This window comes from Nonomuraea sp. NEAU-A123, from assembly GCF_018603905.1.
Lineage (GTDB): Bacteria > Actinomycetota > Actinomycetes > Streptosporangiales > Streptosporangiaceae > Nonomuraea.
This window is the reverse complement of the sequence record NZ_JAHFZZ010000008.1, coordinates 170,059-226,244: the sequence shown is the minus strand read 5'-3', so window position 1 is coordinate 226,244 and position 56,186 is coordinate 170,059. Positions and strand designations below refer to the sequence as shown.

The following is a 56,186-nucleotide window of genomic DNA, read 5'->3' as shown; positions in this document are numbered from 1 at the left end:
GCGCGAGGCACTGTCCGTGCTCGAGGCGAACTGGACGGGAACCTCCACCGTGCCCGCTCCAGGTCTCTACCCGCACCAGTGGAGCTGGGACTCGGCGTTCGTGGTGATCGGCCTGGCCAGGCACCGGCCTGACCGGGCTAGAGCCGAGCTGCTCAGCCTGCTGGCCGGGCAGTGGGCGACCGGCATGGTGCCGCACATCGTCTTCCACACTCCCGAGGCGTACTTCCCGGGCCCTTCGGTCTGGCGCTCGCAGGACCACGACGCCGCGCCGCGCGTACTCACCTCGGGCCTCACCTCACCACCGCTGCAGGCGCTGGCCCTGTGGTGGCTCTACCGGCACACCGGCGATGCCGACTTCGTCAGGCGGGCGTTTCCGGCGCTGGCCGCCCAGCACGCCTACCTGGCCGCCGCGCGCGACCTCGGCGGCTCGGGGCTGGCCGCGATCGTGCACCCCTGGGAGTCGGGCATGGACGACAGCCCGGCCTGGGACCAGGCGCTCGCCGCACTGCCCGAGATCAGGTACGGCTACCGCAACGTCGAACTCGACGAGCGCCACCCCGACAGCGACCACGACCGCTACGTCTGGCTGGCCCTGCGATACCGCAACGCCGGCTACCGCTCCGAATACCTGCGCGACGAGCACCCGTTCGCCATCGAGGACCCGATGTTCAACGGGATCTGGCTCGCCTCCTGCCTGGCCTTGGCCGACCTGGCGCCGCTGGCCCACGTCGACCCGGTGCCCCACGCCGAGCAGGCCGAACGCATCAGACGGGCGCTCCTCGACCGCCTCTGGGACGGCTGTTTCTACGCCCGCGACCTGCGGGCCGACCGGCTCATCCGCGTCTGTACGGTCGGCGGCTTCGGCCCGCTGCTCGACCCCGGCCTGCCCAGCGACCGCGTCCAAGCGGCCATCGACGTGCTCGAATCGGCCAGGTTCATGGGCGCCACCGGCTACCCGGTGCCCAGTTGCGAGATCCGCGCGGCCCAGTTCGACCGCACCCGCTACTGGCGCGGCCCGTCCTGGGTGAACACCAACTGGCTGCTGCGCCGGGCCGCCGCCGTGCACGCGCTCGACTCGCTCGGCCAGCAGCTCACCAACGGCACGCTCCGCCTGGTCAGGCAGGCCGGGTTCCGCGAGTGCTTCGACCCGTTCGACGGCAGCGGCCGAGGGTGCAGGGACTTCTCCTGGAGTGCGGCGCTGACCCTCGACCTGCTCGCCGATAGCGTGAAGGAATGAGCTTCCTTCGCCGACTGCCCGCCGACACCCGTAAGGCCCTGGCCACCGAGCCGGGGGAGCGGGTGCTGACCTTCGCCGCCACCGGCGACGGGCACGTGGTGGCCACGAACCTGGCGCTGCACCTGCCCGGCGGGGTCCGCGTGCCGTACGAGACGATCGACCGGGCCGCCTGGGACGAGGAGGGGCTGAGCGTCCTCACCATGTCCGGCGAGAGGCACCGTGTGCTGCTGTCGGAGCCGCGGCTGCTGCCCGAGACGGTGCGGGAGCGGGTCAACGCCACCATCGTGGTGAACAAGCACGTGGACCTGCCCGGGCGTGGCGGGGTTCGGCTGGTGGCCAGGCGCCGGCCCGGCGGCGAGATGCTGGGGTGGACCCTCGTCTTCGACGAAGGCCTCGATCCGGACGACCCAGGCGTGCGGGCACAGGCCGAACAGGCTCTTGAGGGCGTGCGGCGCAGCATGGGCGTGTGAGTGTGTTCCCCGGGCATGGGTCCCATGCCCGGGGTTGACGGTCTCAGTAGGGGAGGCCGGTTTCGTTGGCCTTCTTCTCGTCGACCTGTTCTCCGGGCCAGCCGGTGCCGGTGTCGGCGTGATCGTGCTTGTTGAGGAACGGGATCCGATGCTGGAGCGTGTCACCCACCTTCGACCTGGCCACTCCGGCCGCCTTCGACACCTGCGCGCCGACCACCCCCGCGGTCTCCTGGAACCTGGGACTGTCGGCAACACGCTGGGCCGCCCGCTTGATCTGCTCATAGCGTTCGCGACCAGCCCGGCTGCCCAGGACGTAGCCGACAGCGAGCCCAATGGCGAACGTCATCCGATAACGCATATTGCACCTCCGCTGTCTCCGGACTACCCCGATGACGATGCGACACGCACTCCTGGAGTGCGCTAATCTATTCGTGCGCCCAAGGGGAGCGGACCGCAAGGCCCGCCGATCAGCGCAAAACGTTCGATCCCGCGTAGCTCAACGGCAGAGCAGCCGGCTGTTAACCGGCAGGTTATAGGTTCGAGTCCTATCGCGGGAGCTTTCGTACAGAGCTCAGGCCCCCTTCCTTGATCAAGGAAGGGGGCCTGAGTCGTTCTGGGAGCCACTACCCGGTTTGACCGGTCATGCCGGCCTCGCCGGTCGCTTGTCGCCGCGTCGCTCGTTCGAGGGCGCCGCGGTCCCAGCCGGCGAGATCCGCGGCCGCCTCGTAGGTGGACTGCGCGAACGTCAGAAGCGTCGCATCCGGGTCCGCGTCTGAACGGACCACCTGGTAGGGCAGGACGAACTCCTGGAGACGACGGTCGTACACGGCGTCGGCCGGTTCTACGGGCCGGTCGGGAAAGCCCTCCGGTTCGGGGTACGCGTAGGAGTAGAAGGCTCCCTCCTCGGCGCCACCCGGCCAGTAGCCGCAGCTGCTGATCTCGTGGCTGTAAGCCTCCTGCTCGACCCAGTCCGCCACATGGGGTACCCCGCCGGGATGCCGGGGCGCCGTCCTGCCCGAGAAGCGGGTGACGGCGAGGTCGAACGAGCCCCAGAAGAAGTGGACCGGACTGACCTTGCCGGTGAACCGCGCCCGGAAAGCGGTGAGGACACGGTGCGCCTGCACCAGGGAGAGCCAGAACCGGTGGGCATAGGCCGCATCGTAAGCGGCGTGGTCCTTGTCCTCCGCGAACGGGATGGCGACCGGCACCTCAACGGGCCGGGGATAGATCTTGACCGGGACGTCGAGTTCGGTGAGCCGTCGCATCACCTCTGTGTAGAAGTCGGCGACAGACCGGGGTGCGAGGGCCACCTGCCGGCTCGTACCCTCGGTGGTGCGCAGGTCGAGAACGTGGTGCTGGAAGTCGAAGGTGGCTTCGAGCCCGCGGTTGCCGTAGGGCATGAGGGACGTGCTCAGGCCCTGGACGGTCACATAGAGCGGCACTTGCCACCATTGGTTGATCATTGGTTCGAGAGCGAGGCGTACCTTCCCGACCACCTGGGTCCACATGTGGAGGGTGTCGCGGGTGTCTTTCCAGGCGGACAGTGGCAACTGCGGCCACGCGTTCGTCGGCGGAAGCCGGTTCACCAGCGCACTCCTTTCCGGTCGTGCTCGGCAACCGGTGAGCGCCGTCATACCGGACCACTTGGTCCCTGAAGGCTTCGGATAGGCGCGCCGAACTACGACGGACATGAGGCGACCGTTGTCGTGCGATCGTCACTGCCCCTACCTCGGTTTTTCAAACCCCGGCCCAGATCCCATTGGCACTACGCCGGCCCGGTGGCTAGCGCCTCTCACGCTTTGTAGTTATATGATCACCTGATTTTTGATTTGCCGGGACAAACGGCTATCGGACGGTGAAGGATGACAGGAGCTGCGGGCACGTCGTGAAGGCGGTGTGGAGAGGGCGCCGCCTGCAAGGAGGTGTCGCGCCGACCCGGAATCGGCGGGGCGCTCCGTTGATGGAAAAGTGCTGGTTACTGCGTGCGTACCTGGATCAGGTCTCTGCGTCCCCTTGATACCATCGCCGTACAGACCCTCATCGAGCGAACGATCGACATCCGCGAGGCGGAGCGCTTCATCAGGCTCTTCCATGCCGAGAATCCCGGTGCCGGTGACGTGCACGCGCGCCTGCGTGAGGTCGCTAGGGACATCGCCCGTCACGGGACCTATGTCCATACCTTCGAGGAGCTTCAGTTCGGGGCCAGGGTGGCCTGGCGTAACAGCAGCCGCTGCATCGGGCGGCTCTACTGGCGGTCGTTGAGCGTGCGCGACCGCCGGCAGGTGACCAGCGCCGAGGGGGTGGCCATCGAGTGCGTGGCCCATCTGCGCGCGGCGACGGGTGACGGGCGGATCCGGCCGACGATCACCGTCTTCCCGCCGGACACGCCTGCGCGGTGCGGGCCCCGAGTGTTGAACGAGCAGCTCATCCGGTACGCCGGGCATCGTGCGCGTGATGGGTCGATCGTGGGGGATCCCCGCTACGTCGACTTCACCGAGATGGTCAGGGGGCTCGGCTGGCGCGGCGGGGAGGGCAGGTTCGAGGTGTTGCCGCTGGTCATCCAGCCGGGGGTGGGGCGGCCGCTGCTGTGTCATCTGCCGGGCGACGCGGTTCTGGAGGTGCCCCTCGCGCATCCGGAATATCCGTGGTTCGCCGAGCTGGGGCTGCGCTGGCATGCCGTGCCGGCCATTTCCAGCATGTGCCTGGAGATCGGTGGGCTGTGCTATCCGTGCGCGCCCTTCAACGGCTGGTACATGGGAGCGGAGATCGGCGCCCGCAACCTCGCCGACGTCGACCGCTACAACCAGTTGCCCGTGGTCGCCGAGTGCCTCGGGCTGAACACCGCCACCGACCGGTCGCTGTGGCGCGACCACGCGCTGGTCGAGCTGAACGTGGCCGTGTTGCACTCCTTCGAGCAGGCGGGGGTCACGATGACCGACCACCATACGGAGTCGAACCGGTTTCTCACCCACCTGGGGCGAGAGGAGAAGGCGGGGCGCGTCTGCCCGGCGGACTGGTCGTGGATCGTGCCGCCCATCTCCGGCGGCGCCACCCGCGTTTTCCACCGCTACTACGACAATCCCACGCTGAGCCCTGGCTTCGTCCACCATCGCGGCCCCGTCCAGCTGCTCGCGGACTGACCGCCCGCGGGTGTTCGGCCTTCAGGGTCGGTGGGTGTCCGAGGGTGTCGTGCGCCCTGCGCGGAGGGCGCACGACGGCCTCAGTTCGCCGGCAGCGGGTAGCTGACCGGGCTGCGGTGGCCGGCGGTGTCGACAGCGCGTACGCCGAACTGGAAGTTGTCCTTGCTCTTCCCCGCGACCGTGTACGCGGTCACGTTGCCGACGAAGCGGGAGTGCGTCCAGAGGGGCTCGATGCTGTCCCGCCAGACCACCTCGTATCCGGCGATGTCCGGTACGGTGCTCGCGTCCCAGCGTAGGTCGGTGTTGTTGGTCAGCTGGGTGGTCCTGATCCCCGCTCCCTTGGGCGGCTCCGGAGCGCGGGCGAGCGCGGCCAGCGATGCCACGTTCACCCGGGCGACCCGGGCCGTGTAGTCGTAGTCGACGAACTTGGGCAGGTCGCCGAACTGGACGCCGTTCTCCACCCGTACGTCCTGGTGCTGGTGGGCGTAGTCCTCGTGCACCTCGGTGAACCTGATCGCCGGATAGCCGCGCTGCAAGAACGAGATGTGGTCGCCGCCGCGCAGGTAGCGGTCGCGCCGGTAGACCAGCATCGCGTCCATCGGCCGCGTGTAGGTCTCGGCGGCGTCGCGGACGAACCTGGCGAGCTGGCGGGACACCCCGTCGTTCTCGCCGCCGACGGACTGCCTGGTCGCGGCCTGGGCCGGGGTCTCCGTGGTCGGTACGCCCTCGGAGAACACGCGCACCGCGTTCGGGGCCTTGCCGTTCTCGCCATCGGCGCTGCCCACGATGTCGTTGGTGAACATGCCCTGGATGTCGACGTTGCTCTGCTTGGCGAGCTCGGCGTAGTGCGCCGAGCCGTAGAGGCCCTGCTCCTCGGCCGCCACCGCCATGAACACGACGGTGGCGTCGAAGTGGCGGGTGGCCATCACCCTGGCGGCCTCCAGCGAGACCGCGACGCCCGACGCGTCGTCGTCGGCGCCCGGCGCGTCGCAGGTGGCGTTCGCCACGTCGGTGCAGCGCGAGTCGTAGTGGCCGCTGACCACGTAGTGGCGTCCGGCCGACTCGGGCTGATCGCCGCGGAGCGTCGCCACCACGTTGGTGATGACGGTCGGCTGCGGGATGCGGGGCGAGACCGGTTGGACGAACGACTGCTTCTCCACCGTCATCCGGCCGCCCGAGCGGGCCGCTATGGCGGCGAACTCCTCGTAGATCCAGTCCCGCGCGGCCCCGATGCCGCGTTGCGGGTCGTCCTGGCTGGACAAGGTGTGCCGGGTGCCGAACGAGGCGAGCTTGGTGATGATCCGCTCGACGTTCTTCGCATCCACGTCGCCGACCATGCGCGCGATCTCGGCGTCACGCGCCGCCACGCCCGTGATCTCGGCGTCGCGCGGCGTCTTGCCCGCGAGGTCCGCGGCCGGGGTGATGCCGGCGGCGGTGGGCGTGATCAGCCCGGTGAGCAGGGCCGTCGCGACGAGGGGGAGCGCGACGCGGCCGTTCGGTAATCGCAGGTCCATGACACGTCTCCTGACGGGAAGTGACAGGGCGCCCTCACTGTACGGCGGTACGGGCACGTCGCCTACTGTCGGCGACATGACAGAGCCAGTGGCAGGGAAGCACCCACACGAGAACGACCCGGGCGCGGCACGCCTGCTCGTTCTGTCTGACGGCATCTACGCCATCGCGATGACCCTGCTCGTCATCAACGTGGCGATCCCCGCACATCTGGAAGACGCCGCATTCCACAAGGCCCTGGGCGACGCGCTGCCCAACCTCGGCGCCTTCGCCCTCAGCTTCGCCCTCAGCTTCGCCCTCATCTCCGGATTCTGGCGGGACCATCGCCGCATCCTCACCGCGCTGCCCACCGAGACGGCCGTGGTCACCCGCCTGATCCTCCTCGGCCTCGGCCTGGTCGCCCTGCTGCCCTTCCCCACCGCGCTCCTGGCCGAGTACGCCTCTCAGCCCGAAGCCGTCGCCCTCTACGCGGGTGCCATGGCCGCGATCCACGCGGTGCACGTAACCCTGCTGCTGCTCACGCAACGCCAAGTGCATCCCTCGCCCACCTCATCCGCCGCCGCGGCCCGGCGCCGCTTCACCGCACAGCTCGCCTCCAGCGTGCTGATCTTCGGCCTCTCCATTCCCTTGGCCTTCGTCAACACGAAAGCCGCCATGTGGTTCTGGCTCACGCTCATCCCGGCCCACTACCTCCTCGGCCACCATCTCCGCCGGCTCTCGCAACAGTGAACCGCCCGCGGCCTGCTTGCGTTCTGACAACAGAATATGATTCTGTTGGCCTTATGGCGGAACTCGTTCTCTCCTCGGCCGATCAAGGCGTGCTCACACTGACCTTCAACCGCCCCGACAGGCTCAACGCCTGGACGGACGCGATGGGCCGGCGCTACTTCGACCTCCTCCAGGAGGCCGAGGAAGACCCGAACGTGCGGGCCATCGTAGTGACCGGCGCGGGAAAGGGCTTCTGTTCGGGCGCCGACTTCCAGACGCTCAGCGCCCTCCAGACCGGCTCCTACAACGAGACCCCGGATCCGCGCCCCAACACCTTCCCCACGACCATCGCCAAGCCGATCATCGCCGCCGTCAACGGCGCCTGCGCCGGTCTGGGCGTGGTCCACGCGCTGGCCTGCGACCTGATCTTCACGGCCGAGGACGCCAAATGGACCACGGCCTTCCCCCGCCGCGGCCTGATCGCGGAGTACGGCCTGTCCTGGATCCTCCCTCGCCTCATGGGCCAGCAGCGAGCCATGGACATCCTGCTGTCGGGCAGGGTCTTCACCGGCGCGGAAGCATACGAACTCGGCCTGGCGAACCGCTCGGTCCCAGGAGACACGCTGCTCGCCACGGCCCAGGAGTACGCCAGGGAACTCGCGATCCACAGCTCCCCGGCCTCCATGGCCATCATCAAGCGCCAGGTCTGGAACGACTGGAACGTCACTTTGGAAGAATCGGCCAAGACGGCGACCCAGGAGATGCTCGCCTCCTTCAACCGCCCGGACTTCGCCGAGGGCGTCGCCAGCTTCCTGGAACGCCGCCGACCGAACTTCCCACCCCTCTAGTCAGGGCGCCCCGAAGACCACCCAGACGGTGCCGGTGCGCACGTAACGGCGGCAAGCCGGTGAACCGGAGGAGCGTTCCCCTGGACAGGCCCCGGCCACGGCCGGTGGGTGGGGCCCACCGGGCTGGCCGTAACAGAGAATGCTGCCCGTAACAGAAGTCAAGAAATACGGCGAGCACCTGCGGAGGGGGTGGCGGGGAGGAAGCGGGGGGATTGCCAGCCGCGTTCGGCGTAGGCGGCGCTCACTGACTCCTTCACCGACTCCAGGCGCTCGTCGGCCACCAGCGCGATCGCCGAGCCGCCGAAGCCGCCCCCCGTCATGCGGGCGCCCCGGGCGCCGCCGCGCAGGGACGCCTCCACGGCCAGGTCCAGCTCCGGCGACGACACCTCGTACTGGTCGCGCAGCGACAGGTGGGACGCGTTCAGCAGTGCCCCGATCTCCGTGATCGCCCCCGCCCGCAGCAGGCCGACGAGCGCCTCGACGCGGTGGTTCTCGGTGACGATGTGCATCGTGCGCTTGCGCTCGTCGCCCTGGAGCAGTTCGAGGGCGCCGGCCAGGTCCGTGACGTCGCGCAGTGCCGGGACGCCCAGCTTGCGGGCCGCCGACTCGCACTCCGCGCGGCGCTTGGCGTACTCGCCGCCCGCGTGCTCGTGGTGCACCCGCGTGTCGATGATGAGGATGGTCAGCCCGTGCGCGGCCAGGTCGAGCGGGATGTTGCGGGAGCCGAGCGAGCGGCAGTCGAGGAACAGCGCGTGTCCTTCGGCGCTCAGCGCGGACGCGGCCTGGTCCATGATGCCGCACGGCATGCCGACGAAGTCGTTCTCCGCCCGCTGGCTGAGCAGGGCGAGCTCCATGGGCGTCATGCCCAGGTCGTACAGGTCGTCGAGGGCCGAGGCGACGGCCACCTCCAGCGCGGCGCTCGAACTGAGCCCGGCGCCCGGGGGTATGTCGCCGTCGATGGCGATGTCGGCGCCGCGTACCCGGTCGCCCAGCATGGCCAGGACGCCGACCACGTAGCGAGTCCAGCCGCGCGACTCCTCGTGGCTGGAGATGACCACCGGGTCGCCGGGCGACTGCAGGGACAGCAGCCGGATCGTGCCGTCGTCACGCGGGCTGACCGCCGCCGTGACGCCCCACGGCACCGCGAAGGGCAGGACGAAGCCGTCGTTGTAGTCGGTGTGCTCGCCGATCAGGTTGACCCGGCCGGGCGCGTGCCAGACGGTACGCGGGTCGGCACCGAAAGCGGCACGGAAAGCATCGATAACGCGCATAATCCAACACTCCTCAACAAAGCTCCGACCGTAGACTAGCGCCATGGAGGAGCTGGTGGATCCGGCGCTCGCCTCCGTCCGGGTCTTCCTCGTCCGCGACGACAACAAGGCGCGCAAGCTCAAGTACAACCTGGGCCACCCGCGCGTGCTCACGTTCGGCGGCGCCTACTCCGGCCACATCAGGGCTGTGGCGGCGGCCGGGCGGCGGGATGGGTTCGAGACGATCGGGGTGATCCGCGGCGAGGAGCGGTTGCCGCTCAATTCGTCGCTGGCGTACGCGGCGTCCTGCGGCATGCGGCTCACGTACCTCGACCGGGGGACATACCGGCTCAAGCACACGCCAGAGGTCCAGGCCGCGCTACGCGAGCGGTGGGGCGACGTGGCGATCCTGCCCGAGGGCGGCAGCAACGCGGCGGCCGTGCGCGGGTGCGCCGAGCTGCCCGGCGAGATCGGTGGCGACTACGACGTGATCTGCTGCGCGGTCGGCACGGGCGGCACTCTGGCCGGGATCGCGGCCGGGTTGCCGGAGGGGCGGCGGGCGATCGGGTTCGCGGTGCTGAAGGGGGCCGGGTTCCTCGACGGCGAGGTCGCGCGCCTGCAGCGCGAGGCTTACGGGCGCGTGTGGTCCAACTGGTCGGTCAACCTGGACTACCACTTCGGGGGCTACGCCCGCTCGACCCCGGTTCTCGACGACTTCGTCGCGAAATATCGGGTCGAGGGGGTGTACGTCGGGAAGATGCTCTACGGCGTCTTCGACCTCGTACGACAGGGCGCCTTCCAGCCGGGCACCCGCATCGTCGCCGTCGTCACCGGCGAGCCCTGGAGCCCGGCGACCGGTCAGTTCTCGACCCCGGTCAAGGTGTGCGGCGCGCCCACCGGCTTCGACTCCGGCGACCCGCGCTGCCGCAGGTAGATCGACAGCGCCACCATCGACAGGACGGCGAGCAGCTCCGACTGCCAGTTCTGCAGGGTCCGGTTCCAGAAGTCCGGCGAGGTGGCGTAGGTGCCCCACGAGACCGGATCCCGCAGGTCGAGCAGCCGCTGGGAGTTGTACGACGCCACCCCGGCCACCGACTGCGCCAGCCACGACAGCACGAAGACGGTCCCCATCACCAGCCCGAGCGAGTTGCTGTACAGCGAGCGCCGAATCCCGCCGGCCTTCGCCCAGGCGGGGGAGTCGGATCGCGCGTAGCGGCCGACGAGCTGCTTCTCGTCCGACCCGGGGCCGGCCTCGTCGACCTTCTTGGACTCCGGCGAACCCTTCTGCACCAGCCAGACCGTCAGCATGATGTAGAGGAAGAACTGCAGGTATTCGGACTGCCAGTTCTCGGCCACGTCCACGGCGAAGTCGGAGGAGGCCACGTACTTGACGAACGAGACCGGCTCCCCGCCGTCGACCAACTGCTGGTCGTTGAACAGGGCCAGCCCCGCGAGGGCCTGCCCGCCCAGCGCCAGCAGGAACAGCACCAGGAACGTCAGCGACAGCCCGTTCTCCTTGATCTTCTTCATAGGTGGGCCAGGCCCGTCGCGAAGACACATATCAGCCCCGTCGCGATGACGACGAGGGTGATCACGAACATCACCCGCATCAGTTCTCCACCTCGCAGTCGTAGGGGCGGTCGCCGTGCGGACGGCAGCTCGCGGCCGTGACCCGCCACCCGCCGCTGTAGCGGTGCAGGAAGAGGGTGTCGCCCGACAGTTGTACCTGGGCGTCGTCGCCCCAGACCCGCACCGCGGTGACCGGCCCGGCGGTGCCCAGCTTCAGGTCGCGCAGCGCCTCGGCGCACGTCTGGCCGGGGTCGAGCAGCTTCTCCGCGGTCCGCTTGGCGAGCAGTGCGCAGGCGGCGTCCTCCTGGTGCGCGGCGAGGTCGGCGTGGAAGCGCTCGGCCGTACGGGCCGGGAGGGTCGTGTCCACGGCGCACCCGGCGACCAGCGTCACCGACAGCACGACGAGCAGCATCCTCATGCGCCCCCCGCTACCCATTTATGTGTCGATCATGCTCCTAACCGAGCTGGTCGAGGATGGGCGCGACGAGCTGGTTCAGCTCGCGCACCAGCACCACCAGGACCCGTTCCGCGCTCTGCTCGACCTGGTCGTGCGGGCCCTCGGGCTCCGGCGGCAGGTCGTCGAGCGGCACCGGCACCTCGACCAGCAGCGTCGCCCGCAGGAACGGGATCCTGGCCAGGTCCTGCTGCGTCGGCTCGACGTACTGGCCGAACGTCTCCTGCCAGCCCAGCCAGCCGCGGTCGCGCCACCAGGCCCGCGAGCGGGTGAGCTCCTCAGGCAGCGGCGAGACCAGCCGGATCCGCGCGTTGAGCGTGCCGTCCCACGTGTTGCGGTCGCAGGTCGCCTCCAGGATGCGGCGGTCCCAGCGCACGTAGCCGGGGTTCAGCGACGGCGGCGTGGCCAGCCGCCAGGCCGCGCAGGCGAACCTGACCGGCGCGATGTCCCCCCACTCGAACTCTTCGAGGTTCTTGCGCACGTGTACGGCGTAGCGCCCGTCACGATCCCTGTCGAACTCCTGGTCGATCCAGAACGCTCTAGCCATGGGGCCTACGCTACGGCGCTCCGAGCGGTGATGGCCCCAGGTCCGAAGATCCGGGGAATGTGCGGTAACCAGGCGACTACACATGTAGCTTTTTCACATTATTAGATGACTGGGGAGTACGGCATGGAGTCAGAACAGCTCGCCGCGGCGATGAGGTACTGGGAAACGGGAGACCTCGGTGTGGCGGCGGTGCTGTTCAGGGAGAACGCGGCCACCGGGGATCCCGAGGCGTCGCACCTGCTGGCCTGCCTGCTGGAGGAGCAGGGCGACCTCGACGGGGCCGAGGCCGCGCACCGGTCGGTGATCCAGTCGGGCGACCCGGTCTTCGGGCAGCGGTCGGCCATGGCCATGAGCATGATGCTGATCGCCGCGCGGGAATGGCCCGCCGCCTACCGGGTGCTGATGATCGCCTCCGACGGCGCCGACTTCGAGGTGGCCGCGCTCGCCGAGACGGCGCTGGTCCTCGTACTGACCGAGATGGGCGACGCCCAGGGCGCGACGGAGGCGTTGGAGCGGGCGCGCCGGTGTGACAGTCCCGCCGTGGCCGAGCTGGCCGCCCAGCTGGAGCTGCCCGACTTCGCCCCCCACGATCCCGGTACGGCCCGCGACCTGTACGAGCTGGCGGAGGACGAGGACGACTACCGGCAGTTGCTGACCTGCGGCGATCCCGAGGTGGTGTCGCTGTCGGCGTTCCGGCTCTTCCAGATGTACGCCGATGAGCAGGACTTCGTGGCCGCCCGCGAGGTGTGCGAGCACGCGATCGCCGTGGGGCACCCCGACCACCTGGCCACGGCCCACCGGTTGCGCGGCGCGGTCCTCGTCGATCTCGGCGAGTACGCCGAAGCGGCGGCCTCCTACGCCACGGCCGCCGAGGACCCCAGGCCCGAGGAGCGCCTGCCCGCGCTCATCGAGCAGGCCAAGGTGACCGCGCAGCTCGGCGACGTGGCGGCGACGAAGGCGATCTTCCACCGGGTGATCGCCAGCGGCCAGCGCGAGTACGCCGTCGAGGCCCAGGCCTGCCTGGCACAGCTGCACACCGAGGCCGGGGAGGTGGCCGAGGCGCTCGCGGCGCTGCGGGCCGTACTGGAGGCAGGGGAGTCGGAGTGGTCGTCGATCTGCCTCACGCTGCTCGGCCTGCTGCTCGACCGGCACCCGGACGAGCGGGAGAGCCTCATGGCGCTCGTACTCGACGCGGCCGAGCATAACGACCCCGACACGGCGTTCAAGGCCGCGCTGCTGATCGACCACGCGGTACGGCAGCAGCCGCTCGCCGACCCGGTGGAGGAGCAGGCGCTCCTGGACGTCGACGAGGCCCTGCGCCACCTGCAGGCGGGTGACCTGGACGGGGCGCGGCTGCTGCTGCGCCGGGCCATCGACTCCGGCGCGGCCACGCAGTCGGTCCGGGCCATGATGACGCTGGCCGAGCTGGAACTGGGCGAGGGCGACCGCGAGCAGGCCGACGAACTGCTGTCGTACGTCGCCGAGGGCGACGACCTGCTGCAGGGCTTCAGCGCCGAGTTCTTCCTGCACCTGCTCCGCGAATCGGGCGACGAACCGCATCCCGTCCTGCGGGCGGTCATCGACCACCAGCGCCTGGGCAGGGAAGAGGGCCTGGTCCGCTACCGCCAGGCCATGGAGCACCCGAACCCGGCGACGGCCGCGATCGGCACCGCGGTGTTCGCGCAGGTGCTGGCCTCCATCGGGTATGACCTGTCGGACGCGGCCCAACTGTTCCGCGCGGCGGCCGACTCCGGTGATCCGCTCGCGCTCTCGTACACGGCCACCATCTTCAAGGACGTCCTGGTGAACCAGGACCAGACCGAGGAGGCGGCCGCGCTGCTGCGCCGGGCCCGCGCCGACGGGCATGCCGGGTTGGCGCCGTGGGTGGCGTACGCGCTGGGTGAGCTGCTCTGCGAGCGCGCCGGCGAGGATCTGGGCGAGGGCGGGAGCGCGGGCCCGGCCGGGAGTGCGGGTGCGGGTACGCGGGAGCGTGACCTGGTAGAGGCGCGGGCCGCGTTCACCGCCGCGATGGAGACCGGCCATCGGGGGCTGCGGGTTGAGGCGATGGGCGCGCTGCTCGGGCTGTTCGAGCGCCAGGGCGATCTGCTGGCCGCGTGCCGCCTGCATGAGCGGCTCGTCGCCGAGGGTGACCCGGTTCAGGCGCCGCGCAACGCGTGGCTGCTCGGACTCACCAGGGTACGGATCGACGACCTCGACGGCGCTCGCGCCGCGTTCGCCCGCATCCCGGAGACCCACCCGGAAGAGGCCGACACGGGGCGCTACGCCCGGCTCCTGCTCGACCGCGACTTCGGTGCGGCGGCTGCGGCCTTCGAGGCGATATCCGACGACGGCCGGTCCTGGATGGCGGCCATGCTGGCGATGCAGACCTCGCACGCCTGGCACCGCCAGGGCGAGACGGCCGCCGCCGACGGGGCGCTGTCCCTGGTGCTCGACGTCGGTGACCCGGACTTCCGGCAGGAGGCAGCCTGCTACCTCGGCGCCCTGCGCCACGACACCGGTGACCCGCACGGCGCGATCACCGCCTGGCAACAGGCATCGACCGGCCCCGACGAACGCCTCGCCACCATCGCGCACCGAGACCTCGCCCGAACCTGGCACACCCTCGGCGACCTCGACGCGGCGGCACAGGCGTACCGGAAGGTCCTGGCGGGGTACGGCAAGGCGGCGAAGGCCGAGGTGGGCCAGGGGATGGCGGCCGGGGCTGAAAAGGCGCACGCGGTAGGGGCGTACCGAGAGGCGGTGGTCGAGGCGCACGTGGTCGAGGCCGCGTTGCGGCTCGGGGAGATTCTGATCGCGACCGGGGCGACCGACGAGGCTCGCGAAGTGCTGCGGGTGGCGTTCGGAGATGCGGCGGCTCCGTATCTGGCTCGGCTTCTGCGGGACGCCGGTGACCTGGAGGGGGCGCTGGCGGCTGCGGAGATCGCGGTGGGGATCGCGCCGGGTGCGGACGCCGCGTGCCTGCTGGGTGGGCTCCTCGCGCGGACCGGCGATCTCGCGGGGGCGCGGGCGGCGTTCGAGCGGGCCGTGGCGGCCGATCCGGGGTCGGCGGGTGCCACGCTGGTGGAGGCGGGCCGGTGTCTGGAGGAGGCGGGTGACCAGGATGGCGCCCGTTCGGCCTACCAGCGTGCGGCGGTCCAGGACGTGGACCGGCAGGCCGCGGCCTCGGCACGCGTCCGGCTCGGCACGGCGTCGCCGGAGGAGCGGCCGTGGGTGCTGGCCGCCGAGGGCGACCGGCAGGGTGCCCTGGCGGCTCTGACCGAGCTGACCGGTTCGGCGCCGATGGCCCGGCTGCTGCTCGCGCTGGACGCGGGCGAGCCGGCAGAGGTACGCCGCCTGCTGGCCGGATCTCCTACGGCTAGGAAACCCGACGCCTCCGCCGCTGAGGCGTCCGGGTTCCCCACTGATGAGGCGTTCGCCGAGACGTTGGAGATGGCCGGGATGACCCGGGACGACGCCTTTGCCAGGGCGCTCTACCTGCTGGTCATCGAGGTGGGCGGGCCAAGATGGGCCGCGCTGGCAAGGCTGGGGCTTGGCGCGGATCTGGCCCGTGACGGTCAGTACAGCCAGGCCGAGTTGTGCCTTCTGCCCGCGACGGAGAGCGACGACGCCGAGATCGTCCTCATGGCGTGGCGCGACGTCTCCGCCGTCCGCCGTCGGTGCGGCGATCTGGACGGAGCCGTCGAGGCGCTGCGGGCTGCGATGCCGTCGACCGCCGTTGAGCTGGCCGGGGTGCTGGAGGAGGGTGGCGATCTGGCGGGTGCCGGTGATGTGCTCGATCGTGGCGCTGCGGCCGGGGATCTCGCGAGTCTGCGTCACCTGCTCGTCAACCTGTTCCAGCGGCGGGAGTACGCGGCCGTTGCCGCCGAGGCCGAGTTGGCGGTCGGTACCGGCGATCCCGAGACGGTGGCCATGGGCTACTGGGTGTGGGGTGACGCGTGCAAGGCGACGGATGACCTGGCGGGCGCGGTCGCCATGTATCGCAAGGGGATCGACACCGGTCACCCGAGCGCGGGGATGCGGGTCGACCTCGCGGACGCCCTGCACGCGCTGGGTGACACGGTCGCCGCCGCAGGGGAGGCACGGCTGGCCATCGAGTCGGGCGATGCCGACGCCGTGGCCAGGGGCGGCCTTCAGCTCGGCTGCTGGCTGCACGAGGACGGCGACCCGCTCGGCGCCGCCGAGGCGTTCGCCGCAGCCGCGGGGACCGGCGCCGAGCTGGCCCACGAGCAAACCCGTGAGTCGGCCCACGAGCCAATCCGCGAGCTGGCCCAGGCCGCCCTGAACAACCTGAGCACCCTGGCCTACCAGGCGTACGAGCGGGGCGAGCACGCGCTGGCCGTACAGGTGCTGTCGCATCTGGGGCCGCACGCCGGGACCAAGGCCAGGGAGCTCGCGGAGCTCTGTGACGACCCCGACGCCGTCCACCTCTACTACGAGCTGGTCGGTTCCGACGCCTTCACCGAGCTGGGGGTCGCCGAGCGGCTCGCCGAGCTCGGCGAGACGGCGCGGGCGCGGGCCGTCTACGAGCGGCTGAACGAGCACGAGGACCCGGACGTGCGGTTCGTCGCGGGCGGCAGGCTGCTGGCGCTCCTCGACGCCGAGAACGACGTCGCCGCCTTCTACAACCTGGCCGAACGGCAGGCGGGCGACGCCGACAGCCCGGTGCGGTCGGTGTTCGGCAGTCTGCTCGGCATGCTCCAGGGCCGCCAGGGCGACACCGAGGCGTCGCTGCGCACGCTGCGGGAGGCGGCCGCGGGCGGCGAGCCCACCGCGCTGAGCGTGCTCGCCCAGGCCCTGGTCGGGACCGGCGAGGTGGCCGAGGGCAGGGAGGTTTATCGGCGGGTGCTCAGCGCGGGCGACGCCGAGCTGGCAGCCAGGGCGATGGTCGCGCTCGGCCACAGCTACCACGACGAGGACGAGGACGAGGCCCGCCGGTGGTACGTCCGGGCGGTCGAGTTCGGCACCGGGCACGTCACCGCGCTCGGCGCGATGCACCTCGGGGCGCTGGCCAAGCGGGAGCGGGACTTCCCCGAGGCGCTCGGCTGGTACCAGCGGGTCATCGACTCGGGCGACACGGAGTCGGGCATGGCGGCGGCGCATCTGGGGGAGCTCTGCTACTGGCTGAACGACCGCGACGGGGCCGTGCGCTACTACGAGCTCACGCTGGGGCTGACCGAGCAGCCCGACCTGGTCGCCGAGGCCGCCTTCCGCCTGGGGGAGATCCGGTACGCCCACGGCGACCTCACCGTGGCCAGGCGGATGCTCCGGCTTGCGGCCCGCACTGACGACTCGACCTTCGCGGCCGACGCCGAACAACTTCTGGCCAAGCTGGGATGAACTTGTGCTTAATTAAATGACCAATTAGTCTCATCTAGTCAATCATTTGAGGTGAGACGGATGGCCAAGGTCGGCCGGCCCCCGCAGGATCCCGCGCGCCAGTTGGAACGGGCGCACCGGATCCTCGACGCCGCCGCCGAGCTGTGCCTGCGCTGGGGCTACGACAAGACGACCATCGACGACGTGGCCAGGCAGGCCGACGTCGCCAAGGGCACGATCTACCTGCACTGGAAGACGCGCGAGCTGCTCTTCGCCGCGCTGGTCCGCCGTGAGCGGGTCCGCTTGCTGAGCGAGGTTCGCGAGCGCGCGCCCGTGAACCTGCACGAGCTGCTCCGGGAGCTGGTCGGGGGGTTGCTGCGACGGCCGTTGATGAAGGCGCTGATCCTGGGCGACTCGGCGGTGTTCGGCAAGCTCAGCAGGCAGAAGCAGCGCAGTCCGGCCACGCTTGAGCAGGGCGCCGCGTTCGAGACGTACCTCGGTGAGCTGGTCGGGCGGGGTGTGCTCCGCTCTGATCTGCCTCCCGCTGAGCTCCTCGCGATCCTCGTCTCGGTCGTCTACGGGTTCCTGCTCACGCAGAACATGTTGCCCGAGGAGATGCGGACGCCGGAGGACCGGCTCGTCGAGCTGGTCGCCGACACCGCCATCCGGGCCATGGGCACCGGCGGCGCGCTGCCGGACGGCGACGCGCGGGCGGTCAGGCTTGCCACCCTCGGCTATCTCGACACCATCGAGGAGATCGCGCAGCGGAAACTCGCGATCTCCCTAGGCGCTAAGGAGCGTGTCACGTGAGGGCCTTAATCCCTCTCGACGATGCCGCCGCCGACCTCGCGACAGCGGGGGGAAAGGGCGCTTCCCTGGCCAGGCTGACCAGGGCGGGACTGCCTGTTCCCCACGGGTTCCACATCACCACCGAGGCCTACCGCGCGTTCGTCGCGGACTTCCACGACCGGATCCTCGACGCGGCCGCCGCCGGCGACGCCGCCGCGATCGCCGCCCTGTTCGCCGAGCACGACATGCCCGCCGAGATCGCCGCCGAGATCCGTGAGGCGTATGACGCGCTGGGCCACGACGTGGCCGTGGCCGTCCGCTCGTCCGCCACGGCCGAGGACCTGCCCGACATGTCGTTCGCCGGGCAGCAGGACACCTACCTCAACATCAGGGGCGAGGCGCTGCTCGACGCCGTCAAGCGCTGCTGGGCCTCGCTCTGGAACGCCCGCGCCATCGCCTACCGCGAGCAGAACGGCGTGCCCCAGGACGACGTGGCGCTGGCCGTCGTCGTGCAGGAGCTCGTGGACGCCGACGCGGCCGGCGTCATGTTCACCGCGAACCCGGTCAACGGCGCCCGCGACGAGACCGTGATCAACGCCTCCTGGGGCCTCGGCGAGGCGGTCGTCGGCGGCCAGGTCACCCCCGACACCGTCATGGTCCGCGACGGCGCCGTCGCGGAGTCGCGGATCGGCGACAAGACGGTCATGACCGTGCGCACGCCGTCCGGCACGCGGGAGGAGCCCGTCCCCGACGACCTGCGGCGCCGGGCCGTCCTCGACCCGCCGCAGGCCGCCGAGCTGGCCGCGATCGGCGCGCGCATCGAGGAGCTGTACGGCACGCCGATGGACGTCGAATGGGCCCGGCGCGACGGCTCGTTCTTCATCGTCCAGGCCCGCCCGATCACCGGCATCAAGCCGCCGGTCGAGGAGTGGAACGACAGCCTCAAGGGCGTCAACCTCTGGACGGGCGGCAACCTCGGTGAGGCCATCCCGGACGTGATGACGCCCGCGACCTGGTCGTTCGTCCGGATGTTCATCCATGAGGCGATGGCCGCCTCGGCGCTGCCCGGGTTCGACCTGGTCGGCAACATCGGCGGCCGGTTCTACATGAACCTGAGCGTCATGTACACGATGGCCATCTCCCTCGGCATGCGGAAACGGCTGAGCGCCGTCGAGCAGATCTTCGGCAAGCTGCCGCCCGGCCTCGACGTGCCGCTGCTGACGGTCTCCCGCTGGGAGATCGTCAAGAAGGTCGTGCCGTTGGGCATCAACATCCAGAAGCGCGTCCGTACGAACCTCAAGGGCCTGCCCGCCTTCCTCGCCACCGCCCAGCAGCGCGCGGAGGACCTGCGCGCCCGGATCGCCACCACGCAGACCGGCCCCGAACTGGCCGCCCTGTGGAAGCGCGAGATCGAGCCGTACGTCGTCACGAGCTGCCGCATGCTGGAGGCCGCCGGCCGGCAGGGCGGGGCCACGCTCGTGTACACCCGCGACAAGCTGCGCAAGATGATGGGCGACGCCGACGCCGAAGCCATGCTCACCGGCGCCAACGCCGACGGCGAGCTGGCCAGTCTCGGCCCGGTCATCGGGCTGGGCAAGCTGGCCAGGGGCGAGATCGACCGTGACACGTTCGCCCGCTTGTACGGGCATCGGGGCCCCCACGAGTTCGAGGTCTCCCTGCCGCGCCCCGGCGAGGACCCGGCCTGGATCGACGCCCAGCTCGCCGGGTTCCGCGACATGAGCGCCGACACCGAGGCCCTCCTCACCCGCCAGACGAAGGCGCGCGAGGAGGCGTGGGCGCGGTTCGCCCAGCGTTACCCCCGCCAGGAAGCCAAGATGCGGGACCGGGTCACCCGGTGGAACAAGGTCGTCCGCGACCGCGAGACCACCAGGTCGGAGAACATGCGGGCGTTCTGGGTGCTACGCGCCTTCATGCTGCGGGCCGGGCAGCTCACGGGGCACGGCGACGACCTGTTCTTCCTCTACCTGGAGGAGATCCTCGACCTCCTGCGCGGTGACGCGTCCGCGCTGGACCGGGCCCCGGTACGGCGGGCGACCTACGAACGCTACGCCTCGCTGCCGCCGTACCCGACGCTGATCGTCGGCCACTTCGACCCGGTGCGCTGGGCCGCCGACCCCGGCAGGCGGAGCGACATCTACGACGCGCGCGGCGGGAGCGCGCCGGTCAGTGACACGGTGACCGGGTTCCCCGGCGCGCCGGGCATCGTCGAGGGCGTCGCCCGGGTGATCTCCTCGCCCGAGGACGGTGAGCGGCTCAAGCCCGGCGAGATCCTCGTGACGACGCTGACCAACATCGGCTGGACACCGATGTTCCCGCGCGCCGCCGCCGTCGTGACGGACATGGGGGCGCCGCTGTCGCACGCCTCGATCGTGGCCCGCGAGCTGGGCATCCCGGCGGTGGTCGGTACGGGCAACGCGACGATGCGGCTGCGCGACGGCGACCGCATCCGGGTGGACGGCGAGCGGGGCACCGTCGAGTTGCTGAGCTGACGGTGCTTCGGGCCTTGATCGGGTAGACCGGAGTCGTGCGCGAATCCGGCCGCCGCGCCTGGCACGAGCTGCCCGGCCCCCTGGCGGAAGAGGTGGAAGGCCGCCTCGGCTCGGCCGTGCGGCGTTTCGAAGAGCGCCGGGGCGGGTTCTCATACGGCGTGCTGGGCGTGGCCACGCTGGACGGCGGCGAGCGGGTGTTCGTCAAGGCCGTCCCCGCGGACTCCGACCACGTGGCCGACTACCGCTCGGAGGCGATCGTCGCGGCGGCGCTGCCTGCGGGGGTTCCGGCGCCGCGCTTCCGGTTCTCGTGCGAGGCGGACGGGTGGGTGCTGCTCTGCTTCGACGTCGCGCCCGGCAGCCTTCCGCACGAGCCGTGGCGACCGGAGGAACTGGCCGCCGCCCTCCGCCTGGTGACCCTCTGCGCCCGCGAGCTCACGCCGTCGCCGATCGGCGGCCTGCCGACGGTGGCCGACCGCATGGCGGGCCGCTGCGAGACCTGGCAGGCCAGGGAACGCGACGGCGCCACCGGCGGCCTCGGCACCTGGGAGCGGGCGCGGCTGGGGCGGCTGGCCGAGGTCGAACGGGACTGGGCGTCGCTGGTCGTCGGCGACTCGCTGCTGCACTTCGATCCGCGTTTCGACAACCTGCTCATCACCCCGCACGGCCGGGCCAGCCTGGTCGACTGGGGCCGCTCGTGCATCGGCCCCGCGTGGGCGGACCTGGTCTGCCTGCTGCTGGAGTCGGACCTGGGTGACGCCGACCCCGAGGAGTTGTTCGCCGCGCATCCGCTGGGGCGGGCGGCGGAGCCGGAGCGGGTGGACGCGCTGCTGGTGGCGTTCGCGGGCTACTGGACCCGCACCGCGGGCCTGCCGGGCCCGCCGCACGCCCCGCACCTACGGGTGCGGCGCGGGCGCTCGCGTCAGGCCACGATCGACTGGCTGCGCCGCCGCTGGCGGTGACGCGCCTCAGGCGATGACGTGCCCTGGGCGACGAGGTGCCTCGGGCGACGAGGTGCCTCAGGCGGATTTGCCGAGGAAGCCCGAGGTGCGGAGCCAGTCGGCGGAGACCTTGCTCGGCTCCTCGCCGTCGACGTCCACCTGGGCGTTGAGCTTCCGCATGGTCGTGTCGTCCAGCTTGGCGATCACCGGCTTGAGCACCTTCTCCAGGGCCGGGTACTTCTGGTAGGTCTCGTCCCGTACGGTGACGGCGGCGTTGTAGATCGGGAAGAAGTGCTTGTCGTCCTGCAGCACGGTCAGGCCGAGCGCGGCGATGCGGCCGTCGGTGGTGTACACCTCGCCGAAGTTGCAGGTCTGGCCCTTGTCGGTCTCGGTGTAGACGACGCCGGTGTCGAGCTGGCTGACCTTGTCCTTCGGGAGGTTCAGCCCGTACGCCTTGGACAGCCCCGGCAGCCCGTCGTCACGGGTGGAGAACTCCGACTCGACGCACAACGACGCCTCGTCCGGCTTGGTCTTGGCCAGTTTCGCCACGTCGGAGAGCGTCTTGACGCCCAGTTCCTTGGCCTTCTCCGAGCGGATCGCCAGGGCGTAGGTGTTGTTCAGCGGCGTCGGCCCGACCCAGCGGATCTTGTTCTTCGCCAGGTCCTCGTCCGCGGTGGCCTTGAACTGCTTGGCCGCGTCCGGGATCGGGGTGGCGTTTTTCAGGTGCTCGATCCAGCCGGTGCCCGAGTAGTCCCAGTACATGTCGATCGACTTGGACTCCAGGGCCTTGCGGTTGGGCACCGTACCGCCGAGATTGGTCTTGTCCTCGACCTCGGCCCCGTGCGCCTTGAGCAGTTGCACGGCGATCTGCCCGAGCATGATGTTCTCGGTGAAGTCCTTGGAGCCGATGACGAACTTGGCGCCGGACAGCTCGCTGCCCGCGCTGGAGGCCTCGACGGCGTCGCTCGGGCCACAGGCGCTCGTGGCGGTCAGGGTCAGGGCAGCGGCGGTGAGCAGGGTGAACGTCTTGCGGACGTGCATGAAAAAAGCACCTCTTGGAGCTGGATGAGCGTGTGGTCAGATGCCGCGGGGCTTGAGCAGGTCTTCGGCGAGCCCGCTCAGCCAGTCGATGAAGAAGGCGATGCACGCGGTCAGCACGGCGCCCACGATGGTCACGGGCATGCGGTTCAGCTTGAGCCCGTTGATGATCAATTCGCCGAAGCCGCCCGCGGCGACGAACGCGCCGAGCGTGGCGACGCCGACGGTCAGGACGAGCGCGGTCCGCAGGCCGGCGAGGATCGCCGGCACGGCCAGCTTGAGCTCGACCCGGCGTAGCACCTGCCCCCTGGTCATCCCCATGCCGCGCGCGGCCTCGATGAGCGCCGGATCGACCTGCTGTACGCCGACCATCGTGTTGCGCAGCACGGGCAGCACCGCATAGGCGACCAGGCCGACCAGGGCGGTCTGGAAGCCCACCCCGAGCAGGAACGTGCAGAGCACGAGCAGCCCGATGCACGGGATCGCCTGGCCGAGGTTGGCCACGGTGAGGATGACGGGGGCGATCAGCCGGTTGCGGGCCCGCGAGGCGACGACGCCCAGAGGAATCGCGACGACCACCACGAGCGCGGTGGCCAGGAACGTCAGCTGGACGTGCTCCACGGCCTTGGCCAGGAGGAACTCCCGGGTGAGGCTGCGGCTCTCGATCGAGTCCAGGTTCTGCGCGCTGATCCAGGCATACAGGGCGAACAGTACGCCGCAGAGGATCACCGGAGTGATGACGTGCCGCAGACCTGACACGCGCCCGAACGGGCGGGTCCGGCCTGCCCGGAGTGTCGCGGTGGTCACCGGCGGACCGCCTCCTTGAGGGCGGTGGCCGGCCCGGCTCCCACCGGCTCCTTTCGCGCGGCGGATGCCGGGGTGGGTTCCGAGGCCGATGCCGGTTCGGTTCCCACCGCCTCGCACAGCGCGCCGTAGGTGAGCACGCCGGACGGCGAGCCGCAGCGGTCGGTGCCGTGCGCGAGCATGACGTCCAGGGCCTCGCGCAGGCTGGCGTCCGAGGTGATCTGCGGCATGTCCGCGCTTCCCCGCTGCTGCGTGCACTCCACGTCTCCCACGCGCAGCAGCGCGAGCCGCTTGAGCGTGGCGTCCTGGCCGATGAAGCCGGCGACGTAGTCGTCGGCGGGGTGGGCCAGGATGTTCGCGGGCGTGTCGTACTGCGCGATGTGCGATCGCTCCCGGAGTACGGCGATGCGGTCGCCGAGCTTGATGGCCTCCTCGAAGTCGTGCGTGACGAAGATGATCGTCTTGCGCAGCTGCTTCTGGAGCTTGACGAACTCGTTCTGCAGGTGCTCACGGGTGATGGGGTCGGTGGCGCCGAAGGGCTCGTCCATCAGCATCACGGGCGGATCGGCCGCCAGCGCCCTGGCCACGCCCACCCGCTGCTGCTGCCCGCCGGAGAGCTGGCTGGGGTAGCGGTCGTGGAACGCCGACGGCTCCAGGTTCACCAGGGTCAGCAGTTCCTCCACCCGTTCGGCCGTACGGGCGGCGGACCAGCCCAGCAGCTTCGGCACCAGGCCGATGTTCTGGCCGATGGTCTGATGCGGGAACAGTCCCACCTGCTGGATGGCATAGCCGATGTGCCTGCGCAGCTCGTCGGGATGCAGGCTCAGCACGTCCTCGCCGCCGATGCGGATCTCGCCCGACGTGGGCTCGACCAGGCGGTTGATCATCTTCATCGTGGTCGTCTTGCCGCAGCCCGACGGGCCGACGAAGACCACCAGTTCACCGGCGGGGATGTCGAGATCGACGTGGTCCACCGCCGGCGCGGGCTGCCCCGGGTAGTGCTTGGTCAGTGCCCGCAGCTCAATACGCGCGCCTCCGGTGTCACGGTCGAACACGAAGCCCCCTTGGGATGGTCAGTTGACGTACGGCGAAAAAGAACAGGTCGAACAGCACCGCGATGACCACGATGCCGAGCGTGCCGGCGAGCGTCGCGTTGAGCGCGTTCACCGAGCCCAGCCGGGACAGCCCTTCGAAGATCTGCGTGCCGAGGCCGGGCCCGTCGACGTAGGCGGCGATGGCCGCGATGCCGATGAGCATCTGTGTGGCGACGCGCACTCCGGTCAGGATCAGCGGCCAGGCCAGCGGCAGTCGCACCTTCAGCAGGACGCGGGCCCGGCCCATGCCCATCCCGCGCCCGGCCTCCACCATGGCGGCGTCGACGCCGCGCAGCCCGGCGACCGTGTTCCTGATGATCGGCAGGAACGCGTACGCGGTCAGCGCGACCAGCGTGGATCCCCATCCCAGCCCGGTGATCGGGATGAGCAGGGTTAGCAGCGCCAGGGAGGGTACCGTCAGGATCGCGGCGGAGATGGCCAGCGAGAGGCCCCGGACCTTCGGAAGGTCGTGGGTAAGGAGCCCGATGCCGATGCCGACGGCGGTGGAGACGCCGATGGCGATGCCGACGACGAGGGCGTGTTCGGCGGCGGCCAGCGAGAGGGTGTCCCAGCGTGAGACCACGTACTCGCTGAAATTCATAGAGTGTCCGCCTTTACTTACGCTTGTAGGAATGTGTAAACGTATGTGACCAATTGCAGTCATCGCAAAATGGGTTGCGGTCAGCGCAACCGAGCAAGGGTGGGAATGAGCGAGAAGTCGCCGGTTTCGTCGGCCGGACTCCGGCGGGACATGGACATCCTGGAAGTGCTGGCGGGCCATGGGGATGATCGCGACGTGGACGGGTTCGGCGTCAACTGGATCGCGCAGCGGCTGGGCAGGGAGAAGAGCCAGGTATCGAGGGCGCTGCGCGCTCTGGAGGCCGAGGGCATGGTCGAGCGCGACCCGATGACCAAGCGCTATCGCCTGGGCTGGCGGCTGTTCGCGCTCGCGGCGCGTACGCAGCAGTCGAGGCTGGTCCAGTTGGCCGTGCCCTTCCTGAGGCGGCTGGCCACGGTCTGCGACGAGGACACGCACCTGTGCGTGCAGCGCGGCGACATGGCGCTCACGCTGATGACACTGCCCTCCTCGCGGGCCTTCCACCGGATCTGGGAGGGCATCTCGATACCGGTGATCATGGCGGCCGCCGGCCGGTCGCTGCTGTCGGACTGGGACGACGCGCAGATCCGCGAAAGCCTGCGGGCTCCGCTGCCCGTCGGCCTGGGCTCCTCGGTCAACGACGAGAAGCAGTGGCTGGCCGACGTCGCCCACGTACGCTCCTTTGGCTACGCGGTGACGGCGTTCGAGATGGACGACGGTGTGTTCGGGGTGTCGGCGCCGGTACGCGACCACCGAGGGGTGATCGCGGCCGCCGTCTCCGTGTCGGTCACTCGCGCGCCGGGTGAGTCGCGCCTGCACGAGATCGGCGGCATCGCCGCGGAGACGGCGCGCCAGCTCTCGATCGCCTTGGGGCTGCCACCGGGCGGCCGAGGCGTTCTGTCGGCCATGCCGTCACGGGCACGGTGAACCGGTCGCATCTGTGACGCCTCACAAACTCGGGCTGCTCGCTGTGCGCCGTCCGGCCGTACTCTCGTCCCCGCGCCCTCGCTCGTCCCCGCCCTTGTGCAGCCGGGCGATGGGCAGCAGCATCGCGGCGGTCAGGGCGCTCAGCAGGCCGAAGGCCAGGTGGAAGTCTCCCGTCGCGTCCCGTAGCGCCCCCACCAGCAGGGGCGCCAGGGCGGCGCAGGCGTAGCCGACGAAGAACGCCATCGCGCTGATCCGTCCGGCCTCGGCGGCGTCGCGGCTGACCACCACGGGCAGCGTCAGCACGAGCGTGAACAGCCCGCCGTGGCCGACGCCCAAGGCGGCGATCCACAACCAGGTGACCGTCGCCGGCGCCGCCGCCAGGCCCGCGAACCCGATCGCTGTCAACACCGTCGTCAGGGCCAGCCCGGCACGCCGGTCCCGCCCTTCACCCAGCAGCGCCGGTACGGCCAGCATGGCGACGACCTGGATGGAGATCATCACGGTCAGCAGCACGCCCGCGCCGGTGGCGGCACGCTGCCCGTCCTCGTGCAGCAGGGGGACGACCCAGGCCAGTTCGCAGTAGTACAGCGCGGAGTTGGCGGCGGACAGCGCGGTGATGCGCCACGCCACACCGCTCCGCCAGGGCAGCCCCTTGGTAACGGGGCCCGCTTGGCCGGCTCCGGTCGCGCCCGCTCCGGTTCGGGCCGTACCCACTGGGGCTGGGCCGCTGTCGAGGCCCAGGGAGGTGGCGGAGGCAGACCACATCGCCATGCCCGCCACCGCGAGCACCGCCCAGGAGGCCAGCGCCCCTGGCCAGGAGCCGATGGCGTCGGCGAGTGGGGCGGTCACCCCGGCCGCGACCGCCCCGCCCAGGCCGAGGCCGGCCGTGTAGATGCCGGTCACCAGGCCGGCTCGGTCGGCGAAGCGGGTCTTGACCACGGCGGGCAGCAGCGTCTGCGCGATCGCGATCCCGGCCCCGACGGCCGCCGCGCAGGTGAGCTGCAGCCAGGCGGAGCCGCCGAAGACGCGGGCCGCCGTCGCCACGGCGATGACGACGAGCCCGATCAGCACCCCGCGCCGCAGCCCGAACCTGCGGCCGACCACCGCCGCCAGGGGCGCGCAGACCCCCATGGCCAGCGTCGGGATGGTCGTCAGCAGCGCCACTCCCGTGGCGGACAGGTCGAGGTCGGTTTGGATGCGGTCCACCAGAGGGGACACGGCGGCGATCGCCGGCCGCAGGTTCGCCGCGGCGACGAACAGCGCGACGGCGGCCGCGCCGAGGGCGGTACGCGTCATGGAGACTCCCAGTTGATCTCGGATATTTACTATCCGAGTTCTATCACGGACATTCCTTATCCGGAATGGGTAGGGTGCTGACATGAAGATGTCCAACGGAGTGGAGTGGGCGCTGCACGGCTGCGTCACGCTCAGCCAGAGCCGGGACCCGGTGCCGGCGGCGCGGCTCGCGGAGCTGCACGGCACCCCTCCGGCGTACCTGGCCAAGCACCTCCAGGCGCTCTCCAGAGCGGGCATCGTACGGTCGACGGCCGGCCAGGTCGGCGGCTACCTCCTCACCAGGCCCGCCGCGGCGATCACCGTGCTGGAGGTGGTCCAGGCCATCGACGGCACCTCACCCGCCTACCGGTGCACGGAGATCCGGCAACAGGGACCGCTGGCCGTACCGGCCGAACGGTGTGACCGGCCGTGCGCGATCGCCCGCGCGATGGCCTCGGCGCAGGAGGCCTGGTACGGCGCGCTGGCCGACATCACGATCGCGGACCTTGCGGCGGGCATCGACGCCGACAGCGAGGGTACGGCGATGGCCGACGTCCGCCGCTGGCTGACCTCCACGGCGTGACATATGCGGCTACCTGGCCGAACAGGCACCTCGTCGTGTCCCCAAGCAGGGTCCCGCTGCCGGGTCAAGACCACTTAGGTGATCGAGCCCGTCAAAGCGACGGCCACCTCCAGCCCGCCTCCAGGCAGGGCGCGGGCCTCCAGCGTGCCGTGGTGGGCCTGGACGATGGCGGCGACGATCGACAGGCCCAGCCCCAGGCCGTCGCCGGTGGCTCTCCTTCCGGTCTCCAGACGCTGGAAGGGCTGCAGGAGCGTGGGGACCCGATCGGGCGGGATCACCGGGCCGCTGTTGGAGATCCTGAGGGTGGGCCGGCCGGACTCCACGGCGGTGGTCACCTTGATCCAGCCGTCGGGCACGTTGTGCCGCGCGGCGTTGTCCAGCAGGTTCGCGACCAGGCGTTCGAGCAGGGCACGGTCACCGGACGCGGGTGCCGGGCGCAGCGCGGACTCGACGCGGACGCCCTGGTCGCCCCGCTGGCCGAGGGCCTGCCCGGCGATCGCGGCCAGGTCGACGGGTTGGCGGTGATGCAGGCCCTGCTGGCTGCGGGCCAGGGTGAGGAGGGCTTCGATGAGCCGTTCCTGGTGCTTTCCGTTGGTGAGCAGACGTTCCAGTACGGTCCGCAACGCCCCGGCGTCGGCCGCGGAGTCGGCGAGCGCGACCTCGACCATGGCCTGCTGCAGCGTCAGCGGGGTGCGCAGCTCGTGGGAGGCGTTGGCGACGAACCGCCGCTGCGCGGTGAACGCGGCCTCCAGCCGATCCAGGAGCTCGTCGAAGGTGTCGGCCAGCTCTTTGAGCTCGTCGTCCGCCCCGGACGCGGCCAGCCGCCGGTCGAGCCGGTCGGCCGTGATGCGCCGGACGGTGGCCGTCATGTCGCCAAGCGGTCGTAGGACGCGCCCGGCCATCAGCCGCCCCAGCAGTATCGACGCGAACGCCATGACCGCCAGCGCGACCAGCGAGTTGACCAGCAGCCGGCGCATGCTCTCGGCCTGCTGCACCTTCACCTGAGGCTCAGGTACGGGCAGGCCGAGCCCCCCGGGCGCCGTGGGAGCGGTCGGCGGCCTTGGGAAGGGCGAGTACACGACCAGGAAGTAGATGAGGGCGACCAGCACCACCGCGGCCAGCAGGAACAGCCCGCTGTACAGGAGCGTCAGGCGCAGCCGGGCCGTCCGCCTCATATCCGGTATCCGGCCTGCGGAACCGTCTCGATCAGCGGCGGGTCGCCCAGTTTGCGGCGCAACCGGCTGATCGTCACCTTCACGGTCTGCGTGAACGGGTCGGCGAACTCGTCCCAGCCCTGCTCCAGGAGCTGCTCGGCGGAGACCACGGCACCCCTGGCGGCCAGCAACAGCTCCAGCACGGCGAACTCCTTGGGGCTCAGCGACAGCCGCCGCCCGTCGCGGGTGGCGATCCGCGTGGTCGAGTCGAGGCGCAGGTCGCCGTGGACGAGCACCGGCGGCAGAGCCGGACGCGACCGCCTGGCCAGCGCCCGGATCCGGGCGACCAGCTCGGCGAAGGCGAACGGCTTGGGCAGGTAATCGTCGGCGCCGACCCCCAGCCCGGTCACCTTGTCGTCGATCGTCCCGGCGGCGGTGAGCATCAGCACCCGCGCCGGATAGCCCACGCGCACGAGCGACCTGCACACCTCGTCGCCGTGCAGGCCGGGCAGGTCGCGGTCGAGGATGACCACGTCGTAGTGGTTGACGGAGGTACGGTCGAGCGCGGCGGCGCCGTCCAGCACCACATCGACGGCCATACCCTCGCGGCGCAGCCCCGCGGCCACTGTCTGGGCCAGTTCCTCGTGGTCTTCGACCATCAGCACCCTCATGATCCACCCAGGATGCCCAGCCGCGGGTTACAGCGGGGTAACCGCCGCCGTCCCCGTCCCGCAACCGGTCCTCGGTTTTGCTGGCTTCACCGAACAGACGCGACAGAAACGGAGGAGCCATCATGCTCGGCTCAACGATCAGGAACGTGGTCCTCGCCGCCGCGGTCGTCGCCGCGGGAGTGGTCGGGGGCGCGGGTGTGATGTCCGCCCCGGACGGCCCCGGCGAGGACGCCAAGGCGTTCACCGACTGCGTGCGTGCGAAGGGGCTGCCCGACTTTCCCGAGGTCGTGGTCTCCTCGGACGGGCTGATCAACCTCGAGATCAAGGGTGAACGCGTCGACGTCCTCTCGGCCAAGTACGGGGCGGCGGTGAAGGCGTGCGAGCCGCTGCTGCCCACCGGCACCCAACTGCCTGTTGCGCCCTCAGCACCCGTGGCCCCGGTGATCGTGCGGCGCCCGTAGCGCACTACGCAGGAAACGTCCGCGGTGTCGGCTCGAGGTCAGAAATAGCGGTCGACGGCCCGTCCGGGTGTGAGGCGGGCCGCATATTGTTCTCGGGCTTAATCCATATCGCTGCTGGAATGCGTCCGGCGAAAGATTTTCGTGAAGCCGTCACATTTAACATTCGGAGATCGCGGGCCCCGAACGGGGTCGCAACATCGCAGGGGACCACTCGCGGGTGACCGTATCCAGTATTGTCGAGGCGATCGGTCGGTTGCCTGGTGGGAGAGGATCAGCGAATGCCCCATGCGGCCAGACCCACGGTCACCTTGCACGATGTGGCCGCGGCGGCCGGGGTCTCGGTGGCGACCGCGTCCCGGGTGCTGGGCGGCAGCTCCCGTACGGTCGCGCCCGAATACGAGCGGCGGGTGCTCGCCGCGGCGGCCGAGCTGCGTTATACCGCGGACCTGTCGGCCAGGGCGATGCGCAGGGCCAGTGACGCGATCACGCTGGTCGTGGACGACCTCACCACCCCGTCGATGGGGATCATCGTGGCGGCGATGGAGCGGCGGGCCCGTGCGTCCGGGGCGTTCGTCACGGTCTCGTCCACGCGGGCGACGCCCGAACGGCAGCTCGAAACCGTCCGCCTGCTCCGTGCCCTGCGCCCGCGGGCGCTCGTGCTCACCTCCAACCGGCTGGAGCCGAACGCGCTCGAAGGCCGCCTGTTCAAGGAACTGCAGGCGTACGAGCGGGAAGGCGGACGGGTCGTGATCGTCGGCGTCACCGAAGAGTCCTTCGACTCGATCGGGTTCGACAATCACGGCGCCGCTCGGGCGCTCGGCGCGTTCGTCGCGGAGTCGGGGCATCGGCGGGTGGTGATATTGGCCGGGGCCGGTGGGTGGGTCAACCTGTCCGCGCGGGTTTCGGGATTCGTCGAGGGATTGGCCGGCGGCGGGGTCGAGGACCGGCACATTCGGGTCGTGGACTGCGAGGTCAGCCGCCAGGGCGGGTTCGACGCGGCGCGGCGGCTGGTCGCCGAGGGGCTGGGGGAGACGGACGCGGTTTTTGCGGTCAACGACGTGGTGGCGATCGGGGCGATGTCGGCTTTCCGGGCCGCCGGGGTAAGGGTGCCTGTTGACGTCTCGGTAACGGGGATCGACGATATTCAACTGGCCGTTGACGTGACGCCTCGATTGACGACCGTGGCGCTTCCGCTGGCGCATGTGGGTGCCGAGTCGATCCGCCTGGCATTGGCCGAACGTACGGAGCCTGTGCATTTGACCGTGCAGGGGGAAATCATCATCAGGGAAAGCACGATGGAACGTGCCGCTGCGAATAACGGTAAATAGGTCCGTCGCATTCCGGTAAACCGCTGAAGCGCGCGGAAACGGCATTGCGCGGGTGCGCCCCGGGGTCGCGACGAGCTCCCGGCTGAACGCCTTTCAGCGTCCCCGCGCCGCTCGCGGTTGAGTGCCCCTGAGTACCCTGTCGCGGCTGTCCCCGGGGCCTCGCCTGCTCGGAAACCCGCTCTTGACGTCGCCGTAACCGGCATGCAAACTGCGGAATACGTTTTCCCAGCTCCCCGCCAAACCCGCCCAGGAGGCCACCTGGAAGCGGTACCCCATGGGAGAAAGCGCAATGACGCTCCAGGTCTGCCACACGCTCGACCGGTCGATCGCCGTCTCGGCGGGAGACGTCGAGCTGTTCACCTACACCTACCGGCCCGACACGCCCACGCTGGAGTCGCCCAAGCCGTACCTGCACCCGATCAGGACCCTGGCCGGTGAGGTGGTGTCGCTGTTCAGGCCGCACGACCACGTCTGGCACAAGGGGATCGCCTGGTCGCTGCCGCACGTGGGCGAGCACAACTTCTGGGGCGGCCCCACGTACGTCCACGGCAGCTTCTACGTGCAGCTCGACAACAACGGCAGTGCCGTGCACCAGGAGCTGACCACGCTGTCGGCCGAGGGCGAGAGCGCGGTGATCGGCCACCGGCTCGGCTGGCGCTCCCAGGCCGGGCAGCCGGTCATCGACGAGCGGCGCGCGCTGACGGCCCAGGTGCTGGACGACTCGACCTGGGTGCTGGTGTTCGAGACGGACATGACCAACGTGTCGGGAGCCGCGCTCGACATCGGCTCGCCGACCACCAAGGGCCGCGAGAACGCCGGATACGGCGGCCTGTTCTGGCGCGGCCCGCGATCGTTCACCCAGGGCATCGTCCAGTCCCCGACCGGCGCCGGTGCCGGCGGCGACCTGCGGGGGATGCGGGCGGAGTGGTTCGGCTTCCGCGGTCGGCACGACGAGAGCGGCGACTGGTCGACGATCGTCATGGTCGACGACGCCGCCAACCCCCAGCACCCGCCGCAGTGGTTCGCCCGCAGCGAGGAGTTCGCCTGCCTGTGCCCGGCGCCGTTCTTCAGCGAGGAGGTGCCGGTCGCGGACGGCGAGACGATCAGCTTCCGGTACGCGGTCGTGGTGGCTGCCGGAGACCATGGCGAGGAAGGCACCCGGCACCTGGCCGACCAGGGCCGTTCCGCGCTGGGGGTGCGGCCATGACGTTCCCCGGCGGGACCTCCGTCACCCGCCTGTCGGTCTACTCCGGTACGTGCCACGACGGCCTCGAAGGCGGCACCCCGCACCTGCACACCGCCTCCACCGAGGCGTACGTCGTCATCGGTGGTAGCGGCGCGTTGCAGACGCTGGACGTGCACGGTTTCCGGGAGACGCCGTTGAGCGCCGGTTCGACGGTGTGGTTCACGCCCGGCACGATCCATCGGGCGATCAACCGGGGCGGTCTGGAGGTGGTCGTGGTCATGCAGAACGCCGGTCTGCCCGAGGCCGGTGACGCGGTCATGACGTTCCCGCCGGAGGTCGTGGCCGACGCGGCCCGCTACCGCGAGGCGGCCACCCTGCCGGTCGGCGAGGGTGTGGAGGACGCCGTCCGGCGCCGTCGTGACCTGGCCGTGGAGGGCTTCCTGCGCCTGGCCGAGAGCCTGTCCGACGGCGATCCGGGACCGCTGCAGGCGTTCTATGACAGCGCGGTCGCGCTGGTGCGCCCCGCCGTCGCGGGCTGGCGCCGTACCTGGGAGGACACCGTCGCCCGGGAGACCCAACACACCGCCGAGGTGCTCGACGCGCTGGAACGCGGCGACGGGACGCACCTCCACAGCGCCACCCTCCTCGAAGCGCCACCCGAAGCCCGATGGGGCATGTGCGGCCGACTCCGCACCCACGACGTCGCGCACCCGCAGGTACGTTCACCCCTTCCTTGAGGAGCGCCTTCATGTCGCGCCTGATAGCCGCCTTACTCCTGTCCTGCGGCGTGCTGGTCTGTCAGCCCGCCGCCCACTGAAACAATGTCCGGCATGGTCGAAGCCTCGCCTGACGGGCGCCCGACACCGGCGACCCTGCACGACGTCGCCCGGGAGGCGGGCGTCTCCGTCGCCACGGCGTCGCGCGCGCTCAACGGCAGCACGCGCAACGTCCGCACGGAGAACGTCTCCCGGGTGCTGGCGGCGGCGGCCAAGCTCGACTACGAGCCGCACCTGTCGGCCCAGGCGATCGCGAAGGGCTCGACGCGCACCGCGGCGCTGGTGGTGGGCGACGTGGCCGACCCCTACTTCTCCTCCATCGCCGCCGGGGTCACCCGGGCGGCGGAGGCGGCCGGGCTCATCGTCACGATGGCCGTCGCCGACCGGTCGCCCGAACGCGAGCTCGAGATCGTCAGGACGCTACGCGGCCAGCGTCCGCGCGTCATCATCATCGCGGGCAGCCGCGTCGACGGCGCCGGCACGCGTGACGCGCTGGTCGAGGAGCTGGCGCAATACCGTACGGCCGGTGGGCGGGTCGTGCTGATCAGCCAGCAGGACCTGCCGTTCGGCACCGTCACCATCGACAACCGGGGCGGGGCCGGGCAGCTCGCCCGCGCGCTGGCCGGGGCGGGTTACCGGCGGTTCGCGGTCATCCGCGCCCCCGAGCGGGTCCGCACGTCCCGCGAGCGGGTCGACGGCTTCACCGAGGGGCTGCGGGAGGCGGGCGTCAGCCTGGACGACCGGTTCGTGGTGGAGACCGAGTTCACCCGCGCCGGCGGCTACGCGGCGGCCCGCGAGCTGGCCGGGCGCGGGCTCGACGGGATCGAGGTCGTCTTCGCGGTCAACGACGTGATGGCGATCGGCGCCATGACGGCCTTCCGTGACGCCGGGCTGGTCCCGGGTGAGGACATCGCGGTCGCCGGGTTCGACGACATCGGCTCGGCGGTGGACGTCGTGCCCGCGCTCACCTCCGTGGCGGTGCCGCTGGAGGAGGCCGGTGCGAGCGCGATGCGGCTCGCGCTCGCCGAGGGCTCGGAGACCGTACGGATCGAGACACGCGTGATCCTGCGCGAGAGCACCCCTCCCCGCTGACCGGTCAGGGGATGTTCGGGCGGACCGAGTCGCGGACGACGATGTGCGTGCCCAGCAGGACGTGCTCGGCGGCGCCCGCCCTGCCGCGCTCGCGTTCGAGCGCCAGCCGTACGGCGGTGCGGCCGAGCTCCTCATGCGGTACGTGCACGGTGGTCAGGTCGATGTCGGCGGCGGGCGGCAGGTCGTCGAAGCCGACCATGGACACGTCGTCGGGGATGCGCAGGCCCCGCTCCCTGAGCGCCTGGCGGGCACCCGCGGCGATCAGGTCGTTCCCGGCGAAGATGGCGGTGAAGTCGCGCGGCCCCGCGTCGAGCCGTTCGCGGACCATGCGGTAGCCCTCGTGGCGCTCCATCGTGCCGTCCACCTCCAGCGCCGGGTCGTGGGGCACGCGGTAGGCGGCCAGCGCCGCCCGGTAGCCGGCGATGCGGCTCTCCGGAGTGCTGTAGCCCTCCCGTCGCCCGAGGAACAGGATGCGCTGGTGGCCCGCCGAGAGCAGGTGGCTGGTGATGGCGTACGCGCCACCGGTGTTGTCGTACTCGACCACGATGGCCGGCACCTCGGGCCCCAGCGGGGGGCGCCCGCACAGCACGAGCTGCGAGCCCGCGAGGGCCAGCGCGCGGGCGTACTCGCCCATCCGCTCGCGGTAGGCGTCGTCGGCCACCACGTTGCCGACCAGGATCACCGCGTCGGCGTGTTCCTCGCGCATGAGCTGGATCGTCGCCAGCTCCCGCTCCGGATCGCCTCCGGTGGTGCCGACGATGCACAACCGCCCTTCGAGGGCGGCCTGCGTCTGCACACCCTGGGCGACGGCGGCGTAGTGGGGGGAGATGACCGAGTTGACGATGATGGCGACGCTGCTGCTGCTCGCCCCGGCCAGCCCCCGAGCGTGGGCGTTGGCCACGTAGTCGAGCTCGCGGACCGCCCGCATGACCTTGGCGCGCGTGGCGGGAGCGCTGGGATAGGTGCCGGACAGGATCCGGGACACCGTGGCGACGGATACGCCGGCGTGTTTCGCCACGTCACGGATGGTCGACGGTCGTGGCCCGCCGTCGTCGGACGCCGTCCGCCGGGCCATCCGACCTCCAGATGTTAAAACGGTTACTATCAAGGGCTACTTTAGCCGGAAGAAGCCCGCCAAAGTGACGTAGTATCCGCTTTATGTCGCCGCTGCGCCTCCCACTCGCCGATACCGAGCTGTCCGCCTACACCGGCTGGACCCGGGCGCACTGGGAGGCCGTGGCGGATCACCTGCTGGCGTCCGTGGTGCCGTACGGCACCGACGACTTCGCCCAGTACCGCCTGCCGGGCAGGCAGAGCATCTCGGGACCGGTGAGCGATGGGCTGGAGGGGTACGCCCGCACGTTCATGCTGGCCGCGTTCCGGATCGCCGGGGCGGGTGGCCGGGTGCCGCCCGCCCTCTTGGATCGGTACGCCCAGGGGCTGGTGGCGGGGACCGACCCGGCGCACCCGTACGCCTGGCCGGCGCTGACCGACATGTCCCAGCCGCTGGTGGAGGCGGCCTCGATCGCGCTGGCCCTGCACGAGACCCGGCCCTGGCTGTACGACCGGCTGTCCCGGGCCGAGCAGGAGCGGGTGGTGGCGTGGCTGGCGGGCTTCGTCGGCAAGCGGACTCCGGACAACAACTGGGTGCTGTTCCGGGTGGTCGTCGAGCAGTTCCTGGCCGAGGTGGGCGGGCCGTACGAGGCCGCCGAGATCACCGGCGGGCTGGAGCGGATCGAGGAGTGGTACGTCGGGGACGGCTGGTACTCCGACGGTGCGGGCAAGAACTTCGACTACTACGCGGGCTGGGCCATGCACCTTTACCCGGTGCTGTGGGCCAGGATGGCCGGGGACACCGCCCGCCTGGAGCGTTACGGTGAGCGGCTGCGGCTCTTCCTCGGCCAGTACCAGCACCTGTTCGCCGCCGACGGCGGGCCCGTGCACCAGGGGCGCTCGCTGACCTACCGGTTCGCCACGGCCGCGCCGCTCTGGCTGGGCGCGCTGACCGGCTCCTCGCCGCTGCCGCCCGGCCGGACCCGGCGGATCGCCAGCGGCGTGCTGCGCCACTTCACCGAGCGCGGCGTGCCGGACGAGCGCGGCCTGCTGACGCTCGGCTGGTACGACACGTTCCTGCCGGTCACGCAGAGCTACTCCGGGCCGGGCTCGCCCTACTGGGCCAGCAAGGCGTTCCTCGGACTGCTGCTGCCAGCCGGGCATCCGGTCTGGACGGACGCCGAGGTCCCGGCGCCGATCGACCTCGCGGACCAGGCGGTGGCGCTGCGCGCGCCGGGGTGGCTGCTGCACGCCACCCGCGAGGACGGCGTGGTCCGGCTGGTCAACCACGGCAGCGACCGGGACCGGATCCAGGACCCGGCCGGGGTGCCGGATCCGCACTACCTCAAGCTCGCCTACACCAGCCACACCGGGCCGGACCTGGGCGAGGCGGCCGGTGTCGACGGGGAGCTCGTCGTCGTCGCGCCGGATGGGGCCGTCTCCCGCCGGCGGCGGATCGAGCCCCTCACGACACAGGACCGGTTCGCCGCCTCCGCCTACCGCGACCACCTGCCGGCCGGACCGGTCCAAGTGGTGACGGCCTCGGTGGTGGACGGGCCGGCCGAGGTGCGGATCCATCAGGTCACCGCGCCCGCCGGACACCGGATCAGGGACGGTGGGTACGCCCTCGCGGGGGAGACGCCGCTCGTGTCGCGGAGCGGCGACTTCTGGGCGTCGGCGCGGCGGCCGGACGGGCTGGTCAGCGAGGTGCGCGGGCTGCACGGCTACACGGGGTCCGCGGTGGCGACGGCGGAGGGCGCGAACGCCTTCGGACGCTACTCGGCCACCCCATACGTGACCGCGGACACGCACCCGGGCGGGACCGCCGTGTACGTCAGCCTCGTCCTGCTCACCGGCACGGAAGAGGCGCAGACCCCGGAGGTGCGGGCCCCGGAGGCGCGGGTCGAGGGCGACCAGGTCACCATCGACCTGCCGGGCGGCGACACGGCCACGGTCCGCCTCACCGGCACCCCCACCTGCGTCCGCGTCACCGACGGCGGCGCGGACTGACCGTCGTGCCGCAACCGCAAGGCGGCGGCCCCTCGCCGAGGTCAGGGTCGCCGCGAAACCCGTTCACCTACCTGAGGAGCCGTCTGTGCCACCCGTCGCGGTCTTCGCCATCGCGCCCTGGGCCTTTCACGATGTCTTCCCCGCCGACCTCATCACCCGGTTGCGGGAGTCGGTGGACGTAGACGCGACGGTGACGTTCACCTCGTTCGACGGGGAGGCGGCCAAGCGGGTGCTGGCCACGGCGGAGATCCTGCTGACCGGGTGGGACTGCCCGCGCATCGACGCCGGGGTGATGAAGGCGGCACCGGGGCTGCGGGCCCTCGTCCACGCCGCCGGCACCGTCAAGGCCATCGTCGACCCCGTCGTGTTCGAGCGCGGGATCGTCGTGTCGTCCGCGGCGGAGGCGAACGCCGTGCCCGTCGCCGAGTACACCATCGCCATGCTCGTCCTCGGCGCGAAACGGGTCTTCGGGCGCGCCGGCCACTACGCGGCCGGCGCCGACCGGTCGACCTGGCAGCCGGGCGCGGGCACCGGGCTGCACCACTGCACCGTCGGCGTGATCGGGGCCTCCCGGGTCGGCCGGCACGTGCTGCGGCGGCTGCGCGACTTCGACGTGGACATCCTGCTGTCCGACCCGTACGTCTCCCCGGAGGAGGCCTCCCGGCTGGAGGTCGAGCTGGTGGACGTGGACGAACTGTGCCGGCGCAGCGACCTGCTCACCGTGCACGCCCCGGCCCTCGCCGAGACCCGCCACCTGCTGGACGAGCGGCGCCTCGGCCTCCTGCCCGACCAGGCCGTCGTGATCAACACCGCCCGCGGCTCGCTGATCGACACCGACGCGCTCACCCGGGTGTGCGCGACCGGTCGCGTCTCGGCCGTGCTCGACGTGACCGACCCCGAGCCGCTGCCGCTGGAGCATCCCCTCTTCCGGATGCCCAATGTGCTCGTCACCCCGCACCTGGCGGGCGCGCAGGGGCGTGAGCTACGGCGGCTGGGTGAGTTCGCGGTCGACGAGGTTGAACGTTTCCTGAGCGGGCGCCCGCTGCGCGGCCGGGTGGAAGCCGCGCAGCTCGGCTACATCGCCTGACGGCTCGCCGAAAGCCTTTTCGCTCCCCGGCGTGGGGAAGTGGCAGGGGATAGGCCGCCGCGCTGATTGACAGGTCCGGAAGATCGGTCTACGTTTCCGAAAACCTTTCATTAAGGAGATTCGACAGAAAGGATTGTTAGCGCTACCACAACCAAGCGCTAGGTTCGATCATTCCCCCCACGCGCTCGATCGGATCGGATCAATCAGGCATGAGAAGAATCATCACGGCCCTGCTGCTCATCGCCGGGTCACTCGCCTTAGGCGCTCCCGCGCAGGCCGCCCAGACCATCGGATTCCCCACCTTCGGCGGCCCGGCGATCCCGGCCGCGCCCGGTACGTACACGACCGGCAACATGATGCAGGCCATCTACGACGCGGAGAGCTCGGGCACGGACTTCTGGATGGACCGGCTGCTCGCCCGCCCCGGCAACGACCCGGCCGGCACCTGGCTCATGTCACGGGGACGCGCCCTGTTCATGAAGACCCACACCCCGGGCACGCTCGGTTTCGCCGGCCAGGTGGCGTACTGGGAGAGCATCAGCAACAACAACGCCTACACCGTGGCCATCACGCCGGGCACCTTCACCGAGCAGGTGAACTCCCGCTGGCAGGCGCCCAGCTACTGGAAGAGCGTGCACACCAGCGGCTCCATCACGGTGAACCAGACGAAGTTCATCACGAACAACAACGTCGCCGTGACGAACCTGTCGATCACGAACGGTGGCTCCAGCTCGACCACGCTGCAACTGCGGGCGACCTCGCCGTACGCCACCTCCGGAAGTGGCAGCGAGCTGACCGGGCAGGTCAACGCCTACAACAACCTCACCACGATCTACCCCCGGCTGACCGGTGACGGTTTCACCGTCTCCAGCGGCGGCCTGAACAGGTCCGTGACGATCGCGGCGGGCGCGACCGTGACCGCCAAGGTGGTCATGGGCTTCGTCACCAACGAGATCCCCGAGTCGCGGACCGAGTACGACGCGTACGCGGGCTACACCAACGCCACCGCCTTCGCCACCCACGTACGGGCCTACAACCTGTGGTGGGCGCAGAACGTGCCCTACATCGACGTGCCCGAGCCGGCCATCAAGAAGAACATCTACTACCGCTGGTGGCTGATGCGCTTCAACAACCTCGACGCCGACATCCCGGGGCAGACGTTCCAGTTCCCCACCTCGACCGAAGGCGTACTGGGCTACAACAACGCCATCGCGCTCACCCAGCCCATGCACATCGACGACCTGAAATACCTGCGCAACCCGATCTACTCCTACGGCGACTGGCTGAGCGTCGGCCAGATCTCGAAGAACGGCCGCTTCCTCGACAACCCGGGCGATCCCGAGAACTGGTCCAACAGCTACACCCAGTACATCGGCGAGGCGGCGTGGAAGAGCTACCAGATCCACGGCGGCCAGCCGGCGATCGCCGCCAACCTGGCGCGCTACGCCGAGGGGGACGTCAAGGGCCAGCTCGCCTATTACGACCACGACAACAACAAGCTCATCGAGTACGACTGGGGCGCCCTGACCGGCAACGACGCCGACGCCGTCTCCTTCCACTGGAAGAGCGGCAACATGGACCGCGCCGAGTCGGCCTACCAGTACAGCGGCGCGCTGGCCGCGGCGCAGGCGTACGAGGCGATCGGCAACACCGCCAAGGCCACCGAGATGCGCACGCTCGCGACGCAGATCCAGAACGCCATCGTCAACGTGCTGTGGAACCCCAGCCGGCAGCTGTTCGAGCACCGGCTGAAGTCCACCAACGAGTGGGTGCCGTGGAAGGAGATCAACAACTACTATCCGTTCTCCGTCGGCGCCATCCCCAACACCACGACGTACAAGCAGGCACTGCGCCTGTTCGACAGCCCCTCCGAGTACCCGATCTTCCCCTTCTACACGGCCAACCAGGTGGACAAGGCGGCCGCGGCGGCGGCGGGCAACCCCGGCTCGAACAACTTCTCCACCATCAACTCGACCGTGCAGTTCCGGCTCTACTCCTCGGTGCTGCGTAACTACGCCAACTCCTGGATGAGCGCGACCGACTACAAGAAACTGCTGTACTGGAACGCCTGGGCCCAGTACGTCAACGGCAACACCCAGTGGCCGGACGCCAACGAGTTCTGGGCCGACTGGAACGGCTCCGCGATCACCTACCGCTCCTGGATCCACCACAACATCCTGGGCAGCAGCAACTGGACCGTGATCGAGGACGTGGCGGGGCTGCGCCCGCGCAACGACGCGAAGGTGGAGCTCTCACCGATCAACATCGGCTGGACCCACTTCACCGTCAACAACCTGCGCTACCGCAACGCCGACCTGACCATCGTCTGGGACGACCCGTCCGACGGCGTGGTCCGCTACCCGGGCGTGCCCGAGGGCTACTCCATCTTCATCAACGGCAGCAGGGTCGCCACGGTCGGCTCGCTGGTGCCGTTCACCTGGGACCCGGCCACCGGCGACGTCACCACGAGCGGCACGGTCAGCTATCACGTGGCCTCGCCGGGGCTGCAGGCCCCCGCGCAGGTGACGCAGACCGGCGCGCGGATGGTGGACATGCTGGCCAAGGCCGGGGTCGACCTGACCGCCGACCTGACCAACCTCGCCTCGGGCGCCAGCGTCTCGACCTCCTCCACCGCCTCGGGCAGCACCGCCGCAGGCGCGGTCGACGGCTTCCCGATCAACGAGCCGTTCTGGGGCGGCACCGGGGCCACCCAGGACTGGTACGAGGTGAACTTCGGGGCCGCCCGCACGCTCAACGAGGTGCGGCTCTACTTCAAGGACAGCCGCCCGGCCAGCGCCACCTACCGGGCTCCCGCCTCGTACGACATCCAGTACTACAACGGCAGCGCGTGGGTCAGCGTGCCGAGCCAGGCCAAGAGCCCGTCGGCGCCGCGGGCCAACTACAACGTGGTGCAGTTCCCGGCGATCAGCGCCCAGCGGGTACGGGTGCTGGCCACCAACGCCTCGGGGGCCAAGACCGGGCTCACCGAGATCAAGATCTACAACCGCGGCGGCACCCAGCAGCCGCCGAGCGGCAACCTGGCCGCCTCGGCGACCCCGTCCGCGTCGAACACCTCCTCCTGGGAGAGCGTCGCCGCCGTCAACGACGGCATCGACCCGCCCTCGTCCAACGACACCGTGAACCCCCGCTGGGGCTGCTGGCCGGAGACCGGGCAGCAGTGGGTGGACCTGACCTGGTCGTCGGCCCAGACCCTGAACCGGGCCGAGGTGTACTTCTTCGACGACGACGAGGGCATCGACATGCCCGCGTCGTGGAAGCTCCAGTACTGGAACGGCACCGCCTACGTCGACATGCCCGGCGCCGGTTCGTACGGGCTGGCGAAGAACCAGTACAACACCGTCAATTTCACCGCCACAAGCACCACCCGCCTGCGGGTGCTGCTGACCGGTAACGGCACCAACTCCGTCGGCCTCCTGGAGGTCAAGGCCTACGGGCCGTGACGGCCGGGGGCGTGCCTTCAGGGGCACGCCCCCTTCACGGCCTCAGCCGCGGGTGTCGATCCAGACGCTGATCGTCGTGTGCGGGCTGATGCCGGTGAACGAGGTCTGCCCTGCGGGCACCCACGGGCCCTCGATGGGGATCAGCCCGACCTCCGGCAGGAAGTGCCGCTGTAGGACATGGATCCGGTGCTCGCCGGTGCCGGAGGCGCAGTAGCTGGAGGCCCACCGCTCCCCGGTGTTGAGCTGGTAGCTGCAGTCGCTGGGGGCGGCGAAGGCGCTGGGCGCCGTCCCGAACACCATTCCGGTGGTGAGGGTGGCCGTCGCGGCGACGGCGGACCATTTTCTCGCGTTCATACAGGGCTCCTGGGTCGGCGAGAATCGTTTAGGAAAGTTTCCTAAGAATAAACAGGGCCGTCAATGGGATGCCGATATACGGTCGGCCTTGTCATACTTCGTTGAACGTTGAGCCTTGCTGCTGGCGCGGCCGTTTCTTGCAAGACCGGAGCCCGGCGGCAGGGTCATCATGAACACATGAACGTTGATCTTTCCGCTGCCACCGCCTTCATGGCCACGCACGCCCGGGTCCTGGACCGCCGCCGCTTCGAGGTCCTGCTGGGCGAGGGTGATCCGGCCGGCGCGCTGGCCGCGCTGGACGGCTACCGTAACCCCGACGGCGGCTACGGCTGGGGCCTGGAGCCCGACCTGCGCTCGCCCGAGAGCCAGCCCGGTGCCGCGCTGCACGCCTTCGAGGTGTTCGAGGACACCGCCCCGGCCGCCACCACGCGGGCCGTCGAGCTGTGCGACTGGCTGGCGTCGGCCTCGCTGCCCGACGGCGGCGTGCCGTTCGCGCTGCCCCGCGCCTCCGACGCCGGCAACGCGCCCTGGTGGGCCGGCGCCGACACCACGGTGTCCTCGCTGCAGATCACCTCCGTCACCGCGGCCACCGCGCACCGCGTCGCCGCCCACCTGCCCGGCGTGGCCGCGCACCCTTGGCTGGAACGGGCCACCCGTTACTGCCTGGACACGATCGCCGCCCTCGACCAGCGGCCGCACGCGTACGTGCTGGCCTTCGCGCTGCGGTTCCTGGACGCCGTGTACGACACCCAGCCGGAGGCCGCCGAACTCCTCGCCCGGCTGGGCACGTACCTCCCGGCCACCGGCCAGGTACACGTCGAAGGCGGCACCGAGCACGAGATGCTCCGCCCGCTGGACTTCGCGCCGTTCCCGGACCGCCCGGTGCGGGCGCTGTTCGCCCCGGAGCTGATCGAAGCCGACCTCGACCGCCTGGCCGGGATGCAGGAGGACGACGGCGGATGGACCGTCGACTACGCCCAGATCTCACCCGCGGGTGTCCTGGACTGGCGCGGCTGCACGACCGTGAGCGCTCTCAGCATCCTGCGCCGCAACGCGCGGACCTGACGCCAGGTCCGATTCCCACGGGAATGCCCGCCCGAAACTCATGATCACGGTAAGCTGCCCTGCATCAAGGTCCCCGACCTGCTGTGCAATGCTGCGCTAAATCCGGCTCAAGTGAGCAGCTCCGAGCTCTTGACAGAAGCGTTCGTGCTCGATTTACTCCGATGAACGCCGGTATCTAACATCCGGCGCCAGAGGTACGCCTAGCCGGTAGATGGCCACGGCCATGAGCCCGGACTTAGTCGCCAGGATCGCTGTCAGCGTCCGAGGCGGGGACGTACCCCCTATATCGTCTGGAGTGCGACGATGAGCCCCACCCGTAGATCTTTAGGCGCTGTGGTGGCCCTTACGGCCGCGTTGGCCGCCACACCGTCGACCGCCTCGGCGGCCGCGTTCACCTTGCCCCCGACACATGCCGGGTTCGACTACCAGATCGGCGGCGCCTACACGCCGCCGACAGGGGTCACCGTGGTCAGCAGGGACAGGTCCGCGGCACCCGCGGCGGGGCTGTACAACATCTGCTACGTCAACGCCTTCCAGGTCCAGCCCGGCGAGGAAAAGGACTGGGACTCCGACCTGCTGCTGCGTGACGCCAACGGCAAGGTCGTCATCGACGAGGACTGGGGCGAGGCGCTGCTGGACCTGCGTACGGACGCCAAGCGCCAGCGGGTCGCCGCGAAGGTGAACTCCTGGATCACCGGCTGCAAGACCAAGGGCTACCAGGCCATCGAGCCCGACAACTACGACAGCTACACGCGTTCGAAGAAGCTGCTGACGGCGTCGAACGCCCAGGCGTACATCCGGCTGCTCAGCAGCCACGCCCACAGCCAGGGCCTGGCCATCGCGCAGAAGAACACCGTGGAGCTGGCCGACTCGCGTACGGCGAACGGGCTCGACTTCGCGGTCGCGGAGGAGTGCGGCCAGTACAAGGAGTGCGGCGACTACACCGCGGCCTTCGGCAACAACGTGATCGTCATCGAGTACACCGCCACCGGTCTGTCGAGAGCGTGCTCCGGCTGGGGCACCAAGCTGAGCATCGTCCGGCGCGACGTGGACGTCACACCCAAGGGCGGCAGCGGATACGTCCGCAAGACCTGCTGAATGGTCTTCTGACCACGGTTTCTGGAGGTAAAGATGGAGCGCGTTGCCCCACCGCCCTCCCGCCGAGACGTCCTACGCGGCGGGTACGCCCTGGCGCTCACGGCGGTGGCGGGAACGGCGCTGGCCGGGTGTGCGAAAGGCGCCGACAGCGGTGTCGGCGCCGACGGGCGGGTCACGATCGAGCTCTGGCACGGTCAGGTCGACACCGCCAAGGACGCCCTGGCGCGACTGGTGGCCGACTTCGAGCGTGCGCATCCCGACATCCGGGTGGACATGGGCGGGGGAGTGCTGGCCGACGCGATGCTGCAGAAGATCACCGCGGCGCTCGCGTCGGGCTCCTACCCCGACATCGCCTTCATCTTCGGATCGGACCTGGCGAACGTCGCGCGCAGCCCGCAGGTGGTTGATCTGACCAGCATGGTCGAGTCCGGTCCCACGCCGTGGAAGGAGTATTGGGCGCCGTCGCGGGCCGCCGTCACGATCAACGGCCGGATCCGCGCGGCTCCCGCGGTGCTCGACTCGCTCGCCGTGGTCTGCAACAAGAAGGTGTTCCGCGACGCGGGGGTGCCCCTGCCCCAGGCGGGCTGGAAATGGCCGGAGTTCATCGAGACGGCCAAGCGGCTGACCGACGCGGGCAGCGGCCGGTTCGGCACGGGCTGGCCGGGCGCGGGCGACGAGGACACGGTCTGGCGGATGTGGCCCCTGATCTGGGACCTGGGCGGCGACGTGGTCGCCAAGGACGGTCGCGGCATCGGGTTCGCCGACGCGGGCACGCAGGCGCTGCAGGTGGTGGAGGCGCTCGCGAAGGACGCGAGCGTCTACATCGACCCCAAGCCCGGCAGCGAGCAGATGTACCAGGTGTTCCAGGCCGGCCGGATGGGGATGGTCGTCACGGGCCCGTGGGGGTTGCCCGACATCCTGGCCGCCAAGATCGACTATGAGGTGGTGCCCCTGCCCAGCTTCAGCGGGCGGCCGATGACGATCTCAGGTCCCGACACCTGGACCATGTTCGACAACGGCGAGGCCCGCGTACGGGCCGGCCGCACCTTCCTGACCTGGCTCATGCAGCCCGCCCAGGACGTGCGCTGGGACGTGGAGGCGGGCAGCATGCCGCTGAGCCGCCTCACCCAGGAGCTGCCCGCCTGGAAGAAGCAGGAGGCGGACACTCCGGGCCTGCCGGTGTTCGTCAAGTCGCTGGAGACGGCCCGGGTCCGCCCCACGCACCCCGCCTACCCACAGATATCCCAGGCGCTCGGGCAGGCCGTCGTCGCCGTCCTGCTCGGCAAGAGCACCCCCGCCGAAGCGCTGCGCGACTGTGCCGACGCGGCCAACGCCGCCCTGCTCATACCGCGCTGAGGAGCGTCGCATGTCGCCTGTGCCCACACCCATCACCATCTCCGGCCACGAGCTGCAGCAGCGAGCCCGGCGCCAGGCCCGCCGCCGGGAGTCGGCGACCGCCTGGTCATTCATCTCCCCGGCCGTCCTGATCATCCTCGGGCTCAGCATCGTGCCCACGGTCTGGTCGTTCCTGCTGTCCTTCCAGGCCGACGACCTGGTCACGCCCAGCCGCTGGGTGGGACTGGACAACTACTACGCGCTGACCAAGGACCCGCACTTCGGTGAGGCCGTCCGCAACACGCTGGTCTACACGGCCCTGTACGTCCCGCTCAGCATCGTGCTGGGACTGGGGCTCGCGCTGGTGCTGAACCGGCGGATCAGGCTGGTCGGCCTGTACCGCACGCTGTTCGTCGTGCCGTTCGTCATCTCGGCCACCGCCCAGGGGACGCTGTTCTCGTTCATCCTCGACCCGCAGTTCGGGGCGGCCAACGCGGTGCTGCGCTGGTTCGGCGTCTCGCCCCAGAACTTCTTCACCGACCCGGCCCAGGCCCTGCTCGTCCTGGTGGCCATCAGCCTGTGGAGCGGTCTCGGGTTCTGCGTGGTGGTGTATCTCGCGGCCCTCCAGGACGTACCGCAGCCGCTGATAGAGGCGGCGCGGCTGGACGGCGCCGGGCGATGGCACCTGCTGCGCCACGTCACCCTGCCCACGCTCACGCCGGTCAGCGTGTTCCTGGTGCTGTGGCAGACCATCAACGCCCTGCAAGTCTTCGACCTGGTGTACGTGACGACCAAGGGCGGCCCGCTCGGCGCCACCACGGTGATCGTCTACTTCATCTGGGAGCAGGCGTTCAAGAACTTCACGGCCGGTTACGGAGCCGCCGCCGCTTATGTCCTCGCCGTGGCCCTGTTCGTGATCGCCGCCGGGTTGCGTGTGGTCCGGGGCCGCGAGCGCAATCGCCTCGAAGGAGCCACCCGATGACGGCGACCGCCACCACCCAGCGTCGGGCCGCGCACACGGGCGTGGGCCGCAAGAGCCGCGTGCGGCTGCCGTTCAGCGCCTGGCACCTGCTCCTGGCGCCGCTCGCGCTGGTCTTCGCGATCCCGCTGATCTGGCTGGTGCTCAGCTCCGTGATGAGCAACGCGGAGATCAACCGGTTCCCGCCCGCGCTGTGGCCGTCGGGGATCAACCTGGGCGGTTTCCGGTACGTGCTCAACAACGCCCTGTTCCCGCGCTGGTTCCTCAACTCGCTGATCGTCTCCGGTGTCGCGGTCGTGTCCAACCTGGTGTTCGGCTCGCTCGGCGGCTACGCGTTCGCCCGCATGCGCTTCTTCGGCTCCCGCACCCTGCTGGTGCTGATGCTGGCCACGATGGCGATCCCGTTCCAGCTCACGATGATCCCGACGTTCCTGGTCATGAAGAGCCTCGGGCTCATCGACTCGCTGGGCGCGTTGATCGTGCCGTCACTGGTCACGCCGTTCGCCGTGTTCCTGCTGCGGCAGTTCTTCCTCTCGCTGCCCAGGGAGCTGGAGGAGGCCGCCTGGATGGACGGGTGCACGAGGCTGCGGGTGCTGTTCCGCATCGTGCTGCCGCTGTCGCGGCCCGCGCTGAGCACCGTGGCGATCCTGACGTTCCTCACCACCTGGAACGATCTGACCTGGCCGTTGATCGCCATCAACCACGACACCCAGTACACCCTGCAACTGGGGCTGGCCAACTTCCAGGGCCGGCACCACACCCAGTGGGCGGCGGTCATGGCCGGGAACCTCATCACCGTCCTGCCGGTGCTGCTCGCCTTCATCGGCGCGCAGAAGTCGTTCATCCGGTCCATCACCTCCAGCGGCCTCAAGGGCTGAAATCACCTCGATCTACAGGAAACCGATGTTCGACCTGCTTGTTGCCGGGGACGCCAACCCCGATGTCATCCTCGGCCCGCTGGACGCTCCGCTCGCCTTCGAGCAGCGCGAACAGCTCGTCGGCGCCGGTGCGCTCACCCTGGGCGGCTCCGCGGCGATCATGGCCTGCGGCGCCGCGCGGCTGGGCCTGCGCGTCGCGTTCGCCGGGCGCGTCGGCGACGACGACGCCGGCCGCTACGTCCGCGCCGCCCTGAACGCCCGCGGGGTCGACACCGAGGCGCTGCGCGTGGACCCGGAGCTGTCCACCCCGCTCACCGTCGTGCTGACCCGCGACGGCGACCGCGCGATCCTGACCGCTCCCGGCACCCTCGCCGCCACCGGTGGCGGCGACGTCCCCGACTCACTGCTCGCCGCCACCAGGCACGTGCACTTCGCCTCCTACTTCCTGATGCCGGGCCTGGCGAAGGCACTGCCCGGCCTGCTGCGCACCGCCCGGGCCCACGGCGCCACGACCTCGCTCGACACCAACGACGACCCCGCCGGGCTGTGGGATCCGGCCGGGCTGGCCGCCGTACTCCCGGAGATCGACATCCTGTTGCCCAACGCGCACGAGGCGCGCCACCTCGCGGGTCACGCCGCGGGCTCCCTGGAAGCGGTCGCCGCCGCGCTCGCCGCGCGCGGGCCGCTGGTGGCCGTCAAGAACGGCGCGGACGGCGCCCTCTGCCACGACGGGGACACGCTCGTCACCACCGGCGGCATCACCGTGACGCCCGTGGACGCCGTGGGCGCGGGCGACAGCTTCGACGCCGGCTTCATCGCGGCGACCCTGAACGGCCTGCTCCCCGACCGCGCCCTGGAGTTCGCCGCCGTCTGCGGCGCCCTGTCCACCCGCGCCCCCGGCGGCACCACGGCCCAGCCCGCCTGGGATGAGGCCGTCGCACACGTCACCAGCAAGGAAAGCAAGCCGACATGAGCACTCCGAAGATCGCATTCATCGGCGCGGGAAGCGTCGTCTTCACCCAGGGCCTCCTCGCGGACATCTTCGCGTTCCCCGAGCTGAAGGACTCCCACATCGCCCTGCACGACATCGACGCCGAGCGCCTGAGCACCGCGGAGGCCGCCGCCCGGCACATCGCCGCCGAACGCGGCGCCCGCCCGCGGATCACCGCGCACGCCGACCGGCGGGAAGCCCTCGCCGGCGCGGACTTCGTCATCAACATCGTCCAGGTCGGCATGGGCGAGGCGACCCGCACCGACTTCGAGATCCCCGCCCGGTACGGCCTGCGCCAGACCATCGGCGACACCCTCGGCGTCGGCGGCATCTTCCGCGCCCTGCGCACGTTCCCGCTGCTGAAGGCCCTGGGCGAGGACATCGCCGCCGTCTGCCCCGAGGCGTGGCTGCTCAACTACACCAACCCGATGGCGATGAACGTCCAGTACCTCGCCGAGGCCACCGGGCTGACCCGCGTGGTGGGGCTGTGCCATTCGGTCTACTGGACGATGCGCGACCTGTCCGACCTGGTGGGCGTGCCGTTCGAGGAGGTGACCTACCGGGCCGCGGGCGTCAACCACCAGGCGTGGGTACTGCGGTTCGAGCACGACGGCGATGACCTGTACCCCCGCCTCGACGCGCTGATCGCCGGCGACGAGCAGTTGCGCCGCCGCGTCCGCGTCGACATGTACCGGCGGCTGGGCTACTACCCGACCGAGACCAGCGAGCACTCCTCCGAGTACGTCCCCTGGTACCTGGGCCACGACAGCGAGATCGAGCGGCTCCGCCTGCCCATCGGCGCCTACCTGGACATCGTCGACCAGAACGTGGCCACCTACGACAAGACCCGCGATGCCCTGGCCGCCGGAGCCCCGCTGCCGGTCGAGGGGACCATGGAGTACGCCCCGCAGATCATCCACAGCATCACCACGGGCACTCCCCGCACGGTCTACGGGAACGTTCCCAACCACGGCCTGATCGCGAACCTCCCCGCCCGGGGCACGGTCGAGGTGCCCTGCCTGGTCGACGCGATGGGCGTGCAGCCCACCCGCGTCGGCGAGCTGCCCCCGCAACTGGCCGCGCTCAACCGCGCCTACCTCAGCATGAACGACCTGGTCGTACGGGCCGCGCTGGAGGACGATCCCCGCCACATCCGGCACGCCGCCATGATGGACCCGGCGACATCCGGGGCCCTGCCCGTCGAGCGGATCTGGCAACTGTGCGACGACATGGTCGCGGCCCACGCCGACCGCCTGCAGCCCGGCCTGCGTGCGAACCTGGGATAAAGGCGCCGGGAAGGATGGGCCGCATGGCCAAGAAGCTGAGCCGCAAGCTGTACGAGAAGGAGCTCTTCCGCCTGCAGGGAGAGCTGGTGAAGCTGCAGGAGTGGGTGCGGACCGAGGGCCGGCGGGTGGTGGTGATCTTCGAGGGCCGCGACGCCGCCGGGAAGGGCAGCACGATCAAACGGGTGTCGGAATACCTCAACCCACGCGTGGCCAGGATCGTCGCGCTGCCGGCCCCCACCGAGCGGGAACGCAGCCAGTGGTACTTCCAGCGGTACATCCAGCATCTGCCCGCCGCAGGACAGATCGTGTTCTTCGACCGGAGCTGGTACAACCGGGCCGGGGTCGAGCAGGTGATGGGCTTCTGCACCCAGGAGGAGTACACCCGCTTCCTCCACCAGTGCCCGATCTTCGAGCGGCTGCTGGTGGAGGACGGGATCCTGCTGCGCAAATACTGGTTCTCGGTGAGTGACGACGAGCAGGAGCGGCGCTTCCACGCCCGGCTCGGGGACCCGATGCGGCAGTGGAAGCTGTCGGAGATGGACCTGGAGTCGATCACGCGGTGGGAGGAGTACTCCCGGGCCAAGGACCAGATGCTGATCCACACCCACATCCCTGAGGCGCCCTGGTATGACGTGGAGAGCGAGGACAAGCGGCGGGCCAGGATCAACATGATCTCCCACCTGCTGTCGAGCATCCCCTACCAGGAGGTCCGGCGGATCCCGCTGAAGATCCCGGCCCGGCCTCCCGCGACCGGCTACCGCCGGCCGCCCAGGTTGGAGACGCACGTGCCCGACGCGGCGGCGAAGCTCGCCGGGCACTGATCCCGCAGGCGGGACGACCGCCTCTAAACAGGTGGGACCTTCGGCCCTTACCGCCGCCTCCGGTCGGTGATGGGCTGGGTTCAGCACCTCTGGAGGTGGAGTCATGAGCACTCGTACGGCAACGCGGGCGCGGGCCATCGAGTCGGCCTTGGAGGCCGCCCGCTGGGCACCGTCCGTGCACAACACCCAGCCGTGGTCCTTCGCCGTCTCCGGCGAGGAGATCAGCCTGCGGGCCGACGCCGACCGGAAACTGCGCATCAGCGACATAGAGGGCAGGCAACTGCTGATCAGCTGCGGCGCGGCGCTGTTCACCATGCGTACGGCTCTGGCCGGCGAGGGGTACGAGCCCGTGGTCCGGGTCCTGCCCGATCCCGACCGCCCGTCGCTGCTGGCCACGGTGCGAATCGGCGCAACGATCGAGGCCGATGAGCACACCCGGCTGCTCAGGGGCGAGATCGAGCGGCGCCGTACGCACCGCGCGGGCTTCACCAGCCTGCCCGTTCCCCGGCAACTGGTCGAGCAGTTGGTCAAAGAGGCATCGATGGAGCAGGCCAGGCTCACGCCGGTCATGTCCCCGGACGCCGTGCGGGTCATCGCCGCGCTCACCCAGGCTGCGCAGGGCGTACAGGCCCAGGACAGGCTGTTCAGCCTGGAGGTGATCCGCTGGGCCCGCCCGCCGGGCAGCAGCCGCACCGACGGCGTGCCCGCCGAGGGCTACCCGCGCGAGGCGGTACGGACCGACCCGGACTTCCCGCAGCGTGACTACTCCTGGCGGCACGACTGGGGCAGCCAGGCCGACCAGGGCGCGTCGAGCACGGCCGGTGTCGTGGCCCTGCTCACCACCCCCGGTGACACCCGCGAGGAGTGGATCGCCACCGGCCAGGCGCTGCAGCGCGTCCTGCTGCACGCCTCCGCTCACGGCGTCAGCGCCGCCTTCCACACCCAGGCGCTGGAGATGCCCCATTTGCGGGCGTTCCTGCGGGAGTCGCTCTGCTCCGGCGAGCAGCCACAGATGATCATGCGGTTCGGGATCACCTTCGACCAGACCGCCGCGATCCGCCGGCCCCTGTCCGAAGTGGCCGAGTGATCGACGGGGGATGTGCGTCCCGCTGGTGGGGTGCGAAACTGCCCTTATGACGGACATGGGGTCGCACCCGCTGATGCCGGGCATGCGCCTGGACGAACTGCTGGCGGAGCTGCAGGTCCGGCTGAACGCCGTGCTGGCCACCCGCGACCGGGTCCACGCGCTGCTCGAAGCCGTCGTGTCGGTCGGCAGCGACCTGGACCTGGAGACGGTGCTGCGCCGGATCGTGGAGACCGCCACCAAGCTGGTGGACGCGAGCTACGGCGCGTTGGGCGTGGTCGGGCAGGAGAGCACGCTCGTCCAGTTCATCCCGGTCGGGCTCAGCGAAGAGGAGATCGCCCGCATCGAGCACTGGCCGCACGGGCTGGGCCTGCTCGGGCTGCTGATCAAGGACGCCCGGCCGCTGCGGCTGGTGCGGATCTCCGACCATCCCGAGTCCTACGGGTTCCCGCCGGGGCATCCGCCGATGGGCAGTTTCCTGGGTGTCCCGATCCGGGTGCGTGATGTGGTCTTCGGCAACCTCTACCTGACCGAGAAGCGCGGCGGGGCGGAGTTCGACGAGGAGGACGAGGCCATTGTCATCGCGCTGGCCGCCGCCGCCGGCGTCGCCGTGGAGAACGCCCGCCTGTATGAGGAGACCCGGCGGCGCGAGACCTGGCTCCAGGCCTCTTCGGAGGTCACCACCAGCCTGCTGTCCGGCGCCGACCCGCGCGAGGTGCTCACCATGATGGCCCAGCGGGCCAGGGCGATGACCGGAGCCGACCTGGTCAAGGTCCTGCTGCCGCTCGACGGCGTCCTGACGGCGGAGATCGTGGACGGCGAGCTGGCCGACGAGGTGGCCGGCATCACCTTCGACCTCGGCGCCAGCGCGGCCGGCCGGGTGTTCACCCAGGGCGAGCCGCTCAGCCAGGACGACCTGCTGGACGCCGATTCGCCGCTGCGCCGCCTCGGGTTCGGTCCGGAGCTGCTGCTGCCGCTGGGCGCGGGCCGGGCCGTACGCGGCGTGCTGGCCCTGGCCAAGCGCTCGGGGCGGATGCCGTTCACCGCGGCCGACCTGCGGATGCTGGAGTCGTTCGCCGGGCAGGCCGCGATCGCGCTGGCACTGGCCGAGGCCCGCAAGGACGCCGAACGCCTCAACATGCTGGAAGACCGCGACCGGATCGCCAAGGACCTGCACGACGTGGTCATCCAACGGCTGTTCGCCACCGCGCTGACGCTGATGAGCACGGTCAAACTGGTGGAACGCCCGGAGGCGGCCGGCCGCGTACAGCACGCCATCGACGAGCTCGACGAGACCATCCGCCAGATCCGCTCGACCATCTTCGCGCTGCAGAGCCCGCGCGAGAACACCGACCCGAGCCTGCGCGCGCAGATCGTCGGCCTGGTCGAAGCCGCCCGCGGCCATCTGGGGTTCATGCCGGGGCTGCGGATGGAGGGCCCGCTCGACAACCAGGTTCCGGACGCGGTGGCCGAGCACCTGCTCGCCGTGCTGCGCGAAGCGCTGTCCAACGTGGTGCGTCACGCCAAGGCGTCCAGGGCCGACGTGGCGGTGGAGGTCGCGGACGACCAGCTCACGCTCATCGTTCAGGACAACGGCGTCGGCCTGCCCGCCGACGGCAGGCGCAGCGGGCTGCGCAATCTCGAAGACCGCGCCACCGGTCTGGGCGGGGCCCTGGAGATCACCTCTCCGGATCCCGGCGGGGCGCGGCTGTGCTGGCGGGTCCCTCTGTGATCCGGCGCCCCGAGATCTGCTCCGCGTCCACCACGATGTAGTGGTCTCTGCTCCCCGCAGCCCAGGGCTGGAGCGGCAGCGCGGCCAGCCGCGCCAGCTCGGCGGGATCACGTACGGCCCGCGCGTGTCCCACGGTCGTCACCGACCACCCCGTGCGCAGCTCCGGATCGAACTCGTCGGCCTCGAACGCCACCACGGCCTGCCGGGTGGCGGCGGCCAGCTTCGAGCCGATCGCGGTACGGATGACGATGCTCTCGCCGTCGAGACAGAAGTTGACCGGTTGCACGGCGGGCAGAGCGCGGTCGGTGAAGACGATCCGCCCGATCGCGGTCGAGGCCAGCAGATGGAGACACTCCTCACGGGAGAGCACCACCAGGCCGGACGAGTCCAATTGCATGCTGTTTAGGGTCTCTTATCGGATCTACTCATGATTAGGGGCGAAAGTCCCATCATTGTCGGTGAGCGGCCGGATGCGGCCAAGATCCCAAACGCGTATTGAGCTTCCGATGCCGGTGATCGATCATCGGGAGCAGTATCGCTCCCTCGATCGGGAAGGATCTTCATGATTCGCCGCGCACTGCTGGCCGTACTCCTCGCCCTCGGCTACCTCGTCGCCATCACAACCCTCACAAGTGCTCCCGCTTTCGCCCGGGTCTGCCAGCTCGGATACAGCTGCGTCAGCACGTACTACTCCGACGAAACCCGCACCACGGTGGTGGGCGTCAGGTACGTGTCCTGTGAAGGCGCCGGTTCCGGCTGGGGCAGCAAGACGATATACCTCGACTTCCAAGAGACCCCCTGCTGATTGAGGCACTGCGGCGGGGCGGCTTCAGAAGGTGAAGCCGCCCGGTCGTCCGTTGCGGTCGGCGAGCAGGCCGGCCAGGGTGGCGATGGCGATCTCCGGTGGCGTGCGCGAGCCGATGTTGAGCCCGATCGGCCGGTGCACCCGGGCGATGTCCTCCTCCCGCGCGCCGAGCTCGGCCAGCGCCTGGAGATACGGCGCCGGATGGCGCGGGCTGCCCATCACCCCTATCCACCGGCACTTGTGCGCGAGCAGCTCGTGCAGCACGGCGGCGAGCTCCGGGCGGTGGTGGTCGGTGAGCACGATGTCCGCGGTGCCGTCCAGGTCAGCCGGGGGCGCGGTGACGACCTCGAACCCCATCGGCGCCGTGCTCCGGTTCGGCTCTGGCTCGAAGAGGATCACCCGGAATCCCAGGTCGGCGCCGTAGCGCAGCAGATAGTCGGCGACAGGTGAGGCGAACACGGCGACGAGCGTGCGATCACCGCCTCCGGCCGCCGCCCCGCCATGGGCGACGTCACAGAGCGCGTCCGCGCCATGCGAATGGGCGTCATGCGAATGGGCCATACCAGCAGTCTTACCCCGATCGGGCGGCGCCGTCAGGTGACGGGGACGATCTCCGACGAGAGCAGGTGGCCCTCCTCGATCACGAGCAGCCCGATCGTTCCGTGAGGTTGGCGGCGGCGGTCGGTGGGGGAGCCGGGGTTGAAGATCCGCAGCCCGTCCTCGTGATGGTCGAGCGGGATGTGCGAGTGACCGAACACCACGAGGTCGGCGTCCGGGAAGCGCCGCCGCATCCGGTCCCAGCGCCCCTTGGCCGGCCCGCTGTCGTGGATCATCGCCACCCGGAGCCCCGCGAGCTCCAGCTCCAGCGTCTCGGGCGCGTCCACGTCCGGTCCGTCGTTGTTCCCTTTCACCGCGTGAACCGGTGCGTACGCCGCCAGCTCGGCGAGCACCTCGCCGATGCAGACATCGCCCGCGTGCAGGATGACATCGGCTCCCCGCAGCTGGGCGGCCACCCGGTCCGGGCACGACTTCCAGTGCCGCGGGGCATGGGTGTCGGACAGCACCGCCGCCCTCATATCCGTGTCTCCCACCGCATCTCGCCGGCCTGCCACTGGTCGGTGGGGTGCAGTCCGGCGGAGGCGGCGACGGCGGCCGAGGCGGCGTGATCGGGGTGGATGTGCGCGACGATCGTGTCGATCTCCTGGTCCACGATCCATCCGACCAGCGCCTTGGCGGCCTCACTGGCCAGGCCGCGGCCCTGCCAGGGGGTGCCGATCACCCAGGCGATCTCGGCGCTGCGGCCGTCGATCGTGGCCTGGACGTACCCCACCAGACAGTCGTCCTCGCGCAGCCGGATCACCCAGTTGCGCCAGCCGGGCGGCCCGGCGACCAGGCGCTCGTAGCGATTGCGCAGCTCGTACACGGTCGCGGGCGTACCACCGATGAAAGTGTGCAGGGCGGGATCGGAGAGCACGACGGCCATCTCGTCCGCGTGCTCGACCGCAAGGGGGAGCAGGACGAGCCGAGGGGCCTCGATGATGTCCACGTGGCCCACGATATCGGGACTGTTCGCCGGGCCTACTCGGCGGCTCGCTGGGGGAGCAGCGCCTCGGCGAGCTGCCGCCATCGCGGCATGGCCGACTGGCCGGGCTGGATGCCGAGCACCTGGATGCCGACGTGGTCGGCGCCGGCCTCGAGGTGGTCGTGCAGCTTGCGGACGATCGTGTCGAGGTCGCCCCAGAACACCAGGTCGTCGACGAGCCGGTCGCTGCCCCGGCCGCCGTCGATGTCCGCTTCGGTGTAGCCCAGGCGAAGGAACTTGGCGATGTTGTACTTCGTCGTGAAGTACAC

52 protein-coding genes and 1 tRNA gene (2 of these 53 only partly in view) are annotated in these 56,186 nt (G+C 70.4%); 32 read left to right on the top strand and 21 right to left on the bottom strand.

Annotated elements, in window-relative coordinates:
- Positions 1-1,237, top strand: partial view of an amylo-alpha-1,6-glucosidase gene (locus tag KLK06_RS26200; protein ID WP_214638271.1) — the 3' portion only. It extends 38 nt beyond the left edge of the window; 1,237 of the gene's 1,275 nt are visible here — the last part of the coding sequence; its start codon lies beyond the left edge, outside the window; its stop codon occupies positions 1,235-1,237.
- Positions 1,234-1,707, top strand: coding sequence for a hypothetical protein (locus KLK06_RS26195; protein ID WP_214638270.1), 474 nt, complete (start codon positions 1,234-1,236; stop codon positions 1,705-1,707). Before KLK06_RS26200 ends, KLK06_RS26195 begins: the two co-directional genes overlap by 4 nt.
- 43 nt (positions 1,708-1,750) lie before the next feature.
- Here KLK06_RS26195 and KLK06_RS26190 read toward each other — a convergent pair whose 3' ends face one another.
- On the bottom strand, positions 1,751-2,065 hold the full coding sequence (locus KLK06_RS26190; protein WP_214638269.1) for a YtxH domain-containing protein: 315 nt from the start codon (positions 2,063-2,065) through the stop codon (positions 1,751-1,753).
- Between the two features lie 127 nt (positions 2,066-2,192).
- On the opposite strand from KLK06_RS26190, the gene KLK06_RS26185 reads away from it, so the two are divergent.
- Positions 2,193-2,264 (top strand) — tRNA-Asn (locus tag KLK06_RS26185).
- 66 nt (positions 2,265-2,330) lie between these two features.
- On the opposite strand, the gene KLK06_RS26180 is transcribed toward KLK06_RS26185, so the two are convergent.
- Positions 2,331-3,293, bottom strand: a complete 963-nt coding sequence (locus KLK06_RS26180; RefSeq protein ID WP_214638268.1) for a DUF5996 family protein — start codon at positions 3,291-3,293, stop codon at positions 2,331-2,333.
- A gap of 396 nt (positions 3,294-3,689) precedes the next feature.
- On the opposite strand from KLK06_RS26180, the gene KLK06_RS26175 reads away from it, so the two are divergent.
- Positions 3,690-4,847 (top strand): nitric oxide synthase oxygenase, encoded by a 1,158-nt coding sequence (locus KLK06_RS26175; protein ID WP_308168448.1) that lies wholly within the window; start codon positions 3,690-3,692, stop codon positions 4,845-4,847.
- A gap of 80 nt (positions 4,848-4,927) precedes the next feature.
- Here the strand turns inward: KLK06_RS26175 and KLK06_RS26170 are convergent, their stop codons facing one another.
- Positions 4,928-6,361: a M20/M25/M40 family metallo-hydrolase gene (locus KLK06_RS26170; protein ID WP_214638267.1), complete on the bottom strand. Its 1,434-nt coding sequence runs from the start codon at positions 6,359-6,361 to the stop codon at positions 4,928-4,930.
- Between the two features lie 76 nt (positions 6,362-6,437).
- On the opposite strand from KLK06_RS26170, the gene KLK06_RS26165 reads away from it, so the two are divergent.
- Positions 6,438-7,088, top strand: a complete 651-nt coding sequence (locus KLK06_RS26165; RefSeq protein ID WP_214638266.1) for a TMEM175 family protein — start codon at positions 6,438-6,440, stop codon at positions 7,086-7,088.
- A gap of 53 nt (positions 7,089-7,141) precedes the next feature.
- Positions 7,142-7,915 (top strand): enoyl-CoA hydratase-related protein, encoded by a 774-nt coding sequence (locus KLK06_RS26160; protein ID WP_214638265.1) that lies wholly within the window; start codon positions 7,142-7,144, stop codon positions 7,913-7,915.
- Between the two features lie 158 nt (positions 7,916-8,073).
- Here KLK06_RS26160 and galK read toward each other — a convergent pair whose 3' ends face one another.
- A complete protein-coding gene (gene galK / locus KLK06_RS26155; RefSeq protein ID WP_214638264.1) occupies positions 8,074-9,186 on the bottom strand; it encodes a galactokinase in 1,113 nt (370 codons plus the stop codon).
- 43 nt (positions 9,187-9,229) lie between these two features.
- Between galK and KLK06_RS26150 the strand changes: the two genes are divergently transcribed.
- Entirely contained in the window at positions 9,230-10,099 is an 870-nt protein-coding gene (locus KLK06_RS26150; RefSeq protein ID WP_214638263.1) for a 1-aminocyclopropane-1-carboxylate deaminase/D-cysteine desulfhydrase, read from the top strand.
- Here KLK06_RS26150 and KLK06_RS26145 read toward each other — a convergent pair.
- The 3 genes from KLK06_RS26145 to KLK06_RS26135 form a co-directional block, all read right to left on the bottom strand.
- Positions 10,024-10,695 (bottom strand): DUF6766 family protein, encoded by a 672-nt coding sequence (locus KLK06_RS26145; RefSeq protein WP_214638262.1) that lies wholly within the window; start codon positions 10,693-10,695, stop codon positions 10,024-10,026. The genes KLK06_RS26150 and KLK06_RS26145 overlap by 76 nt on opposite strands.
- Before the next feature lie 79 nt (positions 10,696-10,774).
- Positions 10,775-11,152, bottom strand: coding sequence for a hypothetical protein (locus tag KLK06_RS26140; protein WP_214638261.1), 378 nt, complete (start codon positions 11,150-11,152; stop codon positions 10,775-10,777).
- Positions 11,153-11,189: 37 nt separating this feature from the next.
- Positions 11,190-11,735: a hypothetical protein gene (locus KLK06_RS26135; RefSeq protein ID WP_214638260.1), complete on the bottom strand. Its 546-nt coding sequence runs from the start codon at positions 11,733-11,735 to the stop codon at positions 11,190-11,192.
- A 123-nt stretch (positions 11,736-11,858) separates the two neighbouring features.
- On the opposite strand from KLK06_RS26135, the gene KLK06_RS26130 reads away from it, so the two are divergent.
- Genes KLK06_RS26130 through KLK06_RS26115 form a run of 4 tightly spaced genes read left to right on the top strand, consistent with a single transcriptional unit; the run spans position 11,859 to position 21,330 of the window.
- Complete coding sequence (locus tag KLK06_RS26130) at positions 11,859-17,093, top strand: tetratricopeptide repeat protein (RefSeq protein ID WP_214638259.1); 5,235 nt, start codon at positions 11,859-11,861, stop codon at positions 17,091-17,093.
- A gap of 60 nt (positions 17,094-17,153) precedes the next feature.
- Positions 17,154-17,882 (top strand): TetR/AcrR family transcriptional regulator, encoded by a 729-nt coding sequence (locus KLK06_RS26125; protein WP_214638258.1) that lies wholly within the window; start codon positions 17,154-17,156, stop codon positions 17,880-17,882.
- Complete coding sequence (locus tag KLK06_RS62445; RefSeq protein WP_214638257.1) at positions 17,879-20,371, top strand: PEP/pyruvate-binding domain-containing protein; 2,493 nt, start codon at positions 17,879-17,881, stop codon at positions 20,369-20,371. The genes KLK06_RS26125 and KLK06_RS62445 overlap by 4 nt, the downstream gene beginning before the upstream one ends.
- Positions 20,372-20,406: 35 nt before the next feature.
- Complete coding sequence (locus tag KLK06_RS26115) at positions 20,407-21,330, top strand: phosphotransferase (protein ID WP_214638256.1); 924 nt, start codon at positions 20,407-20,409, stop codon at positions 21,328-21,330.
- A gap of 57 nt (positions 21,331-21,387) precedes the next feature.
- Here the strand turns inward: KLK06_RS26115 and KLK06_RS26110 are convergent, their stop codons facing one another.
- The 4 genes from KLK06_RS26110 to KLK06_RS26095 are packed head-to-tail and all read right to left on the bottom strand — an operon-like array spanning position 21,388 to position 24,846.
- Entirely contained in the window at positions 21,388-22,350 is a 963-nt protein-coding gene (locus KLK06_RS26110) for a glycine betaine ABC transporter substrate-binding protein (protein WP_214638255.1), read from the bottom strand.
- Between the two features lie 36 nt (positions 22,351-22,386).
- Positions 22,387-23,154 (bottom strand): ABC transporter permease, encoded by a 768-nt coding sequence (locus tag KLK06_RS60125; protein ID WP_214638254.1) that lies wholly within the window; start codon positions 23,152-23,154, stop codon positions 22,387-22,389.
- Entirely contained in the window at positions 23,151-24,206 is a 1,056-nt protein-coding gene (locus tag KLK06_RS26100) for an ABC transporter ATP-binding protein (protein WP_214638253.1), read from the bottom strand. Before KLK06_RS26100 ends, KLK06_RS60125 begins: the two co-directional genes overlap by 4 nt.
- Complete coding sequence (locus KLK06_RS26095; RefSeq protein WP_214638252.1) at positions 24,193-24,846, bottom strand: ABC transporter permease; 654 nt, start codon at positions 24,844-24,846, stop codon at positions 24,193-24,195. Before KLK06_RS26095 ends, KLK06_RS26100 begins: the two co-directional genes overlap by 14 nt.
- A gap of 105 nt (positions 24,847-24,951) precedes the next feature.
- On the opposite strand from KLK06_RS26095, the gene KLK06_RS26090 reads away from it, so the two are divergent.
- Positions 24,952-25,770 (top strand): IclR family transcriptional regulator, encoded by an 819-nt coding sequence (locus KLK06_RS26090; protein ID WP_214638251.1) that lies wholly within the window; start codon positions 24,952-24,954, stop codon positions 25,768-25,770.
- Positions 25,771-25,791: 21 nt separating this feature from the next.
- On the opposite strand, the gene KLK06_RS26085 is transcribed toward KLK06_RS26090, so the two are convergent.
- On the bottom strand, positions 25,792-27,066 hold the full coding sequence (locus KLK06_RS26085; protein WP_214638250.1) for a CynX/NimT family MFS transporter: 1,275 nt from the start codon (positions 27,064-27,066) through the stop codon (positions 25,792-25,794).
- Positions 27,067-27,148: 82 nt separating this feature from the next.
- Between KLK06_RS26085 and KLK06_RS26080 the strand changes: the two genes are divergently transcribed.
- Positions 27,149-27,628 (top strand): Rrf2 family transcriptional regulator, encoded by a 480-nt coding sequence (locus KLK06_RS26080; RefSeq protein WP_214638249.1) that lies wholly within the window; start codon positions 27,149-27,151, stop codon positions 27,626-27,628.
- A gap of 74 nt (positions 27,629-27,702) precedes the next feature.
- Here the strand turns inward: KLK06_RS26080 and KLK06_RS26075 are convergent, their stop codons facing one another.
- Both KLK06_RS26075 and KLK06_RS26070 read right to left on the bottom strand, forming a co-directional pair.
- Positions 27,703-28,803: a cell wall metabolism sensor histidine kinase WalK gene (locus KLK06_RS26075; RefSeq protein WP_214638248.1), complete on the bottom strand. Its 1,101-nt coding sequence runs from the start codon at positions 28,801-28,803 to the stop codon at positions 27,703-27,705.
- Positions 28,800-29,453 (bottom strand): response regulator transcription factor, encoded by a 654-nt coding sequence (locus tag KLK06_RS26070; protein WP_214638247.1) that lies wholly within the window; start codon positions 29,451-29,453, stop codon positions 28,800-28,802. Before KLK06_RS26070 ends, KLK06_RS26075 begins: the two co-directional genes overlap by 4 nt.
- 122 nt (positions 29,454-29,575) lie before the next feature.
- On the opposite strand from KLK06_RS26070, the gene KLK06_RS26065 reads away from it, so the two are divergent.
- From KLK06_RS26065 to KLK06_RS26045, 5 genes are all read left to right on the top strand, one after another.
- On the top strand, positions 29,576-29,914 hold the full coding sequence (locus KLK06_RS26065; protein ID WP_214638246.1) for a hypothetical protein: 339 nt from the start codon (positions 29,576-29,578) through the stop codon (positions 29,912-29,914).
- A gap of 278 nt (positions 29,915-30,192) precedes the next feature.
- Positions 30,193-31,242 carry a LacI family DNA-binding transcriptional regulator gene (locus KLK06_RS26060; protein ID WP_214638245.1) on the top strand — a complete coding sequence of 350 codons (1,050 nt, stop codon included), beginning with the start codon at positions 30,193-30,195 and terminating at the stop codon, positions 31,240-31,242.
- Between the two features lie 289 nt (positions 31,243-31,531).
- Positions 31,532-32,449, top strand: a complete 918-nt coding sequence (locus KLK06_RS26055) for a PmoA family protein (RefSeq protein WP_214638244.1) — start codon at positions 31,532-31,534, stop codon at positions 32,447-32,449.
- Positions 32,446-33,165 carry a cupin domain-containing protein gene (locus tag KLK06_RS26050; protein ID WP_214638243.1) on the top strand — a complete coding sequence of 240 codons (720 nt, stop codon included), beginning with the start codon at positions 32,446-32,448 and terminating at the stop codon, positions 33,163-33,165. Before KLK06_RS26055 ends, KLK06_RS26050 begins: the two co-directional genes overlap by 4 nt.
- 93 nt (positions 33,166-33,258) lie before the next feature.
- Entirely contained in the window at positions 33,259-34,296 is a 1,038-nt protein-coding gene (locus KLK06_RS26045) for a LacI family DNA-binding transcriptional regulator (RefSeq protein WP_214638242.1), read from the top strand.
- Positions 34,297-34,300: 4 nt separating this feature from the next.
- On the opposite strand, the gene KLK06_RS26040 is transcribed toward KLK06_RS26045, so the two are convergent.
- On the bottom strand, positions 34,301-35,314 hold the full coding sequence (locus KLK06_RS26040) for a LacI family DNA-binding transcriptional regulator (RefSeq protein WP_214638241.1): 1,014 nt from the start codon (positions 35,312-35,314) through the stop codon (positions 34,301-34,303).
- 140 nt (positions 35,315-35,454) lie between these two features.
- Between KLK06_RS26040 and KLK06_RS26035 the strand changes: the two genes are divergently transcribed.
- The 3 genes from KLK06_RS26035 (at position 35,455) to KLK06_RS26025 (ending at position 41,907) form a co-directional block, all read left to right on the top strand.
- Positions 35,455-37,359, top strand: a complete 1,905-nt coding sequence (locus KLK06_RS26035; protein ID WP_214638240.1) for a DUF2264 domain-containing protein — start codon at positions 35,455-35,457, stop codon at positions 37,357-37,359.
- 85 nt (positions 37,360-37,444) lie between these two features.
- Positions 37,445-38,446, top strand: a complete 1,002-nt coding sequence (locus KLK06_RS26030) for a hydroxyacid dehydrogenase (protein WP_308168447.1) — start codon at positions 37,445-37,447, stop codon at positions 38,444-38,446.
- 209 nt (positions 38,447-38,655) lie between these two features.
- Entirely contained in the window at positions 38,656-41,907 is a 3,252-nt protein-coding gene (locus KLK06_RS26025) for a discoidin domain-containing protein (RefSeq protein WP_214638239.1), read from the top strand.
- Positions 41,908-41,949: 42 nt separating this feature from the next.
- Here KLK06_RS26025 and KLK06_RS26020 read toward each other — a convergent pair whose 3' ends face one another.
- On the bottom strand, positions 41,950-42,261 hold the full coding sequence (locus KLK06_RS26020) for a hypothetical protein (protein ID WP_214638238.1): 312 nt from the start codon (positions 42,259-42,261) through the stop codon (positions 41,950-41,952).
- Positions 42,262-42,438: 177 nt separating this feature from the next.
- On the opposite strand from KLK06_RS26020, the gene KLK06_RS26015 reads away from it, so the two are divergent.
- The 10 genes from KLK06_RS26015 (at position 42,439) to KLK06_RS25970 (ending at position 53,530) form a co-directional block, all read left to right on the top strand.
- Positions 42,439-43,326 (top strand): hypothetical protein, encoded by an 888-nt coding sequence (locus KLK06_RS26015; protein WP_214638237.1) that lies wholly within the window; start codon positions 42,439-42,441, stop codon positions 43,324-43,326.
- Positions 43,327-43,662: 336 nt separating this feature from the next.
- Positions 43,663-44,424, top strand: coding sequence for an endo alpha-1,4 polygalactosaminidase (locus tag KLK06_RS26010; RefSeq protein ID WP_214638236.1), 762 nt, complete (start codon positions 43,663-43,665; stop codon positions 44,422-44,424).
- 33 nt (positions 44,425-44,457) lie between these two features.
- A complete protein-coding gene (locus tag KLK06_RS26005) occupies positions 44,458-45,780 on the top strand; it encodes an extracellular solute-binding protein (protein WP_214638235.1) in 1,323 nt (440 codons plus the stop codon).
- A gap of 10 nt (positions 45,781-45,790) precedes the next feature.
- Positions 45,791-46,741 (top strand): carbohydrate ABC transporter permease, encoded by a 951-nt coding sequence (locus tag KLK06_RS26000; protein ID WP_214638234.1) that lies wholly within the window; start codon positions 45,791-45,793, stop codon positions 46,739-46,741.
- Entirely contained in the window at positions 46,738-47,616 is an 879-nt protein-coding gene (locus tag KLK06_RS25995) for a carbohydrate ABC transporter permease (protein WP_214638233.1), read from the top strand. Before KLK06_RS26000 ends, KLK06_RS25995 begins: the two co-directional genes overlap by 4 nt.
- A gap of 25 nt (positions 47,617-47,641) precedes the next feature.
- Complete coding sequence (locus KLK06_RS25990; protein WP_214638232.1) at positions 47,642-48,589, top strand: carbohydrate kinase family protein; 948 nt, start codon at positions 47,642-47,644, stop codon at positions 48,587-48,589.
- Positions 48,586-49,893, top strand: coding sequence for an alpha-glucosidase/alpha-galactosidase (locus KLK06_RS25985; RefSeq protein ID WP_214638231.1), 1,308 nt, complete (start codon positions 48,586-48,588; stop codon positions 49,891-49,893). The genes KLK06_RS25990 and KLK06_RS25985 overlap by 4 nt, the downstream gene beginning before the upstream one ends.
- A gap of 23 nt (positions 49,894-49,916) precedes the next feature.
- The gene (gene ppk2, locus KLK06_RS25980) at positions 49,917-50,714 is read left to right on the top strand and encodes a polyphosphate kinase 2 (RefSeq protein ID WP_250906036.1); all 798 of its coding nucleotides are present in this window, start codon (positions 49,917-49,919) and stop codon (positions 50,712-50,714) included.
- A gap of 103 nt (positions 50,715-50,817) precedes the next feature.
- Entirely contained in the window at positions 50,818-51,801 is a 984-nt protein-coding gene (locus KLK06_RS25975; RefSeq protein ID WP_214638229.1) for a nitroreductase family protein, read from the top strand.
- A 46-nt stretch (positions 51,802-51,847) separates the two neighbouring features.
- Positions 51,848-53,530, top strand: coding sequence for a GAF domain-containing protein (locus KLK06_RS25970; RefSeq protein WP_214638228.1), 1,683 nt, complete (start codon positions 51,848-51,850; stop codon positions 53,528-53,530).
- Here the strand turns inward: KLK06_RS25970 and KLK06_RS25965 are convergent.
- Entirely contained in the window at positions 53,478-53,927 is a 450-nt protein-coding gene (locus KLK06_RS25965; RefSeq protein WP_214638227.1) for a pyridoxamine 5'-phosphate oxidase family protein, read from the bottom strand. The two genes, KLK06_RS25970 and KLK06_RS25965, sit on opposite strands and share 53 nt — an antisense overlap.
- Before the next feature lie 165 nt (positions 53,928-54,092).
- Here KLK06_RS25965 and KLK06_RS25960 point away from each other — a divergent pair, with 165 nt between their 5' ends.
- Positions 54,093-54,335 carry a DUF6289 family protein gene (locus KLK06_RS25960; RefSeq protein WP_214638226.1) on the top strand — a complete coding sequence of 81 codons (243 nt, stop codon included), beginning with the start codon at positions 54,093-54,095 and terminating at the stop codon, positions 54,333-54,335.
- Positions 54,336-54,359: 24 nt separating this feature from the next.
- Here the strand turns inward: KLK06_RS25960 and KLK06_RS25955 are convergent, their stop codons facing one another.
- The 4 genes in view from KLK06_RS25955 to KLK06_RS25940 are tightly spaced (at most 32 nt apart) and all read right to left on the bottom strand, a layout consistent with a single transcriptional unit that may run on beyond the window.
- Positions 54,360-54,896 carry an XdhC family protein gene (locus KLK06_RS25955; RefSeq protein WP_214638225.1) on the bottom strand — a complete coding sequence of 179 codons (537 nt, stop codon included), beginning with the start codon at positions 54,894-54,896 and terminating at the stop codon, positions 54,360-54,362.
- A gap of 32 nt (positions 54,897-54,928) precedes the next feature.
- Positions 54,929-55,411 (bottom strand): metallophosphoesterase family protein, encoded by a 483-nt coding sequence (locus tag KLK06_RS25950; protein ID WP_214638224.1) that lies wholly within the window; start codon positions 55,409-55,411, stop codon positions 54,929-54,931.
- Complete coding sequence (locus KLK06_RS25945) at positions 55,408-55,881, bottom strand: GNAT family N-acetyltransferase (protein ID WP_308168446.1); 474 nt, start codon at positions 55,879-55,881, stop codon at positions 55,408-55,410. The genes KLK06_RS25950 and KLK06_RS25945 overlap by 4 nt, the downstream gene beginning before the upstream one ends.
- A 32-nt stretch (positions 55,882-55,913) precedes the next feature.
- Positions 55,914-56,186: the end of a TIGR03620 family F420-dependent LLM class oxidoreductase gene (locus KLK06_RS25940; RefSeq protein WP_214638222.1), read on the bottom strand. Its footprint extends 621 nt past the window's final position; 273 of the gene's 894 nt are visible here — the last part of the coding sequence; the start codon falls outside the window, past its right edge; the stop codon is at positions 55,914-55,916.

Coding starts and splice junctions, on each gene's coding strand:
- KLK06_RS25965 (WP_214638227.1), bottom strand. CDS start 53,927: ATGCAATTGGACTCGTCCGGCCTGGTGGTGCTCTCCCGTGAGGAGTGT.
- KLK06_RS25985 (WP_214638231.1), top strand. CDS start 48,586: ATGAGCACTCCGAAGATCGCATTCATCGGCGCGGGAAGCGTCGTCTTC.
- KLK06_RS26070 (WP_214638247.1), bottom strand. CDS start 29,453: ATGAGGGTGCTGATGGTCGAAGACCACGAGGAACTGGCCCAGACAGTG.
- KLK06_RS26195 (WP_214638270.1), top strand. CDS start 1,234: ATGAGCTTCCTTCGCCGACTGCCCGCCGACACCCGTAAGGCCCTGGCC.
- KLK06_RS26130 (WP_214638259.1), top strand. CDS start 11,859: ATGGAGTCAGAACAGCTCGCCGCGGCGATGAGGTACTGGGAAACGGGA.
- ppk2 (WP_250906036.1), top strand. CDS start 49,917: ATGGCCAAGAAGCTGAGCCGCAAGCTGTACGAGAAGGAGCTCTTCCGC.
- KLK06_RS26020 (WP_214638238.1), bottom strand. CDS start 42,261: ATGAACGCGAGAAAATGGTCCGCCGTCGCCGCGACGGCCACCCTCACC.
- KLK06_RS26160 (WP_214638265.1), top strand. CDS start 7,142: ATGGCGGAACTCGTTCTCTCCTCGGCCGATCAAGGCGTGCTCACACTG.
- KLK06_RS26110 (WP_214638255.1), bottom strand. CDS start 22,350: ATGCACGTCCGCAAGACGTTCACCCTGCTCACCGCCGCTGCCCTGACC.
- KLK06_RS26135 (WP_214638260.1), bottom strand. CDS start 11,735: ATGGCTAGAGCGTTCTGGATCGACCAGGAGTTCGACAGGGATCGTGAC.
- KLK06_RS26000 (WP_214638234.1), top strand. CDS start 45,791: ATGTCGCCTGTGCCCACACCCATCACCATCTCCGGCCACGAGCTGCAG.
- KLK06_RS26095 (WP_214638252.1), bottom strand. CDS start 24,846: ATGAATTTCAGCGAGTACGTGGTCTCACGCTGGGACACCCTCTCGCTG.
- KLK06_RS26015 (WP_214638237.1), top strand. CDS start 42,439: ATGAACGTTGATCTTTCCGCTGCCACCGCCTTCATGGCCACGCACGCC.
- KLK06_RS26140 (WP_214638261.1), bottom strand. CDS start 11,152: ATGAGGATGCTGCTCGTCGTGCTGTCGGTGACGCTGGTCGCCGGGTGC.
- KLK06_RS26145 (WP_214638262.1), bottom strand. CDS start 10,695: ATGAAGAAGATCAAGGAGAACGGGCTGTCGCTGACGTTCCTGGTGCTG.
- KLK06_RS26170 (WP_214638267.1), bottom strand. CDS start 6,361: ATGGACCTGCGATTACCGAACGGCCGCGTCGCGCTCCCCCTCGTCGCG.
- KLK06_RS25960 (WP_214638226.1), top strand. CDS start 54,093: ATGATTCGCCGCGCACTGCTGGCCGTACTCCTCGCCCTCGGCTACCTC.
- KLK06_RS26025 (WP_214638239.1), top strand. CDS start 38,656: ATGAGAAGAATCATCACGGCCCTGCTGCTCATCGCCGGGTCACTCGCC.
- KLK06_RS25955 (WP_214638225.1), bottom strand. CDS start 54,896: ATGGCCCATTCGCATGACGCCCATTCGCATGGCGCGGACGCGCTCTGT.
- KLK06_RS26035 (WP_214638240.1), top strand. CDS start 35,455: ATGTCGCCGCTGCGCCTCCCACTCGCCGATACCGAGCTGTCCGCCTAC.
- galK (WP_214638264.1), bottom strand. CDS start 9,186: ATGCGCGTTATCGATGCTTTCCGTGCCGCTTTCGGTGCCGACCCGCGT.
- KLK06_RS26090 (WP_214638251.1), top strand. CDS start 24,952: ATGAGCGAGAAGTCGCCGGTTTCGTCGGCCGGACTCCGGCGGGACATG.
- KLK06_RS26085 (WP_214638250.1), bottom strand. CDS start 27,066: ATGACGCGTACCGCCCTCGGCGCGGCCGCCGTCGCGCTGTTCGTCGCC.
- KLK06_RS26080 (WP_214638249.1), top strand. CDS start 27,149: ATGAAGATGTCCAACGGAGTGGAGTGGGCGCTGCACGGCTGCGTCACG.
- KLK06_RS26060 (WP_214638245.1), top strand. CDS start 30,193: ATGCCCCATGCGGCCAGACCCACGGTCACCTTGCACGATGTGGCCGCG.
- KLK06_RS25975 (WP_214638229.1), top strand. CDS start 50,818: ATGAGCACTCGTACGGCAACGCGGGCGCGGGCCATCGAGTCGGCCTTG.
- KLK06_RS26165 (WP_214638266.1), top strand. CDS start 6,438: ATGACAGAGCCAGTGGCAGGGAAGCACCCACACGAGAACGACCCGGGC.
- KLK06_RS26055 (WP_214638244.1), top strand. CDS start 31,532: ATGACGCTCCAGGTCTGCCACACGCTCGACCGGTCGATCGCCGTCTCG.
- KLK06_RS25970 (WP_214638228.1), top strand. CDS start 51,848: ATGACGGACATGGGGTCGCACCCGCTGATGCCGGGCATGCGCCTGGAC.
- KLK06_RS26125 (WP_214638258.1), top strand. CDS start 17,154: ATGGCCAAGGTCGGCCGGCCCCCGCAGGATCCCGCGCGCCAGTTGGAA.
- KLK06_RS26150 (WP_214638263.1), top strand. CDS start 9,230: ATGGAGGAGCTGGTGGATCCGGCGCTCGCCTCCGTCCGGGTCTTCCTC.
- KLK06_RS26065 (WP_214638246.1), top strand. CDS start 29,576: ATGCTCGGCTCAACGATCAGGAACGTGGTCCTCGCCGCCGCGGTCGTC.
- KLK06_RS25995 (WP_214638233.1), top strand. CDS start 46,738: ATGACGGCGACCGCCACCACCCAGCGTCGGGCCGCGCACACGGGCGTG.
- KLK06_RS26045 (WP_214638242.1), top strand. CDS start 33,259: ATGGTCGAAGCCTCGCCTGACGGGCGCCCGACACCGGCGACCCTGCAC.
- KLK06_RS26050 (WP_214638243.1), top strand. CDS start 32,446: ATGACGTTCCCCGGCGGGACCTCCGTCACCCGCCTGTCGGTCTACTCC.
- KLK06_RS26005 (WP_214638235.1), top strand. CDS start 44,458: ATGGAGCGCGTTGCCCCACCGCCCTCCCGCCGAGACGTCCTACGCGGC.
- KLK06_RS26075 (WP_214638248.1), bottom strand. CDS start 28,803: ATGAGGCGGACGGCCCGGCTGCGCCTGACGCTCCTGTACAGCGGGCTG.
- KLK06_RS26190 (WP_214638269.1), bottom strand. CDS start 2,065: ATGCGTTATCGGATGACGTTCGCCATTGGGCTCGCTGTCGGCTACGTC.
- KLK06_RS25950 (WP_214638224.1), bottom strand. CDS start 55,411: ATGAGGGCGGCGGTGCTGTCCGACACCCATGCCCCGCGGCACTGGAAG.
- KLK06_RS25990 (WP_214638232.1), top strand. CDS start 47,642: ATGTTCGACCTGCTTGTTGCCGGGGACGCCAACCCCGATGTCATCCTC.